Below are 46060 nucleotides of genomic sequence, written 5' to 3' on the forward strand. Positions count from 1 at the left end.
GCACCAGATTCGCCAGTGACGCGGGAGCGCTTAGCCAGCGAATTTCAAGGAAGCGTCTCGCTTGCACCAGGACAGCGTCGTTCCCGCCGACAATATGTAAAGCCAGCTCGATAAGCGGCGTGCGAAATAGCACAATCATCACGCCAGCGCCCAGCGCCAGCAATAACGGTTGAATGAGCGCCCGGGCTAACGCCTGCGGATTTTTGGCGCCAAATGCCTGCGCCGTTAGGCCGGTGGTGCTCATACGTAGAAATAGCAGCAGCATGAAAAGAAAGCTGGTGGCAGTCGCGCCCACCGCCACGCCGCCCAGGAAAACCGGGCTGTCCAGATGACCAATCACCGCCGTATCGACCAGCCCCAGTAAGGGGACGGTGATGTTAGAAAAAATCATCGGCAGCGCGAGACGCCAGAGAGCTTTATCAGAGGAGGTAAAAAGCGGCATGGAGAAAAGCCTGACAAGGAGTTAAACGAAACGAGCGCATTGCCGGATGGCGACGTAACGCCTTATCCGGCCTACAAATTAATCATCTCAGGAACTGCATTCCCGTAGGCCTGATAAGCGCAGCGCCATCAGGCTGCACGATTGCCGGATGACGGCTTACAAGGAGATTAAAAAGAGATTACAACCATTCCCCGTTGCGAATGACGCCTACCGCCAGCCCTTCAATCGTAAAGCTTTGTTCGCGCAGATCCACCACTATCGGTGTAAACTCGCTGTTTTCCGGCAGCAGCTCCACTTTATTGCCCTGCTTTTTCAGGCGTTTTACTGTCACTTCATCGTCAATGCGAGCGACAACCACCTGGCCATTACGGACGTCCTGCGTTTTATGTACCGCCAGCAAATCCCCATCCATAATACCGATGTCTTTCATCGACATACCGCTCACGCGCAGCAGGAAATCGGCGCTGGGTTTGAACAGTGAAGGATCGACCTGGTAATGGCCTTCAATATGCTGCTGCGCCAGAAGCGGTTCACCCGCCGCGACACGCCCGACAAGCGGTAATCCGTCCTCTTCTTCCTGTAACAGACGGATACCTCGCGATGCACCGGAAACGATTTCAAGCACCCCTTTGCGCGCCAGCGCTTTAAGATGTTCTTCCGCCGCGTTTGGGGAACGGAACCCCAAACGCTGCGCGATTTCCGCACGCGTCGGTGGCATACCTGTCTGGCTGATGTGATCCCGGATGAGATCAAACACCTCTTGTTGCCTGGCCGTTAACGCTTTCATTCCGCCCCCTGGGTGTATATACAGTCATGCTGTGAGTATATACAGTTAAAGGTGATTTTGGAACCACAAACGGCGCAAAAAACAAGAGATTTATAAAATTTGGAACCTTTATCGAAAATGTGACCATAACAGGATGCCCCAGGTCATCAGGGCAACGAAAATAGACAGTAGCACCGCAGCCGATCCCATATCTTTCGCACGGCCGGAAAGCTCATGGTATTCAGAACCGATGCGGTCCACGACCGCTTCAATAGCGCTGTTGAGGATTTCAACAATCATGATAAGTAAAACGGAACCTATCAATAACACACGGGTAATCGCATCCACATCCAGCCAGCAGGCGATGATGACGCCCAGCAATACCGCGATACTTTCCTGGCGAAACGCCGCTTCGTGAGTCCATGCGGCGCGAAATCCTTTCCAGGAATATCCTGCCGCTTTGATAATTCTGGTGAATCCAGTGGTATTATTGGCCATCAAAAGAACCTTTTTACATTATTAACGTCAATGACATTATACGGTTGCCCTGCACGATTCGGACTGCCGTAACGCAGCGCGAAGTATGACGGGATACAACAGAAATTCGCTAAACTTTCTGATATCCTTGCACCGCATTTGCATTATTAACCAGAGGCTTTACATCGTTTATGTCCGGCTGGCCACGAATTTACTACAAATTACTGAATTTACCATTAAGCATACTGGTAAAAAGCAAGTCTATTCCGGCGGAACCCGCCCAGGAATTGGGGCTCGATACTTCTCGCCCCATTATGTATGTCTTGCCATACAACTCAAAAGCGGACTTACTGACGCTGCGGGCGCAATGTCTGGCGCACGATCTCCCGGATCCGCTGGAGCCGCTGGAGATCGACGGCGCGCTGCTGCCACGCTATGTATTTATTCACGGCGGACCGCGTGTCTTTACCTATTACACGCCAAAAGAAGAGTCGGTGAAACTTTTTCACGATTATCTCGATCTGCATCGGAGTAATCCGGCTTTGGACGTGCAGATGGTGCCCGTTTCCGTGATGTTTGGCCGCGCGCCGGGTCGTGAAAAGGGAGAAGATAACCCGCCTTTACGTATGCTGAACGGCGTACAGAAATTCTTTGCCATCTCCTGGCTGGGTCGCGATAGCTTTGTCCGATTCTCGCCGTCCGTCTCATTGCGTCGCATGGCTGATGAACACGGCACCGATAAAATCATCGCGCAGAAGCTGGCTCGCGTGGCGCGTATGCACTTTGCTCGCCAGCGCCTGGCGGCGGTTGGCCCACGCCTGCCCGCCCGTCAGGATCTGTTTAACAAACTGCTGGCCTCGAAAGCGATCGCCCGCGCGGTAGAAGACGAAGCGCGCAGTAAGAAAATCTCTCATGAAAAAGCGCAGCAAAACGCCATTGCGCTGATGGAAGAGATCGCGGCGAACTTCTCTTACGAGATGATTCGTTTGACCGACAGGATTTTGGGGTTTACCTGGAACCGACTGTACCAGGGGATTAACGTGCATAACGCCGAGCGCGTACGCCAACTGGCGCACGACGGGCATGAAATCGTCTATGTGCCCTGTCACCGCAGCCATATGGACTATTTGCTCCTTTCTTATGTGCTGTACCATCAGGGACTGGTTCCGCCGCACATTGCCGCAGGCATTAACCTTAATTTCTGGCCCGCTGGCCCGATTTTCCGTCGTCTGGGCGCGTTCTTTATTCGTCGCACCTTTAAGGGGAATAAACTCTATTCCACCGTCTTTCGCGAATACCTGGGCGAGCTGTTCAGCCGCGGTTACTCGGTTGAGTATTTTGTCGAAGGAGGACGTTCGCGTACCGGACGTTTGTTAGATCCGAAAACCGGCACCCTGTCGATGACTATCCAGGCGATGCTGCGCGGCGGTACCCGTCCAATTACGTTAGTGCCTATTTACATCGGCTATGAGCACGTCATGGAAGTGGGCACCTATGCGAAAGAGCTGCGCGGCGCGACAAAAGAGAAAGAGAGTCTGCCGCAGATGCTGAAAGGCTTGAGCAAGCTGCGCAATCTGGGTCAGGGCTACGTTAACTTTGGCGAACCGATGCCGCTCATGACGTACCTGAACCAGCATGTGCCGGAGTGGCGCGAATCTATCGACCCTATAGAGGCCATACGCCCAGCCTGGCTGACGCCGACGGTAAATAGTATCGCCGCCGATCTGATGGTGCGTATTAACAACGCTGGCGCGGCAAACGCGATGAACCTGTGTTGTACCGCGCTGTTAGCGTCGCGTCAGCGCTCGCTCACCCGCGAGCAGCTCACCGAGCAGCTTGATTGCTATCTCGATCTGATGCGCAATGTCCCTTATTCCACAGACTCAACCGTTCCTGCCGCCAGCGCTGGCGAGCTTATCGCTCACGCGCTGCAGATGAATAAGTTTGAGGTCGAGAAAGACACCATTGGCGATATCATCATTCTGCCGCGCGAGCAGGCGGTGTTGATGACCTACTATCGTAACAATATCGCGCATATGTTGATTATGCCTTCGCTGATGGCGGCGATTATCACCCAGCATCGTCGCATTTCGCGTGATGCGTTGCAGCAGCATGTTGAAGCGCTCTATCCGATGTTAAAAGCGGAGCTGTTCCTGCGCTGGGAGCGCGAGGAGTTAGCCTCGGTCATTGACGCGCTGGCCAGTGAAATGCAGCGTCAGGGGCTAATTACCCTGCAGGATGATGAACTGCATATCAACCCGACGCATTCCCGTACGCTGCAACTGCTGGCGGCAGGCGCGCGCGAAACGCTACAGCGTTATGCCATTACGTTCTGGCTGTTGAGCGCCAATCCGTCCATCAACCGCAGTACGCTGGAGAAAGAAAGCCGTACCGTGGCGCAACGTCTGTCTGTCCTGCACGGTATTAACGCGCCGGAGTTTTTCGACAAAGCGGTGTTCAGTTCACTCGTGTTGACGCTACGGGATGAGGGTTATATCAGTGATACGGGCGATGCCGAACCGGCAGAAACGATGAAGATATATCAGATGCTTGCCGATCTAATTACCTCTGATGTCCGTCTGACGATTGAAAGCGCGACGCAGGGCGAGTAAGCCAGTGCCTGAAATGCCCGATAGTGCAAGCTCATCGGGCAACTGATATGACGTATTGAAAATTTTGGTTTTGTAGGCCGGGTTCGCCCGGCATGACATCAGAAGTGCCAGTAACTCATCGCCAGCCCTAAAAATAGCACCAGGCCAACGTAGTTATTGTTCATAAAGGCTTTAAAGCAGGCTTCACGTTCACGGTTCGCAATCAGTTTTTGCTGGTAGACAAACAGCGCGCCCGCCACCAGCACAGCCCAGTAATATCCCCATCCCAGACCATTCAACCAGCCGATCAGCGCCATTAACGCCATGACGCCAAGCTGCAGAATCCCGATAATCAATGTGTCATAACGACCAAACAAGATCGCAGTCGATTTAATGCCTATCTTGATATCATCATCTCTGTCGACCATCGCATATTGCGTATCGTAAGCCACCGCCCAGAGAATATTGGCGAGGAACATCAGCCAGCAGCTCAACGGCAGGGATTCGCTCACCGCGGCGAACGCCATGGGGATTGACCAGCCGAAAGCGGCCCCCAGCACGACCTGCGGCAGGTGGGTGTAGCGTTTCATAAAGGGATAAACCCAGGCCAACGCCAGCGCCGCCACGGAAAGCAGAATCGTCATGGCGTTCAGCGTCAGCACCAACAGAAACGCCAGCAGCACCAGCACCACAAACAGGTTGCGCGCTTCTTTCTCTGTCACGGCGCCGCTGGGTAAAGGTCGGTTGACCGTACGTTTTACATGTCCGTCAAATTTACGATCGGCATAATCATTCACCACGCAGCCCGCCGCGCGCATTAACCACACGCCAGCGACAAAAACTGCCAAAATCCACAGCTGAGGCATACCCGGCGTCGCCACCCATAGCGCCCAAAGCGTCGGCCAGAGCAGCAGCAACGCGCCAATAGGCTTATCTGTACGCATCAAACGGTGAAACGCCAGCAGCTTACTCTGCGTCAGACTCCACTCCATCTTTATCTTCCTCTCAGTACAGCGGCGATGCAGGTAAAAAAAGCTCGGTAAGCAACAGCGGTTTTCCGCTCAACCGCAGTCGAGAGCGGCGCCCCCACAGCGTTGCATCGCGTCCAATTTCAATAAAATCGCGGGTCAGTGTCGATGATGTAAATAGATAACGTCCAAGCGGGGTTTTACCCAGATGTTGTAAGACCTGTTCAGGTCCGCACAGCGTGGATTCCGGTACCACGGTACGTCCGGCAAGCCAGGGCTCGCCGTCAGCGCAAAGCAGTATCTCACGTAACCAGTAGCGGGATTCTGATGGCAGTAAACCTGATGCTTCCTCGACCTCACTTTGGCCGACAAACGCTTCCCGAATCAGCGTCACGCTTACCCGCTTTCCCTGCTGCTCAAAACGTTTAGTCATAGAATCTTCCAGCAACAGCCAGTCCAGCAAATGGGGTTCAAGCGCAGGAATCGCATCAAAATAGCGCAGCGCACGCAGTCGCGTTAACGCAGGGTGTGACATGCCTTACTCTCCGATTCATAACCTAAAGTCATTGTATCTCAGAAAAGACATTACGGGGGGCGCAATCACAATTAAGTGATCTGTTGCGCAACAAAAAAATAACAATTCGCATGAAATGACAAAAAAAGGTGCGCCAGGAGACGCACCAGTTGCTGCAAAATCAGCACTGTGGGGAAACAATTACCCCTTGCCTTTTACACTGCTGATAAAGGTGGAACGGGCAGATGTCGATCCCAGACGTTCGGCCTCATCAAGCAGTTTCAGCGCTTTATCGACGTCGCCTTTCGCTACGGCATCCTTAATCGCTTTATTAAAGTAGCTTTCCGTATCGTTCAACATCGGTTCGCTTTTCTTCGGCGCGACTGGCGCTGGCGCAGCGACCGGCGCGGCGGTATTGCCTACCGTTACCGGCCCGGTACCGGACGAGCCAAACAACGGCCCGACCAATACGCTGGAGCTGCTGTTGGTTTTTACCTTCAGTTTCACCACGCCGTCAGTGGTATGGCGAGCAACTGGATCGGGAATATCCGGGATAGAGTTACCGACGCCTTTGGCATAGGCTTTTGCCGGATCGAGCAGCGTAGTGGTTTGCTGAAGATCTTTTTCGGTCGTAAACACCAGAACATAGAGTTTCTGCTGCCCCAACGCAGGCGTCAGGCGCATCACGCCTTCCAGCCGGTCTGCGCTCATGACGCCCGGCTGCTGATAAGTAAAGTAACTGCTGGGGAAGAACGCCGAAGGCGTCATATTTTGGTCAAGAATCAACACGTTTGGCGCAAAAACGCTGGCTTGCTTATTGACCTCGCTGGTCAGAGTTAATGTCAGCTCGCCGATATTCGCCGGAACGCTATAAGCGGCGACCGGGCCGGTAATGCCGGCGACGTCAAGGCGCTGGCCGCCAGTCGCCAGTTGGGTAGACTGCGTTTTTGACTGATCTACAGGCGTCCAGGTTAATTGCTGTAGCGCAGCAGCAGGAATAGCGGGCGCGGCGCTGGTATTTTGCGGTACATAGTTCACTTCCGCCAGGCTGATACCCGGCACGCTGGCGAACAGCCCTGCGGTTAAACAGAGGGCGACGAGACTTTTCTTCATTTTCATTATTCTCACCTCAATAAGGCGGGTTCAGCGGTAGCCAGGCAATAGCGCGCCAACCCAAACATATCGCCGAATGGCGGCTGGCGCCTTATTCGGCTTACAAGCATCATCAGACCTGATGTTTCAGAGGGGCTTGCGCCCCTCGTTACGTCAGATGACCATCGTATTACCACCAGATTTCCATCTGGGCGCCGAAGGTCCACTCATCGCTATCGCCACGGCTGGTGGTATTGAAACCGCTGTTGCTTGCGGCGGCATAACGTAAGGTTTTATCACCATCTTTGATATAACCCCATTTCTCATCCCACTTCGCATAAGTCGCAAACACACGGATAGCCGGGCGCGACCAGATGCTGTCGCCTGCCTGCCACTGTTGCGCCAGGGTGATTTTGTATTGGTTGTTATGATCGCCAGTCTGCTGAGATTTCACGTTGTCATAACCCACTTCCAGCAGGGTACTCATGATTGGCGTCCATTTGAACATCGGACGTACGCCTACAGTCCACCAATCGGTACCGAGTTTATTGTCCAGGTCTTGTTTCTGGAACATACCGACATACATCAGATCCCAACGATCGCCCAGCGAAATCGCGCCGTGATCCAGCACGCGCCATAGTTTGCCGTTGTTATTGACGTAGTCGTCAACGTGGTGGATGACATTACCGTCATCGTCTTTTGTATCATAGGCATACCCATAGGTACCCTGCGCCCCGCCTTTACCCTGCGTGGTCATCGCGTCAGTCGCATACTGAAGGACAAACTTGTTGTAGCCTTTCAACATGCTTTGGGTATGTTCCGCGGTGAACATCCAGCCGTCTTTAGTTGCGCCATCAACATAGCTGTAGCCGTCGCTCTTATTCGCCCGACCATAGTCAACGCCCAGTTCCAGCACGCCATCCGGATTGGTCTGCAAGCCTGCTAAACGGACATCGAAAACATCGTTCGCGGTATCTTTAGAAGTATCGTAAATATTTTGGCTGCTGAAGGTGTAAGAACCGCCCGCTTCCTGAGAGCGGGTCGCCGCCAGTGAAAGCTTACCGAAGCCCAGATCGATATTTTCGATACCCGCGCCAGGACCTGAAATATCCCAGTAGTAGAAGTCGATCATGTGTACGTCATGACGCTGATAGAAGCGCTTACCGGCCCAGATGGTAGAGCCCGGCAGCCATTCAATCAGGTTTTTACCCTGCACGTTCGCTTCGCGGAAGGCGGGATCGGTCGATTCCCAGTCGTTCTGCTGGTTAACCGAATAGGCGACGTTGGTGTCGAAATAGAAGCTCTTATCGCCCTCTTTCCACACTTCCTGGCCCAGTTTCAGTTCCGCATAGGTTTCACATTCGTTACCGAGACGGTATTTACTTTGTGCACCGGTCACCTGGAAACACTGTTGTTCGCCGCCGCTTCCCGTCCAGCCAATACCGGAACGGGCGTAACCGTGGAAATCGACAGCCATTGCCTGAGCGGACATTACGCCCGCTGCGACAGCAACCGCCAGTGGGAGTTTGCGCAGAGTAATCATCATTCTATCTCCTGAGATCATTGCTTTTCTTTAAACGCTGCCACCTTCTAAAACTGCGAATGGTTTTGCGTTTCGTTTTTTTATGGAGGCCTTAAACACCCGGCTCTTGATGCAGACGACGACATGCGCTGCCATCCTCGCGGAACAGATGACAGCGCTCTGGCGGCAGGCCGATAGCGAATGTGGCGCCCTCTTCTACCAACACCACGTCATTCTGGCGATAAACCAGGTTTTGACGGATGGCGGGGATCTGGATATGAATTTGTGTTTCGTGCCCTAACTGCTCGACCACCTGGACTTCGCCTTCCAGGGTGACATCGGCGATATCGCTCGGCAGCAGGTGTTCCGGCCGAATGCCTAAAGACATATTGGCGCCGACCTGCACGCCGCGACTTTCGACCGGCAGCCAGATTTGCTGGCGATTCGGCAGTTCGACCTGGACTTGTTCAATCGCGGTGGCGGTCACTTTCACCGGCAGGAAGTTCATCTTCGGCGAGCCGATGAAGCCCGCGACAAAGCGGTCCGCCGGATAGTGGTACAGCTCCAGCGGCTTACCGACTTGAGCGACGCGACCGGCGTCCAGCACCACGATTTTGTCGGCCAGCGTCATCGCCTCGACCTGATCGTGGGTGACGTAAATCATCGTGCGGCCCAGACGTTTATGCAGGCGAGAAATTTCAATACGCATCTGCACGCGCAGCGCGGCGTCCAGGTTAGAGAGCGGTTCATCCAGCAAAAACACACGCGGCTCCGCCACCAGCGTGCGGCCAATCGCTACGCGCTGACGCTGCCCGCCGGAAAGCGCTTTTGGCTTACGTTCCAGCAGATGCGCCAGTTGCAGCACTTCCGCCACCTGGTTGACGCGTTGATTCATTACCTCTTTTTTGGCGCCCGCCAGCTTGAGGCCGAAAGACATGTTTTCTGCAACGGAGAGATGGGGATAGAGCGCATAAGACTGGAATACCATGCCCACGCCGCGCTCGGCAGGCGGAATATCATTCATACGGGTTTCCCCGATAAACAGGTCGCCACTGGTGATGGTTTCAAGCCCGGCGATCATACGCAGCAAGGTCGATTTACCACAGCCTGACGGTCCGACAAACACCACGAACTCCCCGTCATGGATATCGAGGTTAATATCTTTCGATACCACCACGTCACCCCAGGCTTTCGTTACATTTCGTAGCTGTACGCTCGCCATGCCTTTCTCCCTTCGTTACAACCTGTCATTGACAGCAACATTCATGATGGCCTGACTATGCGCGATCCCTGACTGGGGTAAATCCTCCACCCCCCGGCTTTTTTATGGGGGAGGAGGCGGGAGGATGAGGACACAACGCCTGAGACCACGGGCGCGGACAGAAAAGGAATTTCGTGATGCCGCCCGCAAAAATCGGCGTGTTTTTGTGTGCGCCAGCACGCATTACTCACATTTATGCAACACAGATCACATAAAGTCGGGGTGGGGCGTAGGGGTAGGGAGGATGGAAAGAGGTTGTCGTATAAAGAAACTAGAGACCGTTAAACCACCTCTGTGTACATCACCAAAAAGGATGGGAGATATGAAGATTAAAACTGGCGTAGGCATCCTCGCATTATCCGCACTTACGACGATGATGATTTCCGCCCCGGCTCTCGCCAAAATTGAAGAAGGTAAACTGGTTATCTGGATCAACGGCGACAAGGGTTATAACGGTCTGGCCGAGGTCGGTAAAAAATTTGAGCAAGACACCGGCATTAAAGTGACCGTTGAGCACCCGGATAAGCTGGAAGAGAAATTCCCGCAGGTGGCAGCCACCGGCGACGGTCCTGACATTATCTTCTGGGCGCACGACCGTTTTGGCGGCTACGCGCAGTCTGGTCTGCTGGCGGAGGTCACTCCGGATAAAGCGTTTCAGGACAAACTCTATCCGTTTACCTGGGATGCGGTACGTTATAACGGCAAGCTGATCGCCTACCCCATCGCCGTTGAAGCCCTCTCCCTGATTTATAACAAAGACCTCGTCCCGAACCCGCCGAAAACCTGGGAAGAGATCCCGGCGCTGGATAAAGAACTAAAAGCGAAAGGGAAGTCGGCGATAATGTTCAACCTGCAAGAGCCGTATTTCACCTGGCCTTTGATCGCTGCTGACGGCGGTTACGCGTTCAAATTTGAAAACGGCAAGTATGACGTGAAAGACGTTGGCGTCGACAACGCCGGCGCGAAAGCGGGCCTGACTTTCCTGATCGATATGATCAAGAACAAAAATATGAGCGCCGATACCGATTACTCCATCGCCGAAGCAGCTTTCAATAAAGGCGAAACGGCAATGACCATCAACGGTCCGTGGGCATGGTCGAACATCGACAAGAGCAAAGTCAACTACGGTGTCACCCTGCTGCCGACCTTCAAAGGTAAACCCTCGAAACCGTTCGTCGGCGTGCTGAGCGCGGGAATTAACGCTGCCAGCCCGAATAAAGAGCTGGCGAAAGAGTTCCTCGAAAACTACCTGCTGACCGATCAGGGTCTGGAAGCGGTGAACAAAGATAAACCGCTGGGCGCCGTGGCGCTGAAATCTTTCCAGGAGCAGTTAGCGAAAGACCCCCGTATCGCCGCCACCATGGATAACGCCCAGAAAGGCGAGATCATGCCGAATATTCCGCAGATGTCCGCCTTCTGGTATGCGGTACGTACGGCTGTGATTAACGCCGCCAGCGGCCGTCAAACCGTGGATGCCGCGCTGAAAGATGCACAAAGCCGTATCACTAAGTAATGCCGCGAGCCTGTGCCGGATGGCGGCATAAATGCCTTATCCGGCCTACAACACACCGTAGGCCTGATAAGCGCAACGCCATCAGGCACATCTCCGGCCAGGAAGTTTCAACGCTGTAGAGGAAAATCCCCATGGATGTCATTAAAAAGAAACACTGGTGGCAAAGTGACCAGCTTAAATGGTCAGTAATTGGTCTGCTGGGCCTGCTGGTGGGTTACCTTGTAGTTTTAATGTACGTACAAGGGGAGTATCTGTTCGCCATCATGACGCTGATTTTAAGCTCTGCTGGCCTGTATATTTTCGCAAATCGTAAAACCTATGCCTGGCGCTACGTTTACCCTGGCCTCGCCGGCATGGGGCTATTTGTGCTATTCCCGCTGGTGTGCACCATCGCTATCGCCTTTACTAACTACAGCAGCACCAACCAGCTCACCTTTGAACGCGCCCAGCAAGTGCTGATGGACCGTTCTTATCAGGCAGGAAAAACCTATAACTTCGGTCTTTACCCGAGCGGCGACGAGTGGCAACTGGCCCTCACCGACGGAGAAACGGGTAAACATTACCTGTCTGACGCATTTTCCTTCGGCGGCGAACAAAAATTACAGCTGAAAGAGACCGATGCCCTGCCGGGCGGCGAACGCGCCAATCTGCGGATAATCACCCAGAACCGTCTGGCGCTGAACCAGATAACCGCCGTCCTGCCGGATGAAAGTAAAGTAATTATGAGCTCGCTACGTCAGTTTTCCGGTACTCGTCCGCTGTACACACTGGCTGATGACGGCCTGCTGACCAATAACCAGAGCGGCGTAAAATACCGGCCAAACAACGATAGCGGTTATTATCAGTCGATCAACGCCGACGGAAGCTGGGGTGATGAAAAACTCAGTCCTGGTTATACCGTTACTATCGGCGCGAAAAACTTTACGCGCGTCTTTACCGACGAAGGGATCCAGAAGCCCTTTTTCGCTATCTTCGTCTGGACCGTGGTCTTTTCGGTCCTCACTGTGGTGTTAACCGTGGCGGTTGGGATGGTATTGGCCTGCCTCGTACAGTGGGAAGCGCTGAAAGGTAAAGCTATCTACCGCGTCCTGCTGATTCTGCCCTACGCCGTACCGTCGTTTATTTCAATTTTGATTTTCAAAGGGTTATTCAACCAAAGCTTTGGTGAAATCAATATGATGCTGAGCGCGCTGTTCGGCATTAAACCTGCCTGGTTCAGCGACCCCAACACCGCGCGGGCAATGGTGATTATCGTGAATACCTGGCTGGGCTATCCCTACATGATGATCCTGTGCATGGGACTGCTGAAAGCGATTCCGGATGACCTGTACGAAGCCTCCGCAATGGACGGCGCCGGTCCATTTCAGAATTTCTTTAAGATCACCTTACCGCTGCTGATTAAGCCGCTAACGCCGCTGATGATCGCCAGCTTCGCCTTTAACTTTAATAACTTTGTCCTGATTCAGTTATTGACCAACGGCGGGCCAGACCGTCTCGGCACCACCACGCCTGCCGGTTATACCGATCTACTCGTCAGCTACACCTACCGTATCGCCTTTGAAGGCGGCGGCGGTCAGGACTTCGGTCTGGCGGCGGCCATTGCCACGCTGATCTTCCTGCTGGTAGGCGCGCTGGCAATAGTGAACCTGAAAGCCACGCGTATGAAGTTTGATTAAGGGAGATAATAACAATGGCTATGGTCCAACCCAAATCTCAGAAACTGCGTCTCCTCATCACGCACCTGGGGCTGCTGATTTTCATCGCAGCGATTATGTTCCCGCTGCTGATGGTCATCGCTATCTCGCTACGTGAAGGGAACTTCGCCACCGGAAGCCTGATCCCGGATAAAATCTCCTGGGAACACTGGCGGCTGGCGCTGGGTTTCAGCGTGGAACATGCGGATGGTCGGGTAACGCCGCCTCCCTTCCCGGTCCTGCTGTGGCTGTGGAACTCGGTGAAAATCGCCGGTATTACCGCCATCGGCATCGTGGCGCTCTCCACCACCTGCGCCTACGCTTTCGCACGAATGCGTTTTCCAGGTAAAGCAACACTGCTCAAAGGGATGCTGATTTTCCAGATGTTTCCGGCGGTTTTGTCTCTGGTGGCGCTGTATGCGTTATTTGATCGCCTGGGACAATACATTCCATTTATCGGTCTGAATACGCATGGCGGCGTGATCTTCGCCTATCTTGGCGGCATTGCGCTGCATGTTTGGACGATTAAAGGCTACTTCGAAACTATCGACAGTTCGCTGGAAGAGGCCGCCGCGCTGGATGGCGCAACCCCGTGGCAGGCGTTTCGCCTGGTGCTGCTGCCGCTTTCCGTACCGATTCTGGCGGTGGTGTTTATTCTGTCGTTCATCGCGGCGATTACCGAAGTTCCGGTCGCCTCGTTGTTACTGCGCGATGTGGACAGCTATACGCTGGCCGTGGGTATGCAGCAATATCTCAACCCGCAAAACTATTTGTGGGGCGACTTTGCCGCCGCCGCCGTCCTTTCCGCTATTCCTATCACCCTGGTGTTCCTGTTGGCGCAACGTTGGCTGGTCAACGGCCTGACGGCAGGGGGTGTGAAAGGTTAAGTTTTATCGAAGTACCTGCCCGGCAACGGGCAATGCCACTGCCCTCAACTTATGTTATCCCCACTTATGGTCGTATTTTGGCGCTCTTCGGAGCGCTTTTTTTATGCGTTATAGACAGCGGCTAATTTATTGCCACGCCATACGTCCGTTACGGTGTGGCGACGCCTATTCTCGCCGTAGTCGGTTCGAATTACATAACCACAACGTGATAACCAGCAGGAGGATCGCCGCCGAATAGAGTAATACATCCATTGGCGTTTTATGATCGACAATGATCAGGCGCACAATCGCCGTGATCCCAATGTACACGAAATAGCGCAGCGGAAAGTGAAGGCCAGACTTAAAGTACTTCACAATCAGCGCAATAAATTCGAAATAAAGAAAGTAGATCACCAGCCCTTCCACCAGTTCATATTTGCTGGCTTGCTCAGGCACGAATAAGGCATCCGCCAGGTGCACCGTCTCTTTACCGAGAAAAACGACCAGGATCAGACCGAGGGTAAGCAGCCCCAAATTTAGTACGTTTTGTAAAATCGTGGCGATAAACTCAAGACGTGAGCGCGATAATGGCATCATAACAGCCCCCTCTTTCTCTGCGGCGAGGTTTCTGTATAACGCACAAATGTGACGGGCATCTATATTTTTTATTTATGTTTATATTTTGTTCAATAAGATAATTTGCCGGATAGCGCCGTGAACGCCTTATCCGGCCTGAGTATTAACGGAAATTTACGCTCCTGTCACTGGTCATATCATACAGGCCAAACTTACGGCCAAGCTGTTGACCACCGTCACGCGTCAGCGGCGTCCAGCCAATTGCCGCACGACTTCGGGTTGGGCCGGACGAGAAGAGATCCAGCGGTACGGAAACATATACGCCTTTGGTAAAATCCCCTTCCCCATATTCATCCGGCGACGCATCGGTAATCGTCGCGTAACCGCCGACAACGACGCCGCTATCGAAGCGTTTGGCGATCTCCAGCGTACCGCCTTTATCGCCCGCCAGATACTGACCAACGCTGGCTTTCACCAGCACATCCTGGGCGAACGACGGCGTCCAGTATGCGGTCAAATGTCCGGTCTTCACGCTGTAATCGGTAAACTTCATCATATCCTGCGCGCTACGCCAGTCACGCTGTTTCACGTAGTTGGCATCCAGACCAAACGCCCAATTGCTGTCTACCGGGCGATACAGGACTTCTGCCCCGGCACCGCCAAACATGGTCTCCAGATAACCACCGTAGACCTGCCCATAGAAACCATTGCCAAAATACTGGAAGTAGTTGGCCTGTAGGTTATTCAAATAAACATCATTCTGCACATACTCACGGACATGCGTACGCACCCGCGGCAGATGCGAGTCCTTCGGCGGATTGGTGTAGTTAAATTTGTCGTAGTTGTTGGCGATATTGGCAAACACGCTGCCCGTGGTGAGCAGATGATCTGTGACCCACAGATCCGCAGTTCCCATTACGCCCAACTGATACATATAGAAGTTTTCCGGGCCGCCTACCGACTGATTCAGCACGGGATCAAGATGAAAATCAACGCGCGACTTGTCGATATACCAACCCTGTTCAGTACTCTCTGGCACGATCGGCTCCACGCGTTTTTGCGCCAGCGGAGTTTCATGTCCCAGCGGTTCGCCTTCCAGATGGCGTTTCAGGCTGGCGACATCGGTTTCAGTGGTGACCTGCGGCAGATTAAGGCGGTTTTCCGTCACGCGGATCGTGCGGATCCCCTCCGGCAGATCGTTCATGACGATCCGGTTAGCGCGCACGATCCCTTCACGGGAGTCGCGGTACTTCACCTGTTCGCCGGTAACGTACAGCGTATCGCCTTTGACCTGGATTTTCGGGTCCGCCAGACCGGCATTATATTTCAATAACGTTAATTGATTAGCCACTACCGAATGTTGCAGGATGGCATCCTGCGGCTGTGGTCGGTATTGCGGGCGTGAATTGTCATGATACGCGGGACGTAAATCGTTGAAATTGGTGCGCAGCGTGACGCCAAACATAAAGGTGTTGCCGCGCTCGTAGCTGAGGTTAACGTCGGCCCAATCGGTGACGCGGTAAATGGCGCCGACGTTAAACTTGCTCTTCTGTTCCAGTTTCCCCGCAAAATCCTGCTGATAGTTATTGCCTTCATACTCCAGCTTCAGGCGTAGCGGTTGCCACGGGGTCTGGTATTCCACGCCGCCAAACAGCGAGGCCGGGCCGTGAAACATATCGCTACCGTCGACGGAACCTGCCTCTTTATAGCTGTTATCACGCGAACAGAATTTACCACTATACGAACAGAAAGGATTAGACACATTGCCGCTGGTGCCAAGATAGCCCCAGCCGAGACCTAATGAAAAATCAAACGGCCCCCAGGCCTTACTCGCTACAATATATTCCGCATCAAACAGCCCCGTCCCGCCGATATCGCGCGCGCCAACCGCCACCTGCGGCATCCAGTAACTCTCTTCCCACAACCGCAGTTTCACATCAAACGCTTTATCTTTGTAAGTCTGGTCGCCGGAGAATGATTCCACGCTGCTGTACTTTTTCGTACGGACATCGGTATAGCGCAACGTGGTTTCCAGCCACGGGAAAAGCTGAACCGAAGCCGAGTAGTAGCGGTACTGATCGTTATCGCGATAGTTCAGGCTCATCTCCCCTTCACGCGCCATACGCGCTGTCGGCGTTTGCAGCAGGCCCACGCCGCCAAAGTCAGATTGTGAAGGCCCAACAGGGGCTGGATATGTTTCGGCATGGCAGGCCGCGCTAATACCCAGCGCCAGCACGCTGAGCAGATGTGTTTTTTTCATTATTCCGGTATCCGCTGCGTCAGGGTATGAAGAATGTCGGCATTTATCGCCTCCGGCGTGCCGCGCCAAAGGGAATCGGCAAAACCGACAAAAATAATGCTGCCGGGCATCGGCTCGATATGACGTTTATTCCAGTAAGCCACCGGCGCTTTTTGGCTGCGTCCATCAGGGTAAACCACCCAGGCATAGCTACGATCCGCGCCGCTGAGTAAGCGCTGATCCTCAAGATAACTGGCGACGTCCCGCCCAGGGACGAACGGCTGGCTGCCCGGCTGGCTAATCAAGCCAAAGAGCGTCACCTGCGTGGGTTGCGGCCCGACCCAGAGCGTGTAGTGACCTTGCAGCGGCGGGTTACCTCGTTCGCTCACCCGCACCACGTCAGGATCAAGATTCACGAATTGTCTGCCCGTCACCTTCACCGCCTGAATCTGTCGGCGCAGTGTGTTTATCGCCGCCGCCGCATCGCCGTCTTCCTCAGCGCCGAGCGCCGCCAGTCGCCCGAGAAGTTCCTGCTGCTGCTGACGCGCCGTCACGGTCGCCTGTTCTTCGCCTATAACCGCCGCAGGCCACCAGCTCGTTGCCAGGCGCGGCTGTCCGACTAAATCGAGCAGATGCTCAGCGTCTGTCAGCGTTTTAGGCTCGCTATTACCCTGGGTAAAAACGGTAACAGTGCCGCTGGCAAAGGCGGATGACGCGACAAAGGCCAGCGCCAGCGCGCTTATCGTCCTTTTCATCATGATTTTGCCGCCTTAATCAGCGTGGTTTTCACCGGAAAGTAATTCGCGCCCAGATACTGTTCCGTCTGGCGAATTTGGCCTTCGCTATCAATCCAGTAGCGATTACGCCAGCGCGTTTGATCGGTCGTCACTTCTTCATCCAGCACCCGCACGGCGGTCTCTTCACTGCCGACGCTAACGCTATCGGTCCCTCGCCATGTAAAAACGGAACGGGCGGTGGCGTAACGCACCTGGCGATGTTCGGTCCAGCCCAGGGTGCGAGTCCAGGTCGCGCCATCGATAATCTGTCCTGGTTTCGCCAGCGGGTCGGCCGCCAGATTATTCACATCGATCAGGTTGTCGCCGCTAAGCAGCGTTTTGACCAGACGGCCATGCTGCGTCACGATCGTCGCGCCATCCTGCGTCACCCATTTCTGCTGCCCGTTTTCCGAGAAAGCGAGCACCACAAACAGCTGAGGACCGCCGTTAAGCTGCATGTACTGGCTGGCATAAGGCATGTTTTGAATATCGTCATCCGTTAGCTGTACGCCTGGCGTACCGAACAAACTGTCCCACAGTGAATCGCCCAGGCCTTTGGTGGTGGCCGAACACGCCTGTAATAGCAGGCAAATCAGGATAAGTGCGAGTCGCTTCACGACGCTTCTCCAGAGGGGCAAAATAACCACACCGGAGTGTGGTTATGGTTAAACGTACCGATACTACTGGGTACTGGTGGTCGTGGTGGTCGTGGTTCCGGTATTGGAACCATCGCCGCCGCCGGTTGCCGCTAACGCGACGCCCACCGCCGAACTTACGGTGCTAACGCTGGTGGCGGAGGAACTTCCCGCCGATACCGACGTCGCTGCCGACCCTGCCGCTTCACCCACCTGAACGGGGGCTGCCGAGACAGATGTCGCCGCAAGCGCGGTTATGGCAAAAATGCCATACAGTACTTTTTTCATCATAATTTCCCTTCATTGAATGAATGGAGATTTACCCAAAAGAATTTCGGGCGCTACCGAGTATACACAACCAAAGCAGGCGGATTATGCCCGGGAGAAATAACATCGAAGTTTTAGGATAATTAAACTTTAAAGAAGTAACGCCTACATTATTTAATTAACAAACAAATAAAATCAATAAGTTAAAATTAAACTAAAAGACATCAGCATCCGTATAATCTGAAAATAACGCAGAGTGATTTTCTGGTTATTGCTTATTTTAGGATTAAGCTCAATATAAAATTGTGGGGATAAAGACGGACAAGCGGAATTATCTTATAAAAAAAGCCGATGTGAATATCGGCCTTTTTATTATCTTATTCTCTTTTTGCCGGATGGCGGCGAAACGCCTTATCCGGCCTACAGACTCAATGCATTGCGTAGACCGGATAAGCGCAGCACCATCAGGCGCGCCAGGCTTTATAACGGTTAATCAGACCGTTAGTAGAGCTATCATGGGACGAAATAGCTTTATCATCGCCCAGCTCCGGCAGAATACGGTTAGCCAACTGTTTACCCAACTCAACGCCCCACTGGTCGAAAGTAAAGATGTTCAGGATGACGCCCTGCGTAAAGATTTTATGCTCATACAGCGCAATCAGCGCGCCCAGGCTGAACGGCGTAATTTCACGCAGCAGGATAGAGTTGGTCGGGCGGTTGCCTTCAAACACTTTGAATGGCACAACGTGTTCAAGCTGCGCCGGATCTTTACCCTGATCGCGATATTCCTGCTCAACCACCTCGCGGGATTTACCAAACGCCAGCGCTTCGGTCTGCGCGAAGAAGTTAGACAGCAGCTTCTGATGATGATCGGATAGCGGGTTATGGGTGATAGCCGGGGCGATAAAGTCACACGGCACCATTTTAGTACCCTGGTGAATCAATTGATAAAACGCGTGCTGACCGTTGGTGCCTGGTTCGCCCCAGATAATTGGGCCTGTCTGGTAATCCACGGCGTTGCCGTTACGGTCAACGTATTTACCGTTGGATTCCATGTTACCCTGCTGGAAGTAGGCGGCGAAACGGTGCATATACTGGTCATACGGCAGAATGGCTTCGGTTTCCGCGCCGAAGAAATTGTTGTACCAGATGCCAATCAACGCCAGCAGAATGGGTAGGTTTTTCTCCGCCGGAGTGGTGGAGAAATGCTTGTCCATCGCGTGCGCGCCGGAAAGCAGCTCGACAAAGTTGTCGAAACCGACGGACAGAATAATGGACAGCCCGATGGCAGACCACAGCGAGTAACGACCACCGACCCAGTCCCAGAACTCGAACATATTGGCCGTGTCGATACCAAATTCGCCGACCGCTTTGGCGTTGGTGGAGAGCGCAGCAAAGTGTTTCGCCACGTGTTTTTCATCGCCTGCAGTTTTCAGGAACCAGTCGCGCGCGCTGTGGGCGTTGGTCATGGTTTCCTGGGTGGTGAAAGTTTTAGAAGCGACCAGGAACAGCGTGGTTTCAGGGTTCACTTTCTTCAGCACTTCAGCGATGTGGGTGCCATCGACGTTAGAGACGAAGTGCATGTTCAGATGGTTTTTATACGGACGCAGCGCTTCGGTCACCATGAACGGGCCGAGGTCGGAACCGCCGATACCGATGTTCACCACGTCGGTGATGGCCTTACCGGTGTAGCCTTTCCACTGACCGGAGATAATCGCTTGCGAGAAAGTTTTCATCTTCTCAAGCACGGCGTTCACTTCCGGCATCACATCTTTGCCGTCCACGATGATCGGCGTATTGCTACGGTTACGCAGCGCCACGTGCAGCACGGCGCGGTCTTCGGTGCGGTTGATCTTCTCGCCGGAGAACATGGATTTAATCGCGCCGGCCAGATCGGTCTCTTTCGCCAGATCCTGTAATTTTGCCAGCGTCTCTTCGGTGATGCGGTTTTTGGAGAAATCCACCAGCATCAGATCGTCAAACGTCGCGGAAAATTTAGCGAAACGGTCGCTATCGTTCGCGAAAAGCTCAGCGATCGTAACGTCTTTCATTTCATCGTAGTGTTTCTGGAGCGCCTGCCAGGCAGAAGTCTGCGTTGGATTGATGTTTTTCATTAGCAATACTCTTCTGATTTGAGAATTGTGACTGGGATCGATTGTAACGCCAGTCACAGAAAAGTGTGATTGTTTTAGTGCCGTTGCCCCAGGCACTGTCGAATGAGGATAAAAAGTATATACCCTAAATAATTCGAGGTGCAGAAAGGCGGCAAATGGGTATCGGGGTTATAAGCGCTGTTACTGAGCCTAAACTCAGCATAAAAAATCCGCATAATCCCAACGTTGACAGTCCAGGCCACAACTTTTATTTATAAATACGTTACTTGCATTTGCGCCTGCACCGGTTTCTGTTCTGCCCTTGTGCCATGGTCGCGTTTTTCATTTCCTGACACGAGGTTGATATGACAGAGATCGTTGTTTCCAAATTTGGCGGTACCAGCGTCGCTGATTTTGACGCCATGAACCGTAGCGCGGATATCGTACTTTCCGACACCAATGTTCGTTTAGTCGTGCTTTCCGCGTCTGCCGGCATCACTAACCTGCTGGTGGCGCTGGCCGAAGGGATGGAGCCCGGCGAACGTTTCGCTACGCTCGACGCCATCCGTAAAATCCAGTTCGATATCCTTGATCGTCTGCGTCATCCGAATGTCATTCGCGAAGAGATTGAACGCCTGCTGGAAAACATCACTATTCTGGCGGAGGCGGCATCGCTGGCGACATCGGCAGCCCTGACCGATGAACTGGTCAGCCACGGCGAGCTGATGTCTACCCTGCTATTTGTTGAGATCCTGCGTGAACGCGACGTACAGGCCCACTGGTTCGACGTGCGCAAAGTGATGCGTACCAGCGATCGCTTTGGTCGTGCGGAACCGGACGTCGCAGCGCTTGCGGAACTGGCCGCGCAGCAGTTGCTCCCGCGCCTGAGCGAAACGTTGGTCATTACTCAGGGCTTTATCGGCAGTGAAAGCAAAGGCCGCACCACGACGTTAGGCCGCGGCGGCAGCGACTATACGGCAGCGTTGCTGGCTGAAGCGCTCCATGCCGCGCGGGTTGATATCTGGACAGATGTGCCCGGTATTTACACCACCGACCCGCGCGTAGTGCCCGTCGCGCAGCGAATTGATGAAATCGACTTTGAAGAAGCGGCGGAGATGGCAACCTTCGGCGCAAAAGTACTGCATCCAGCCACCTTACTCCCGGCCGTGCGTAGCGATATCCCGGTCTTCGTTGGCTCCAGTAAAGATCCGCAAGCGGGCGGTACGCTGGTGTGCAATAAAACCCAAAACCCGCCGCTGTTCCGCGCGCTGGCGCTGCGCCGCAATCAAACGCTATTGACGCTGCACAGCCTGAATATGCTGCACTCACGAGGTTTCCTGGCAGAGGTGTTCGGCATTCTGGCGCGGCATAATATTTCGGTAGATCTGATTACCACTTCGGAGGTGAGCGTCGCGCTGACGCTGGATACTACCGGCTCCACCTCCACGGGCGATACGTTACTGACCCAATCCTTATTGATGGAGCTTTCCGCGTTGTGTCGGGTCGAAGTCGAAGAAGGACTGGCGCTGGTCGCGCTGATTGGCAACAACCTGTCAAAAGCCTGCGGTGTTGGTAAAGAAGTGTTTGGCGTCCTGGAACCGTTCAACATTCGCATGATTTGTTACGGCGCCTCCAGCCACAATCTGTGCTTCCTCGTGCCGGGAGACGATGCCGAGAAAGTGGTGCAAAAGCTACATCAGAACTTATTTGAATAATCGCCCTGACACGACAGCGGGTGAGCGCTATCAGGCAATACGCTGCCGGATGGCGACGCAAGCGCCTTATCCGGCCTGTCGCAGCTCCCGGCGTATAGCGCTTGTCGCTATACGCCATACCCGATATCGCTTACAGCATACGCCGCTGGTGCTGTTTTTCCGTGTGGACCCGCTTAACGATTTTATAGATCCACTGCAGTGTTAAATTGTACTTTTTGGCCAGCTCCGCATAATTACGCCCATCGCACTCGCTGTAAATCTGATAATCCCGTTCCGAGGCCCGGCCAGAGATACCTTTGGGGAAATAAATGCTTTGCCCGCCCCAGTTGCGCATCATTCTGTCAGCAATTGCCTGACCGGCATTTTCGGCTGACGCGCTATCAATATTCATGCTTTCAATAAGCACCTGCGACGCATGAAACGCCAGATCGTTAATAATCTCCGGAAGCCGAACCATTTCTTTTGATTTCTGAATCATATTTTATCTCCATATCCAGCACCATGCTCCCCGTGACGGCACCAAAAAGGGAAGCGTAAAAAACGGTGCAATAACTACCTATCAATACATTCAAAATATATATAAATATTTACTATCAACGGCATTTAATTATAAATTAAAAGAATGTTCAGTTTGCATAGCAAATGAAGTATTATAAAAAACCATCTTATAGTATTTTTACCAATTGATACGTGAACCTCCTACGATAATAACATTTATTTAACAAGTTAGCTTTCTTCATTGGAGGAAGAAAAAATCAAACTCTTACATTGCTTATTATTTTCCATATCTAAAAAAGGAAGTGGATTACGGGAATACTGGCGGCATGAGATTATTCGCAGGAATGAATTTTCATTATGTCGATTACTTATGCAGGCCAATAACAATCGCCGACGTAATTTTTTATTTTGGTGGCGTCTGGCAAATGAGATGTATATCTATGGTTCAAAAAAACAGAAAAAAACTGGATTATGGATTAATCGCAAACTAAATTCCAAATTTGGAATTGATATAGAGCTGGGAGCAGTAATCGGCTATGGTTTGGATATTCCGCATCACATGGGGATCGTCATCACGAAAAAGGCTCGTATCGGTTGTAATTTATCGCTTAAGCAAAATACAACAGTAGGGAACAAGCAAGGTTTAAAAGAAGATGATTTCATTATTATTGGCAATAATGTAGATATAGGAGCCAACACCTGCATTATAGGCTCTATTACTATCGGTGATAATGTTACTATTGGAGCAATGTCATTTGTAAATAAGAGCATTCCAGCAAATAGCATATATATTACAAAAAAAACATCAGAAGTAATCCCAGTAATAAATCACAAAAAATGGGATTAATCTAAATCTTAAGATTGCAATATTTTATAGACTTTTCTCGTCAGGTTAATAGACTAAAAATAAAACATTTCTTTTGTGAATGATTGTTAAGTTCATTCTCTGACCTGATGTCTACATCACTATTCTGATAGAGCGTTTAGTAAGGCCCGGTAGCGTAAACGCTATCGGGCATCGTTCTCGTAACATCACTGCAGTCTGTCCAACTCCGGGATACCTGCCTCCCGGTTGCCTGAGAAGATGGATAAAAATACTGCGGACCTCGCGCTTTAAACACTGAAGTGTTTAATCCAATTCAGCAACATAAAAACCACCAGAAACAAAAAGGGGAAATAAGATCACTCCCATTCCAACTCTTATTTTATATCTCCCCATGGAAATATAAAAGACAAAACAATCATTAAAACATTTATCAACTTACATTACATATATTAATAACATTATAAACAAATTAATTACATTCACATCTTGAATGTAATTAAACTTCAATAACCATATGAACACTAATTTTGTTGCAATATAAAGCACATTAAATATAGTGGAACATGGCTAAAAACACCTAATATTCACCGGGGAATATAATGATTATAGTTTCTGTGCTCAGACAAAGCAAAGACTTCACCACAAAACATGCTCAATGGTTACATAAGCAGCTCAAAGGTTATGATTCTGTTTGTTTAACAGATGCGCTAAAGATAAAAGGGGTAAATACAGCGCCTCTTTTGTATGATTGGCCAGGATGGTGGGCAAAACTAGAACTTTTCAATCCACTGCATCCTGTTCTTGGTAATGAGGATATTCTCTATATTGATATAGATAGCGTTGTTGTGGGAGATATTACTCCTCTGACAACTATGAAAAAAATAACATTACTTAATGACTTTTCTCAGCATGGTGCTTCAGTTGCGCCAGCAACAGGTATTATGTTTATTCCTGCACCCGCAAAAAAAAATGTGTGGGATGAATTTATGAAAAATCCTGAAAAGGAAATCAATGCCATAAGAACCCCGCCCTATCATGGCGATCAAGGATTTATCGGCAGAATATGTCAAGATGCTGAAAGATGGCAAAACATCTTACCCGGAAGAATTATTAGTTACAAAGCTAATATAGCAACACCAAAAATGATTGGTTTTAACCCTGAACTATACGATGGGACAGGTAATGGAAAATTACCTGACGGAGTAAGCATAGTCTGTTTTCATGGTTCCCCTCGCCCCTGGAACACAGCATTGCCTTGGGTGCCTTATTTTAGTTTAAAAAACACAATCCAAAGCAAAGTGAAACAATATAAGTTATCACTGCGTTAAAGCTTCCTTCTCTTCAATGCCGGCGCTTTTCTTTGCGCCACCAGAACCTCTATATGTTTCTAATACGGTAGCGTAAGCGCCATCGGGCGATGCGTTGCCGGATGGCGACGCAGGCGCGTCATCCGGCGGTTCCCGCGCCAGGCGCTGCCGGCGGAATACTGCTCAGGAATCCGCAGCACCCTACTCGTCCCATCAACATGGGCAGCTTTCCCCTATTTATGCACTCCTCATTTTGAACCTCGTCACAAAACCACACGAAACAACATAAAGCAAAAACACAAATTAATCATTATATTTTAGTGAGTTACATTTGAAAATTGAGATCATTTGGTATAAAACCACCTTTTCATTGTTGCTTTATTTTGTTTTAGTTGGAATTATGATTGCACTACAACACAGATAACCCCCTTACCCTATTTGAGGCCGCTATGAAAAAAATTGCGATTATTGGAAGCAGTGGAGGCAACCTCTACAACCTGGGTGGCGCCGAGCCAGAGAAGTTACTCCAGGAAATTTATCAGCAGTGTGAGGCTGCGGGCGTGAATGTGGCCGCCGTACAGTTTATCGCGGCAGAAGCCTCGATGGACGTCGCCAAACCGGATACCCCGGCATCGGTTTATGCATTAACCACAGAAAACCAACAAAAACCACAGCGCATATTTCAGGGCAAACTTTCGGAGGTAAACACCTCGGTAGTAGAAAGCGATCGCCAAATCGCTGAGATGATCCGCCGCGGTGAGATCGATGGGATCGTGGTAATGAGCGCTGATCCGGTAAAGGCGAACCAGGCCGTTTTTGCCGCCGCCGTTGAGATGAAAACACCGATTGTCGGCACCGGGGGAACCTCCATGGCGCTGGTGGCGGCAAAGGGGGCGAATGTGGTCGCGACCTCCGGAACAACTGGCACCACCAGCCGTACCCGCGCCGTCTCCTTCGTGGCGTCGCTGTGTAAACATTGGGGTATCAAGTACAAACCACAGTTGGGTAGCGCTTCGCCCTCGCAGAGCGGTTCCGGAAAAAGCCTGCTCAAACGTTTTAACATTCGTAGCATCATGATCCCTGCTCTACCAGGCTTTATCGCCATGGCGATTGTACTCGCCCTGAGCCACATACCAGGACTGGAAAAACTTAACGATATCTTTGAAATCTTATTAAAAGGTCTGCCAGTGTTAGTCGCGGTACTGGCGGCAAAACAGATTTCCGAACTGGATGAAGTTTCAATTGTGGCCGGGGTCGTCGCTGGCGTGCTTTCCGTAGAGGGCGGACTGATCGGCGGCATTATCGGCGGTGTAATGGCGGGGATTTTCGTCCGTTGGCTGTTCGAGCTGTGCCTGAACTGGCGCTTCCCAATGACTACCGTCAACATCGTCGCCGGTGGGATATCGGGCCTTGCCGCTGGGTTAGTCATGCACTATCTGCTGAGTCCGCTGGCGCTATCTGCGGGTAATTACATCAAACTGGCTATCGAAAGCACGCTGGCATTCAGCCCAATTCTTGCCGGGCTGCTGGCTGGTCTGGTTATCTGGCCTGCCATTCTCGGCGGCGTCTATCACGCGGTGATCCTGCCGTTGGTGCTGCTGGAGATGGAAAAATCCGGCGTCAGCTTCCTCGGCGCGGTCGATATGGTCGGTCTGGTGATGGTGGCCGCAGGTATTAACCTTGCCAATGTGATCGCCCCGCGTGAAAAAAGCGAAGCTGCCGTTGCTACGCCGGGCCTGCTCATTAACCTGGGTTTTGGCACCTTTGTTGAATCCGCCTATCCCTTCATGTTCGCCAACAAAATTGTTTTTGGCTCCGCCATTTTTTGGGCCGGGATGGGCGGCATGATGCTGGGCTTTTTTAACGTCAAAGGCGTGGCCTATGTTCCGGCTTTCGCCTCACCGTTCTTATCCAGCAATGCGCTACAGATGGCCATCGTAATGATTGCCACAATGGCGATGACCTGCCTTACCACCATTATTGCTAACCGTTTCAAACCTGTCGTACAGAGCGAATCAACAACGACAGCCGTTAATTAATGCACCAACACCAGAGGTACACCATGTTTAAAGGCGATATGAATAAAAAACGCGCCAAAGCGTTACAGAAAGTGAAAGAAGCCATCACGCTTCACGGTGGGCAAACCATCCTCAGCACAGGAATAACCGGCGACGATGCGCGCCTGGCGAAAGCCGTGTGTGAGGCTGGCGTTAAGCTTCTGGAGCCGAACCACCCCGCGTTGGCGCTGGCGCGTGGACACAAAGGCGTGAGCAACATGCACGCGGCGGAGCAGATTCGTCACGAAATCACCAATAGCCAGATGGCTGAGGCCGTACACGGTGTTCGTAATGTGGTCCCGGACGATATTTTTATCACCGTTGGTATCGCCGGCGGTTTTACCGAAACCTTACCGGTGCCGCTCAGCGAAACGGAAATTCTGGAGATTGCCCGCGCTGGAGCCGATGGTTTACATACGCATAAATCCGACTGGGACGATCTGCAGGACATCGTTAATCTCGCCCATCAATATGGTCTGACCGTCGATGCCTACATTGGCCATCCTGACGATCTGCATACTTTCGGTATTCCTGCACGCACGCCGGAAGAGGTCGCCAGCGTGGCGAAGCGGATGCAGGATATCGGTGTGGATATGATTGGTCTGATGACCGGCATGAGCTATGAAGGCGTAGCGGCAGGCGATATCCCGCAGATGATTAAAGATCGCCTGCGGGCGTTGGTCGGCGCGGTGGATGTTCCGACGCTGGCGGAAGGCGGGATTAACCTCGCCAACGCGAAAGCGTTTAAAGATACCGGAGTCAATATTCTGGTGGTCGGTACGGCTATCGACAACATGGTGTGCAACGCCGCCAAAGAAGCCGTTACGCCGTTTATTGTTCATTGATATCAGGGAACGAGAGATGTTGTTAATCACCGATCTGGATGGAACATTACTCACCTCGCAGAAAACAATCAGCCCGCGCACGCGTCAGGCGCTGATTGCGTTCCGCCAGGACGGTGGTCTACTGGCGGCATGTTCCGCCAGACCGGTCTCCTCAATGGTACGCCTGCTACGCCAACAACAGGTTGATAGGTTGTTTAGCTGGTGCGCCGGTTTTAACTGCGGACACCTTCTGGAGATGGCGGGACAGCGCATTATTCATGCTGCCCCTCTGACCGCCACAGACCTGTGGAATATTGACCAGCATATTTCTCTTTCCCGCTATCACCACCATTTTTTTAGTGCCGAAGCAATTCACCATCGTGACGATAGACTGATTGCGCACTGGACAACATATGAGGCTCGCTTATTTGGATTACCGCTTATAACTGAAACTGCAGAAAATATCTTTAATCGTCGCAACATATATAAAATTACACTTGTTGCCGCATCTCCGGAGATAGATAATCTGTGTACAGAAGTGAATAATCACCTGCCTTGTGGATATTATGCGGTTGTCACGGGAGAGAATTATATTGATATTCAAAGATCCGATATAAATAAAGGGTGCATAATAGAACAATTAATTCATTATTTAAATATATCTTCTGACAAGGTGGTCGCGATTGGCGATCAGCAGAATGATGTCAGCATGTTTGCCGCCGCCGGAATCAGCATCGCAATGGGCAACGCGCCGGATGCAGTAAAGCGGCAGGCCGGCTATGTGACTGCCACGAATGATGAGGAGGGTATCGTCCATGCGTTGGAGTGGTTGCGTTGCCTTACGCATCCAGTTACCATGCGCCAAAGGTTGACGGCGGCGAAAGATAATGAATCCAATTAAAAGACGAAAACATATTCTTGATGAATTAAACAAATTCGGTGAAGTCACCGTTATTAAATTATCGGAAATGCTCAACGTCACCTCGGAAACCATTCGTCGCGATCTCTCCTTACTGGAATCAGAAGGCAAAATCACTAAGATTCATGGGGGCGCAGTCAAAAAGCAAGTTGTCCAGGAGGATGCGTTTAGCGCAAGAATAGAGGCGCATCGCGAAGAGAAAATAGCGATTGGCAAACTTGCCGCCGAAATGGTCAGTGAACGGGATACATTGTTTATTGACTCCTGTACAACTAACCTTATTCTGGCCGAGCAATTACCGCCTCTCGCTTTTTCCGTGATTACCAATTCAGCCCTGATTGCCGATAAAATTAAAGAGCATAACCTGCAGGCCCGCGTGTATGTATTAGGCGGCGAATATGATTACCATTTTCGCGCCAACCTCGGCGTCTCGGTGTGTCAGCAGATTAACGCAATTCACGCGGATATCTGTTTTATTGGCGCTGGCGGCATTTCTCCCCAGCATGGCGTGTTGGTGAAGAGCTTTGAAGAAGCCTACGTTGCCAAAGCCATGATTGCGATGAGCAAAAAATCAGTGATTCTCGCCGACCATACCAAATTTGGTCAGGACGGTGTGATGTGCATCGCAAGCGTAAAAGAAATCGATAACATCATCACGGATAAAGGATTTACGTCAACGGGTTATACGCCACAGGATTTCGCCGGAAAGCTGCGGATTGCTGACTGAGCGCTATCCGCCCGTAGCGTATTGCCGTAGACTAAATGCATCGGCTAACTGAGGGCACCCGTATGGCACTCCCCCGCATTACCCAAAAAGAGATGACCGAGCGCGAACAGCGCGAACTGAAAACGTTGCTGGACCGCGCCCGTATTGCGCACGGTCGTCCGCTGACCAATTCTGAGACCAACAGCGTAAAAAAGGAGTACATCGATAAGCTGATGGCGCTGCGTGAGGCTGAAGCGAAAAAAGCCCGCCAGTTGAAGAAAAAGCAGGCGTATAAACCCGATACGGAAGCGTCATTCTCCTGGTCGGCGAATACGCCGACGCGCGGCAGACGTTAACGTCCTTTTTTCTTTCGTCCCGGCGAGGTAAAGCGCTTACCGCTTGATGTCGGGCGTGCTTTCTCATTGTTTTTTTCGATCGCCACGACCGGTCGCTTAATACCCGTGGTCTTCGGCTTCGCTTTGGCCTTTGGTTTGGCTTCGGAAGAGGAACGCTCAATCAATTTAAACAGATCGATCAGCTCATCGTCCGTCAGGTCGCGCCACTCGCCCAGCGGAATCCCGCTCAGGCTGACGTTCATAATGCGCGTACGCTCCAGTTTCGTCACTTCATAACCAAAGTATTCACACATACGACGGATCTGACGGTTTAATCCCTGCACCAGGGTGATGCGAAAGACAAACGGCGCCTCTTTTTTCACCTTACATTTTTTGGTGACGGTACCCAGAATCGGCACGCCAGCGCCCATACCGCGTATAAACTCGTCGGTAATCGGTTTATCCACCGTCACCAGATACTCTTTTTCGTGATCGTTACCGGCACGCAGAATCTTATTGACCAGATCGCCGTGGTTAGTCAGAAATATCAGCCCCTGCGAGTCTTTATCCAGACGACCAATCGGGAAGATACGTTTGCTGTGGTTCACAAAATCGACAATATTGTCGCGTTCGCCGTCTTCAGTGGTACTGACAATGCCAACCGGTTTATTCAGCGCAATCAGCACTAAATCATCCGCTTCTCGCGGCTCAATCAACCGACCATTTACTTTAACAACATCCCCGGCGACCACCTGATCGCCAATGGCGGCGCGTTTGCCGTTGATAAAGACATTGCCCTGTTCGATAAAACGGTCCGCCTCGCGACGCGAACAGATGCCGCTTTCACTGATATATTTATTAAGCCGGGTAGATGTGTCGGTCAGCATATTTACTCTCTGAGAAATTTTTCTACATAAACGTTGGGAATGTGACTTACCACATCAAATCGTCAGGAACTTTAAAATCGGCATACGGATCATCTTCGTCCTGCTCTTCCTGACTCAGCGCACTGTTTACGACAATACTGTCCGCATCTCGTTGTGCGATTTTATCGGCGACGCTCGCGGGAATAATCGCATATTCACATTCACCGCTGTTATTGATAACCAGACGCGCAATCGCGAGACGCCCATTAATCAGTTGCGTCTGAGTGAGCTTATCCACGTCTATTTTTTTGATGACGTTATTATCGGTGAAGTTAAAACCAATATCGCCTTTAGATACATTGATTCTATTCATTTCAATAAGTTGCTTAACCTGAGCTTTAAACTCTTTCGCTAAAACCGCTTGTTTTTGCTGTTCACTGAGTTGTTTATCACGCTCAAGTTGCGCCTTTTTATTTTCTTCCACCGCTTCTCTGGCCTCACGAGCCTGAACGCGTGATTTTTTAGCCGTGCGTTGGACTTTGGCCATTTTTTTGCTGGTCACCAATCCCGCTTGTAGCAGTTGCTCTTGTAAGGTCAGTTTTGCCATTTTCGTCTCTAAACGTGTTAAATAATTTTGCGGATTATACCTGTAATTTTTCAGGCGATACCAGATGGCAGATCTGGCCTAGTGTCACTTTTAGCGACCTCGCTTTGCCTGTAACACGCGCAACATCATGAGCCATATCAGTAAGACATTAAATGGATAATGGTAGCATTATTACGTTTTGACATTTCCTGATGAGGTGGAGAAGTAATGGAACTGCTTTTATTAAGTAACTCGACGCTGCCGGGTAAAGCCTGGCTGGAACACGCTCTGCCGCTGATAGCGAATCAATTGAACGGTCGACGCTCAGCCGTGTTTATTCCGTTTGCCGGCGTCACGCAAACATGGGACGAGTACACGGATAAAACCGCAGAGGTACTTGCGCCATTAGGGATAAACGTCACAGGGATTCATCGTGTCGCCGATCCGCTTGCAGCGATTGAGAAAGCGGAAATCATTATTGTCGGCGGCGGAAATACCTTTCAGCTACTGAAAGAATCGCGTGAACGCGGGCTGCTGGCGCCGATGGCGGACAGGGTAAAACGCGGCGCGCTGTATATCGGCTGGAGCGCGGGCGCCAACCTTGCCTGCCCGACTATCCGCACGACCAACGATATGCCGATCGTCGATCCAAACGGTTTCGACGCGCTGGATCTGTTCCCGCTGCAAATTAATCCTCACTTCACTAACGCCTTGCCGGAAGGTCATAAGGGCGAGACCCGCGAGCAGCGTATTCGCGAACTGCTGGTGGTCGCGCCGGAACTGACAGTGATTGGTTTGCCGGAAGGTAACTGGATTCAGGTGAGCAACGGCCAGGCGGTTCTCGGCGGCCCGAATACCACCTGGGTGTTTAAAGCGGGCGAAGAGGCCGTGGCGCTGGAAGCGGGTCATCGCTTTTAATCCCTGGCCACATTGAATGCCGAATGACGGGCCTACACGCATGTTCTCCGTAGGCCCCGCCATCCGGCATTTCACTTAATACTCGCCCCGTTCCTCGTCCTGATCCGGCTGTTCCAGTACGCTATAGGCGACCGAACAGAACAGTGAGTTAAGACGCTTCATATCGCCCAGCAGCCCTAAATGGAGCGAGCTGGTTTCAATGCTTTGCACGTTCTGCTGGTGCAGGCGGTCGACATGCGCATGAGAGTATCGGCGATTAAGTATACGGAAGCGATGTTTACTGCGGCGCAACCGACGGGCGCTGGTGACATCGCCGGAGAAAAAGACCGACATCGCCAGTTGCAGATTACTGAGCAGTTGATCGTAAAGCGCATCCAGCTCTTTCAATCCTTCTTCTGAAAATGCCCGACGCGCCGCCAGCGACTTGTCGGCAATCTCGCTGCCCATTCGCTCGATAATATCCGACGCCTGTTCGAGGTTCAGGGCCATCTCAATAATCTCCGCCCACCGACGGGACTCCTCCGCCGCCAGCTCGTCTTTCGGCATTCGCGCCAGATAAAGCTTAATCGCGGTGTAGAGCACGTTAACGTCATCCGCCAGCTTGCGCAGCGCTTTCTCTTCACGCGGCTCGCCGTGCATGACCTTTTTTAGCCCTTCCATCATCTGTTCCATCGCATCGCCAATGCGCAACACCTCACGGGCAGCATTAGCCAGCGCCAGCGTTGGCGTATCCAGCGCGCTGACATCCAGATGTTTCGGCTTCAGATGGGTATCCAGTTCAGGCTCATCACGAATAATTCGTTTACAAAAACGCGCCATCAGCTCGGCAAATGGCACCATCGCCAGGCAGCGCACCAGGTTATAGAAAACGTGGAAATAGATCACCAGCTCTGATTTCGGTAGCGATAGCTCATCCATCAGATTCGCCAGCGGATGGACAAACGGCAGGATGACCAGGCTGCCGATCAATTTGAACAATAGGCTGCCGAGCGCTACGCGACGCGCGGCAGCATTGGCGGCGCTGTTATTGAGCATCGCCAGCAGCCCCGATCCCAGATTGGCGCCGATGACCAGGCACAACGCCACCGGGAACGATATAATCCCCGCCGCCGTCAGGGTTGCCGTCAGCAACACCGCCGCCAGGCTGGAATAACTGATGATAGCGAACATCGCGCCAATCAGCGCATCCAGCATAATGTCGCCCGTCAGCGACGCGAAAATGACCTGCACGCCATTAGCCTGAGTGATCGGCGTCACTGCCTGCACAATCAGCTCCAGCGCCAGTAGAATCAGGCCAAGCCCGATACCGACGCGACCCAGCTGTCCGGCGCGGGACTGCTTACGTCCCAAAAAGAAAATCACGCCGATAAAAATCAGCAGCGGCGACAGCCACGAGAGATCGAAGGTCAGGATACGCGCCATTAGCGCGGTCCCCACGTCGGCGCCAAGCACGATCACCAGCGCGGGCGTCAGGGCGACAAGATCCTGGGCGACAAACGACGTTACCAATAAAGTGGTGGCGTTACTGCTTTGTACCAGCGCGGTAACACCGATACCCGCACAAAAGGCGAGCGGTTTCTTTTCCACGCTGCGGCTGAGGACAGTACGTAGACGCGCGCCAAACACGCGCATTACGCCAGTACGAACGATATGTGTTCCCCATACCAACAGCGCAACGGCAGAAAGTAGATGGAGCAAAGTTAACACGGCGTCAGGTTCTCCTTATCGTTATACGTTTTCCTGAAGCTCACTTGCGATAAATTGCCTGATGGCGCACAGCGTTAAGGCCTGCTGGCGTTGCACGCCACCGGGCTTACCATACGTAATACGGTATGCTGGATAAGGCGTTTACGCCGCCATCCGGCAAATTCAGCGTAGAGCCTTCCTTCAGTATAAGGGTTTAATTGTAAGAAAGAGACAAGGCACCCAATGAGTGCCTTGTATGTTGTAAGGAAAAGTGACGATTTTATGAATCAGTCCGCATCGTAACCCAGGTTCGGCGCGAGCCACCGCTCAACATCCTCAACGCTCATTCCTTTACGGAAAGCATAATCTGTCACCTGATCGCGTTGGATCTGCGCTACCGCAAAGTATTTGCTCTCAGGATGGCTGAAGTACCAGCCGGAGACCGACGCGCCTGGCCACATGGCGAAAGATTCGGTGAGCTTCATCCCGGTGTGTTTTTCGACATCCAGTAGCTGCCAGATAGTGCCTTTTTCGGTATGTTCCGGGCAGGCAGGATAACCCGGCGCCGGGCGAATCCCCTGGTAGTTTTCGCGGATTAATTCGTCGTTACTCAGGCTCTCGTTCGGCGCATATCCCCAGTAAACCTTACGTACACGCTCATGCAGATACTCGGCAAACGCTTCCGCCAGACGGTCGGCAATCGCTTTCACCATGATCTTGTTATAGTCGTCGTGTTGCGCTTCGAAGGCGTCCGCCAGCGCATCCTCCTCCAGACCGCCGGTCACCGCGAAAGCACCGATGTAATCCGCTTTGCCGCTCAGTTTCGGCGCGACAAAATCCGCCAGACAGTAGTTGGCAAAACCGACTTTCTCGGTCTGCTGGCGCAGGTGGTGGCTGACCGTCAGAACATGAGTACGGGTTTCGTCGCGATAAATTTCGATGTCGTCACCCACACGGTTCGCCGGGAACAGGCCCACCACGCCACGCGGATTCAACAGTTTCTCGGCGCTCAGTTTATCCAGCATATCATTGGCGTCTTTAAACAGACGCTGCGCCTCAACGCCCACCACCTCATCTTCCAGAATGCGCGGGTATTTGCCGGCCAGCGACCAGGTCATAAAGAACGGCGTCCAGTCGATGTAGTTGCGCAAAGTTTCGATGCTGGCTTCCACCTCCTGCACGCCCAGACGGTGGGCTACCGGCGGGGTGTAACGTTCCCAATCGAACGCCAGATCGTTATCGCGCGCCGCTTCCAGCGTGACCGGCGGCGTGCGCGGTTTTTTGCGGGCGTGCTGAATACGCACGGTTTCGTACTCTTTGCGGGTACGGGCGACAAAGTCATCGCGCTGGTTGTCGGAGAGTAGCGCCGCCACCACGCCCACGGTACGCGAAGCATTCTGCACGTAGACCGTCGGACCGCTGTAGTTCTGCTCGATTTTCACCGCCGTATGCGCTTTCGAAGTGGTTGCGCCGCCGATCAGTAGCGGGATAGTAAAGCCCTGACGCTCCATCTCTTTCGCCACGTTGACCATTTCGTCCAGCGACGGGGTGATGAGCCCGGAAAGACCAATCAGATCGGCATTCACTTCACGCGCCGTTCTGAGGATTTTCTCCGCTGGCACCATCACGCCGAGATCGACGATTTCGTAGTTGTTGCATTGCAGCACCACGCCAACAATGTTCTTGCCAATGTCGTGCACATCGCCCTTCACGGTGGCAATCACCATCTTGCCGTTGCTGGAGCCTTTTTCTTTGCTGGCTTCAATAAACGGCTCCAGGTAGGCCACCGCTTGTTTCATCACGCGAGCGGATTTCACCACCTGCGGCAGGAACATTTTCCCTTCGCCGAACAGGTCGCCGACCACGTTCATGCCGTCCATCAGCGGCCCTTCAATCACCTCAATCGGGCGGGCGGCCTGCTGACGGGCTTCTTCGGTATCCTGTTCGATAAACTCGGTAATGCCTTTCACCAGCGAGTATTCGAGACGCTTTTTCACGTCCCAGCTACGCCATTCCGCCTGCTGGGCACTGGCAGCCTCGTCGGTTTTACTGCCGCGATATTTCTCCGCCAGTTCCAGCAAACGCTCGGTGCCGTCATCGCGACGGTTAAGAATGACATCTTCAACCGCATCGCGCAGCTCGGCGGGCAGATCGTCATAAATCGCCAGTTGCCCGGCGTTGACGATGCCCATGTCCATGCCGTTGCGGATGGCGTAGTAGAGGAATACCGCGTGGATAGCCTCACGTACCGGGTCGTTGCCGCGGAACGAGAAGGACACGTTAGACACGCCGCCGGAGATCAGCGCGTGCGGCAGCTCGCGTTTGATGTCTTCACAAGCGCCGATAAAGTCCTGCGCGTAGTTGTTGTGCTCTTCAATACCGGTGGCGACGGCGAAGATATTCGGGTCGAAGATGATGTCTTCCGGCGGGAAGCCCACCTCTTCGGTGAGAATTTTGTAGGCTCGGCGGCAAATTTCGATTTTACGCGCGCGGGTGTCGGCCTGCCCCTGTTCATCAAAGGCCATGACCACCACCGCCGCGCCGTAGCGACGTAGCAACTTCGCATGATGAATAAAGGCTTCCACGCCCTCTTTCATCGAAATAGAGTTGACGATGCCTTTACCTTGAATGCACTTCAGCCCTTTTTCGATAACTTCCCATTTCGAGGAGTCGATCATAATCGGCACGCGGGCGATATCCGGCTCGCCGGCAATCAGGTTGAGGAAGCGCACCATCGCCGCTTCAGCGTCGAGCATCCCCTCATCCATGTTGATATCGATAATCTGCGCGCCGCTTTCGACCTGCTGACGGGCGACATCCAGCGCTTCGCTGTATTTTTCTTCTTTGATCAGGCGCTTAAACTTCGCCGAGCCGGTGACGTTGGTACGTTCACCGACGTTCACAAACAGGCTATCGTCGCCGATATTCAGCGGTTCAAGGCCGGACAGACGGCAGGAGACCGGGATTTCTGGCAACTTGCGCGGCGGTAAGCCATCCACCGCTCGACTCATCGCCGCAATATGCTCCGGCGTGGTGCCACAGCAGCCGCCAACCACGTTGAGGAAGCCCGCTTCGGCCCATTCGCGGATTTGCGTTGCCATGGTGTCGGCGTCGAGGTCGTACTCGCCGAAAGCGTTCGGCAGGCCGGCGTTCGGGTGCGCGGTGACGTAGCATTCGGCAATCCGCGACAGTTCCTGGACGTACTGGCGCAGTTCATCTGGCCCCAGCGCGCAGTTAAGGCCAAAAGTGAGCGCCTCGGCGTGGCGCAGCGAGTTATAAAAGGCTTCGGTCGTCTGGCCGGAAAGCGTACGGCCAGAGGCGTCGGTGATGGTGCCGGAAATCATGATCGGCAGATCAACGCCCAGCGCTTCAAACTCTTCTTTCACCGCAAACACCGCCGCTTTCGCATTCAGGGTGTCAAAGACGGTCTCAATCAGAATCAGATCTACGCCACCTTCCACCAGCGCTTTAGTGGATTCACGGTAGGCCGCCACCAGCTGATCGAAGGTGATATTACGAAACGCCGGGTCGTTGACGTCCGGTGAAATGGAGGCCGTGCGGTTAGTTGGACCAAGCACGCCCGCAACAAAGCGTGGTTTTTCTGGTGTTCGCGCCGTCCATTCATCGGCGCAGGCACGCGCCAGTTTGGCCGCCGCATAGTTAATTTCCGCCGACAGGGATTCCATCCGGTAATCCGCCATCGCAATGGTTGTCGAGTTAAAGGTGTTGGTTTCGATGATATCCGCGCCAGCCTCAAAGTAGGCGTTGTGGATAGCGGCGATCACCTCCGGCTTGCTGAGTACCAGCAGGTCATTGTTGCCTTTCAGGTCGCAGGGCCAGTCGGCAAAGCGCTCCCCGCGGAAATCTTCTTCATGTAGACGATAGCTCTGGATCATGGTGCCCATACCGCCGTCCAGCACCAGAATACGTTCATTTAACTGCGCACGCAGTTGTTCAACTTTGCTGCTCACACTCGCTCCCGACAACGCTCCACGTAACGAGCCATACTGGCACAAAGCGTGCTGGCGGAAAAGAGAACAACGGGCAACATGAGACATGTTCAGCTTGCCACCCACTTCTGTCGCTTTGCCGGATGGCGGCGCAAGCGCCTTATCAGTCTACAAATTACTTTGGCGGCTCCCAAAGCGTAGGCCTGATAAGCGTAGGCCTGATAAGCGCAGCGCCATCGGGCATCCTGTGATGTCACTCATCCGATCAGTTCAGGAACTCTTGCATTATAATTGAATAAAACGAAAATGATTTCCACGATACAGAAAAAGGAGTCTGCCATGGTTGCCCCTGTTCCCGCGAAACGCGGGAGAAAACCTGCCGCTACCACTGCACCCGTAACCGGGCAGGTTCAGTCTTTAACTCGCGGTCTGAAGCTGCTGGAGTGGATTGCCGAGTCCAACGGCAGCGTCGCGCTGACCGAACTGGCGCAACAGGCGGGTTTGCCTAATTCCACGACTCACCGTCTACTCACCACCATGCAGCAACAGGGTTTTGTCCGCCAGGTTGGTGAGCTGGGCCACTGGGCCGTAGGCGCACACGCGTTTATCGTCGGTAGCAGCTTCTTACAGAGCCGTAATCTGCTGGCGATTGTCCATCCGATTTTGCGCAAGCTGATGGAGGACTCCGGCGAAACGGTAAACCTTGCCGTACTCGACCAGAGCGACCATCAGGCCATTATTATCGACCAGGTGCAGTGCACACAATTGATGCGCATGTCCGCCCCTATTGGCGGCAAGCTGCCCATGCACGCCTCTGGCGCGGGCAAGGCGTTTTTATCACAGCTCAGTGAGGAACAGGTTACCAGTCTGCTGCACCGCAAGGGGTTGCACGCTTATACCCATGCGACGCTGGTGTCGCCGATCCATCTGAAAGATGACCTCGCCCAAACACGCAAGCGCGGCTATTCCTTTGACGACGAAGAACATGCGCTCGGTCTGCGCTGCGTGGCCTCGTGTATTTATGACGAGCACCGCGAGCCGTTTGCGGCCCTCTCTATTTCCGGCCCCTGCTCACGCATTACCGACGATCGCGTCACCGAACTTGGCGCCATGGTGATTAAAGCGGCGAAAGAGGTGACGCTGGCCTATGGTGGAACTCGCTGAAATGAGCAGCCTGAAATTATACTGGCAGGAGAAGTACCCACAGGCCTTCTGTTGGTCTTTCGGTGATTCGCCGGCGCTGGCCGACGAGCTGGCGGCGCTAGTGGTCGCCGGTAAAAAGCGTGGCACCTGTAGCTCGCTGGTTAGCTATCAGAAAGAGCAACCCCCTGTCACGCCCGGGTCATATCACATTGTGCTCAACGGCACAGGCGACGCCGTGTGCGTCATACGCACGCTGGCGCTCAGGCTGATCCGTTTTAACGAGATGAGCGCCGATCTCGCCGCACTGGAAGGCGAAGGCGATCTTAGCCTGGCGTACTGGCAAGCGGCACACCGGGCCTTTTTTGAGCGCGAGGGTAATTGGTCGCCGGAGATGGAACTGGTTTACGAAGAGTTCGCCGTACTTGAGATCGCGCCGTAACGCACGCTAAAGCGCTGGCGACGACGATAGGCATACACATCTTCTACATGCCCTTCTTTAATACGCGTCTGTAGCGCGCGCCAGTAATCGGCGCGAAACAGGTCGGCATGCATCTCTTCAAACAATGGCCCGATACGCGGATCGGCACACAGCCAGTGGCGAAACTCCTCCGGGAAAACATCACCTGGCGAGACGCTATACCAGGGTTCGCTGGCCAGTTCGTCTTCCGGATAACGCGCTGGCGGAATATCGCGGAAATTCACTTCCGTCATGTAGCAAATTTCATCGTAGTCGTAGAACACCACGCGGCCATGACGGGTAACGCCAAAGTTTTTAAACAACATATCGCCGGGGAAAATATTAGCGGCGGCAAGCTGGCGAATCGCATTACCATATTCTTCTATCGCATCGCGCAACTGCTGGCCTTCTACCTGTTCCAGCCAGATATTGAGTGGCACCATGCGACGTTCAATATAGAGATGGCGAATGACGATATGTTCCCCAAGATCGGTAATCTTCTCTGGCACTTCTTGCCGTAAAAGCGCCATCAGCGCCGGATCAATTTGCCGTTTATCCAGTACGAAATTCTCAAACTCCTGGGTATCCGCCATACGACCGACGCGATCATGCTCTTTTACCAGTTGATAACAGGCACGCACATGAGCGGCAGACATCTCTTTCTGCGGGGCGAATTTGTCTTTAATGATTTTAAATACCCGGTCGAAACCTGGCAGGGTAAACACCAGCATCACCATGCCGCGGATACCAGGCGCCTCAATGAATTTCTCATCACTTTCAGCCAGATAACATAAATATTCGCGGTAGCTTTCGGTTTTCGCATGTTTCTGGCAGCCAATCGCCATATACAGTTCGGCAGTGGTTTTACCCGGCAGGATTTCACGCAACCACTCAACCAGCGCGGCAGGCAGCGGCGCATACACCATAAAATAAGAGCGGGCAAAACCAAACACAATGCTCGCTTCTGCCGTGGTGGTCAGGCAGGTATCGACAAACAGTTCACCCTCATCAGTGCGATGAATCGGCAGTAAAAACGGCAGCGTACCGTCAGGTGTGGTTAATTTACCTACCAGCCAGGCCGCTTTATTACGGTAAAACAACTCATTCGCCACCTGGACATGGCAGCGAGGTAGCGCGTCCTCGCCCAGTGTTTCAGTCAGGTGCGCGATAATATAGCGGATATCCCGGCTTTTATTCTGCCAGGGCAGACGCAGCGGTAAGTCACTGAGTATGCGCATCAACAGCGGCTCCCAACCGTGATCGGGAAAGAAGTCTTTGGCCAGCGGGCGCGGGATAGTACGAAAGCGGCGCTCCGGTTGCGAACTGAAAATAAACAACCGCTCGGGTGTTAACGAGCGGTGGTCAAATAACCGGCAATAAACGGAGTTGAAAAAGCTCTCCGCAATCTCGAAGCGCGGGTAATCCGGCAACAGCCGGGTGTAATGCTCTTTAACGCGTAAAAGGAAATCCGCGTCGGTACTTTTGCCATCGGTAATACAGCGCAGTTGCTCCACCACCAGACCCACATGATGATCATAGAGGTGGATACGGCTTTTCATCGCCTGTTGGACGGCGTGCCAGTCGGCCTGTTCAAAACGCTGCTGCGCGCCGGAAGTCACTTCCAGAAATCGACCATACTGCGCGTCAAAGCCTTGCAGGATGGTTTGAGCAATCAGTAATTCCAGGCCACGCGGCATTTTTTTCCCTCATCCGGCACCACGTCATGCCGGATGGCGCGTTCGCTTATCCGGCCTACGCTATCTGTAGGCCCGGTAAGCGCAGCGCCACCGGGCATCAATCAAAACTGCGATTCTTCCGTCGATCCTGTTAACGCGGTAACGGATGACGCGCCGCCCTGAATAATGGTGGTGACTTTGTCGAAGTAACCTGTACCCACTTCCTGCTGGTGGGAAACAAAGGTGTAGCCGTCTTTCGCCGCGGCGAACTCGGGTTGTTGAACCTTCTCAACATAGTGTTTCATGCCCTCGCCCTGAGCGTATGCATGCGCCAGGTCAAACATGTTGAACCACATGCTGTGAATACCCGCCAGGGTAATAAACTGGTATTTGTAACCCATGTCCGACAACTGCTGCTGGAAGCTGGCAATGGTCTTGTCGTCCAGATTCTTCTGCCAGTTGAAGGATGGTGAACAGTTATAGGCCAGCAGTTTGCCCGGATACTTCGCGTGGATAGCATCGGCAAAACGACGCGCCAGTTCGAGATCCGGCGTAGAGGTTTCGCACCACACCAGATCGGCATACGGGGCATACGCCAGACCGCGGCTGATCGCCTGCTCAATGCCCGCATGGGTGCGGTAAAAACCTTCGCTGGTGCGTTCGCCGGTAATGAAACCGCTGTCATAGGGATCGCAGTCGGAGGTGATCAGATCTGCCGCATCCGCATCGGTGCGCGCAATCACCAGCGTCGGGACGCCCATCACATCAGCGGCCAGACGCGCAGCAACCAGTTTCTGAATCGCCTCCTGCGTGGGGACCAGCACCTTGCCGCCCATATGGCCGCATTTCTTCACCGACGCCAGCTGATCTTCGAAGTGAACGGCCGCTGCACCGGCTTCAATCATCGATTTCATCAGTTCGAAGGCATTCAGAACGCCGCCAAAACCGGCTTCCGCATCAGCAACGATCGGCAGGAAGTAATCCACATAGCGCGGATCGTTGGGTTCAATACCGGATGCCCACTGGATCTGATCTGCACGACGAAAAGTGTTGTTGATCCGATCCACTACCGCCGGAACAGAGTTTGCCGGGTACAACGATTGATCCGGATACATGCTGGATGCCAGGTTGGCATCTGCCGCCACCTGCCAGCCTGAAAGATAAATCGCCTCAATACCGGCTTTCGCCTGCTGCAGCGCCTGACCGCCAGTCAGCGCGCCCAGGCTGTTGATATAGCCTTTTTTCGCTTCACCGTGCAACAGCCGCCACATTTTCGCGGCGCCGAGCTGCGCCAGCGTGCATTCCGGGTTAACCGAGCCGCGTAATTTCACCACCTCCTCCGCGCTGTACGGGCGGGTGATGCCTTCCCAGCGCGGTTGTGTCCACTCTTTCTGTAATTCTTCGATTTGTTGAGTACGGGTTTTCATGTGCAGATGCTCCATATTGTTATGTGGTGAATTAAGCCAGTAAGCGATAGCCCGGCAGGGTGAGGAAGTCGATTAAGTCATCTGAGGTGGTGATTTGCTCCATCAGACGTGCGGCATCGTCGAAGCGCCCGCTGCTGTAGCGGTGCTCGCCCAGTTCGTCCTGGATTACCCGCATCTCTTCCGCCAACATTTCGCGGAAAAGCGCTTTCGTTACGGGTTTTCCATTGCTCAGTGTTTTCTCATGGTGAATCCACTGCCAGATAGAGGTTCGTGAGATTTCCGCCGTCGCGGCATCCTCCATCAGACCGTAAATCGGTACACAGCCATTGCCGGAGATCCACGCTTCAATGTACTGCACTGCCACGCGAATATTGGCGCGCATTCCCGCTTCTGTGCGTTCGCCTTCACATGGCTCCAGTAACTGTTCAGCGGTAATCGGCGCATCTTCATCACGGGTAATGAACAGCTGATTTTTGTGCTCGCCCAGTACCTCGTTAAAGACGGCCATTGCGGTATCCGCCAACCCGGGATGCGCAATCCACGTGCCGTCGTGGCCGTTGTTCGCTTCCAGCGCTTTATCCGCTTTCACTTTGGCAAGGACCTGATTGTTGCGTTCAACGTCTTTGCTCGGGATAAACGCCGCCATACCGCCCATCGCGAACGCGCCGCGCTTGTGACAGGTTTTGATCAGCAGGCGCGAGTAGGCACTCAGAAACGGTTTGTCCATCGTTACCACCTGCCTGTCCGGCAGGACGCGATCCGGGTGATTTTTCAACGTTTTGATATAGCTGAAAATATAATCCCAGCGACCACAGTTGAGACCGACGATATGATCACGCAGCGCATGAAGAATCTCATCCATCTGGAAAACAGCCGGCAGCGTTTCAATCAACAGGGTCGCTTTGATCGTACCGCGCGGCAGGTTAAAGCGGTCTTCGGCGTAGCTGAAAACTTCACTCCACCAGGCTGCCTCCTGCCAGGCTTGCGTTTTCGGCAGGTAAAAATACGGGCCGCTACCTTTAGCGAGCAGCGCTTTATAGTTGTGGAAAAAGTACAGAGCAAAATCAAACAGGCTGCCGGGAATGGCTTCCCCCCGCCAGGTAACATGTTTTTCTGGCAGATGTAGACCACGTACACGACAAATCAATACGGCCGGATCGGGCTTGAGCTGATAGATTTTTCCGGCTTCGTTGGTATAGCTAATGGTGCCGTTCACCGCATCACGCAGGTTGATTTGACCATCAATAACTTTATTCCAGTCCGGCGCCAGCGAGTCTTCAAAATCCGCCATAAACACTTTCACATTTGCGTTCAGGGCATTAATCACCATTTTACGTTCAACCGGCCCGGTAATTTCTACTCGGCGATCCTGTAAATCCGCCGGAATACCACGAATCTGCCAATTACTTTCTCTAATGGAAGTGGTTTCCGAAATAAAATCAGGCAACTTACCGTTATCAATATCCTGCTGTTGCTGGATACGTGCAGCCAGGAGTTTATTGCGTTTTGGCGTAAAACGGGTGACTAACTCCGTCAAAAACTCGACTGCTTCAGCGGTCAGGACTTGCTTTTCCAGCTCGCCTTGCGGCCTGGTAAAGGTTAATTCATCAGTTGTGGTTGCCTGTGGATTCATCATGCAGCTCCTCGTTGTTGATCCAGATACATCCCCAATGCGAACGAAGGATCACTGTGCGCTTTTCGTTCAACACAACTAAGACTACTCAATTAAATTTCAAAATCAAAAACAATTTCCATTTTTAATTTAATTATGCATTAACCTATTGATAACAATATAAATTAAATTTAATTACATGATGAGGTGCGTTTCGGAAATAAAAAAGGCACCCGAAGGTGCCTGATTCAACATGCTGAAACGCTTTAGGATCGTCAGAAGCAGAAGATTAATCCAGGGTTGGATTCATGTGACGCAGATCATATGGCGTAATCTGGTAGACATAATAGTTGAGCCAGTTAGTAAACAGTAAATTACCGTGGCTGCGCCAGGTTGCGCGCGGTATGTTTTGCGGATCGTTTTTTGGGAAATAGTTGTACGGAACCTCCGGATTTAACCCGGCCTCAACGTCACGAAAATATTCACCCGCTAACGTATGAGCGTCATATTCAGGATGACCGGTGACAAACGCAATACGTTTATCTTTGCTGGCAAACAGGTACGCATCCCCTTCTTCTGTTTCGGCCAGAATTTCAAGATCCGTATAATCCCGTATTAGCGCCGCCGGGAAATCGGCATAGCGTGAGTGTGGCGCAAGAAACGAATCATCAAAACCACGCGTTAACAGAGCATGAGGATGAAGGATGTGATGTTCATAGACGCCGGAAAGTTTATCTGTACGGGTCTGCTTAGGGATACCATAAAGAATATTGAGTGCAGCCTGGACGGCCCAACAGACAAATAGCGTCGAAGTAACGTGATCTTTCGCCCATTCCAGCACCTGCCTAATCTGCGGCCAGTAAGCCACGTCATTAAACTCCACCAGACCCAGCGGCGCTCCGGTCACGATAAGCCCATCAAAGTTCTGATCGCAGATATCGTCGAAGTTACAGTAAAAGTTGTTCAGATGCTCGGCTGGCGTGTTCCTCGACTCGCGGGCATCTATCCGCAGCAGTTGAATATCGACCTGCAATGGCGAGTTCGATAGCAAGCGCAGAAACTGATTTTCCGTTTCAATCTTCTTCGGCATCAGGTTAAGGATAAGTACCTTTAGCGGGCGAATTTCCTGACCTGATGCGCGAGAAGTCGTCATGACGAAGACATTCTCCTCACGTAAAAAATTGACGGCGGGTAGCTCGTCCAGCACGCGAATCGGCATAACCTGATAACCTCACGACATACGTTTAAACGTTTAGACATCCAGATAGCTGAAGATACTCAGAAATCAGGCGAATGTCGAGTCTGCAAGTTCAAGGTGAGAAAGTTTCACGACAGCATTTGCATTAGAATAGAAGTAAGCAAAAAAGGAGTGAAGATGATGATTAACATTCGCCGTTCAAGGCATGAGGAAGGGGAAAAACTGATTGCGATCTGGCGTCGCTCAGTCGATGCCACGCACGATTTTCTGTCAAACGCTTATCGGGCCGAACTGGAAGAGCTGGTGAGCGATTTTCTGCCAGAAGCGCCACTATGGGTTGCCGTGACCGATCAGGATGAGCCGGTAGGATTTATGCTGCTTACCGGCGAACATATGGATGCGCTGTTTGTCGATCCGGACGTGCGTGGTCAGGGTATCGGTAAGAGATTAGTTGAACATGCGTTAACACTGGCGCCGGGGTTGACAACCAATGTTAATGAGCAGAATACACAAGCTGTTGGATTTTATAAGAAAATGGGATTTAAGGTGACGGGACGTTCGGAGGTTGACGATCTTGGGAAACCGTATCCATTGTTGAATTTAATTTATCCGTGAGTAGTGGTGCTGCCTGATAAGTGCATACAGGCCGGATAAGGCGAAACTGCCATCCGGCGGTGCCGGTTGCCTGATGGCGCTGCGCTTATCAGGCCTACATTTTTACAGTTACCACACACGCAAAGAAGCCCGTCCAGACGGACGGGCTTCTTCACTTGTCTGATGCCTGGCAGTTTATGGCGGGCGTCCTGCCCGCCACCCTACGGGCCGTTGCTGCGCAACGTTCAAATCCGCTCCCGGCGGATTTGTCCTCCTCAGGAGAGTGCTCACCGGCAGACCACAGATAAAACAAAAGGCCCTGTCTTCCGACAGGGCCCTTCGTTTTATTTGATGCCTGGCAGTTCCCTACTCTCGCATGGGGAGACCCCACACTACCATCGGCGCTACGGCGTTTCACTTCTGAGTTCGGCATGGGGTCAGGTGGGACCACCGCGCTAGTGCCGCCAG

Annotated in this window: 40 protein-coding genes, 1 rRNA gene and 1 pseudogene (1 of these 42 only partly in view); 17 read left to right on the top strand and 25 right to left on the bottom strand. The window is 52.6% G+C overall.

Annotated elements, in window-relative coordinates:
• From dinF to J4728_RS11100, 3 genes are all read right to left on the bottom strand, one after another.
• Window positions 1–442, bottom strand: the start of a protein-coding gene (dinF, locus tag J4728_RS11090) for an MATE family efflux transporter DinF (protein WP_001128116.1). The gene continues 884 nt to the left of window position 1, outside the view; the window shows 442 of its 1326 coding nt (coding positions 1–442); it begins with the start codon at window positions 440–442; its stop codon lies off the left edge, out of view.
• A 178-nt stretch (window positions 443–620) separates the two neighbouring features.
• Window positions 621–1229: a transcriptional repressor LexA gene (gene lexA / locus J4728_RS11095; RefSeq protein WP_000646079.1), complete on the bottom strand. Its 609-nt coding sequence runs from the start codon at window positions 1227–1229 to the stop codon at window positions 621–623.
• A gap of 108 nt (window positions 1230–1337) precedes the next feature.
• Window positions 1338–1706, bottom strand: coding sequence for a diacylglycerol kinase (locus tag J4728_RS11100; protein WP_000002900.1), 369 nt, complete (start codon window positions 1704–1706; stop codon window positions 1338–1340).
• Between the two features lie 170 nt (window positions 1707–1876).
• Here J4728_RS11100 and plsB point away from each other — a divergent pair, with 170 nt between their 5' ends.
• Window positions 1877–4297, top strand: coding sequence for a glycerol-3-phosphate 1-O-acyltransferase PlsB (gene plsB / locus J4728_RS11105; RefSeq protein ID WP_000017360.1), 2421 nt, complete (start codon window positions 1877–1879; stop codon window positions 4295–4297).
• 98 nt (window positions 4298–4395) lie between these two features.
• Here plsB and ubiA read toward each other — a convergent pair whose 3' ends face one another.
• The 5 genes from ubiA to malK form a co-directional block, all read right to left on the bottom strand.
• Window positions 4396–5268 carry a 4-hydroxybenzoate octaprenyltransferase gene (gene ubiA, locus J4728_RS11110; protein ID WP_000455249.1) on the bottom strand — a complete coding sequence of 291 codons (873 nt, stop codon included), beginning with the start codon at window positions 5266–5268 and terminating at the stop codon, window positions 4396–4398.
• 13 nt (window positions 5269–5281) lie between these two features.
• Window positions 5282–5779 carry a chorismate lyase gene (gene ubiC, locus J4728_RS11115; RefSeq protein WP_000019230.1) on the bottom strand — a complete coding sequence of 166 codons (498 nt, stop codon included), beginning with the start codon at window positions 5777–5779 and terminating at the stop codon, window positions 5282–5284.
• A gap of 180 nt (window positions 5780–5959) precedes the next feature.
• Window positions 5960–6877, bottom strand: a complete 918-nt coding sequence (malM, locus tag J4728_RS11120; protein ID WP_000782497.1) for a maltose operon protein MalM — start codon at window positions 6875–6877, stop codon at window positions 5960–5962.
• Between the two features lie 163 nt (window positions 6878–7040).
• The gene (locus J4728_RS11125) at window positions 7041–8396 is read right to left on the bottom strand and encodes a maltoporin (protein ID WP_001594897.1); all 1356 of its coding nucleotides are present in this window, start codon (window positions 8394–8396) and stop codon (window positions 7041–7043) included.
• An 88-nt stretch (window positions 8397–8484) separates the two neighbouring features.
• Window positions 8485–9594 carry a maltose/maltodextrin ABC transporter ATP-binding protein MalK gene (malK, locus tag J4728_RS11130; RefSeq protein WP_000179176.1) on the bottom strand — a complete coding sequence of 370 codons (1110 nt, stop codon included), beginning with the start codon at window positions 9592–9594 and terminating at the stop codon, window positions 8485–8487.
• Between the two features lie 361 nt (window positions 9595–9955).
• Here malK and malE point away from each other — a divergent pair, with 361 nt between their 5' ends.
• From malE to malG, 3 genes are all read left to right on the top strand, one after another.
• Window positions 9956–11146 (top strand): maltose/maltodextrin ABC transporter substrate-binding protein MalE, encoded by a 1191-nt coding sequence (malE, locus tag J4728_RS11135; protein ID WP_000695415.1) that lies wholly within the window; start codon window positions 9956–9958, stop codon window positions 11144–11146.
• A gap of 131 nt (window positions 11147–11277) precedes the next feature.
• A complete protein-coding gene (malF, locus tag J4728_RS11140; RefSeq protein WP_000382570.1) occupies window positions 11278–12822 on the top strand; it encodes a maltose ABC transporter permease MalF in 1545 nt (514 codons plus the stop codon).
• Between the two features lie 14 nt (window positions 12823–12836).
• Entirely contained in the window at window positions 12837–13727 is an 891-nt protein-coding gene (gene malG / locus J4728_RS11145) for a maltose ABC transporter permease MalG (RefSeq protein WP_001252085.1), read from the top strand.
• Between the two features lie 165 nt (window positions 13728–13892).
• Here the strand turns inward: malG and psiE are convergent, their stop codons facing one another.
• The 6 genes from psiE to pgi all read right to left on the bottom strand — a co-directional run bounded on the left by psiE (window position 13893) and on the right by pgi (window position 20313).
• Complete coding sequence (gene psiE / locus J4728_RS11150) at window positions 13893–14303, bottom strand: phosphate-starvation-inducible protein PsiE (RefSeq protein ID WP_000982752.1); 411 nt, start codon at window positions 14301–14303, stop codon at window positions 13893–13895.
• A 142-nt stretch (window positions 14304–14445) separates the two neighbouring features.
• Window positions 14446–16542: a YjbH domain-containing protein gene (locus J4728_RS11155; RefSeq protein WP_208211754.1), complete on the bottom strand. Its 2097-nt coding sequence runs from the start codon at window positions 16540–16542 to the stop codon at window positions 14446–14448.
• On the bottom strand, window positions 16542–17279 hold the full coding sequence (locus J4728_RS11160) for a capsule biosynthesis GfcC family protein (RefSeq protein WP_064043377.1): 738 nt from the start codon (window positions 17277–17279) through the stop codon (window positions 16542–16544). The genes J4728_RS11155 and J4728_RS11160 overlap by 1 nt, the downstream gene beginning before the upstream one ends.
• Window positions 17276–17914, bottom strand: a complete 639-nt coding sequence (locus J4728_RS11165) for a YjbF family lipoprotein (protein ID WP_000824807.1) — start codon at window positions 17912–17914, stop codon at window positions 17276–17278. Before J4728_RS11165 ends, J4728_RS11160 begins: the two co-directional genes overlap by 4 nt.
• Before the next feature lie 63 nt (window positions 17915–17977).
• A complete protein-coding gene (yjbE, locus tag J4728_RS11170) occupies window positions 17978–18220 on the bottom strand; it encodes an exopolysaccharide production protein YjbE (protein WP_001541297.1) in 243 nt (80 codons plus the stop codon).
• Window positions 18221–18663: 443 nt separating this feature from the next.
• Window positions 18664–20313 (bottom strand): glucose-6-phosphate isomerase, encoded by a 1650-nt coding sequence (gene pgi / locus J4728_RS11175; protein ID WP_000790028.1) that lies wholly within the window; start codon window positions 20311–20313, stop codon window positions 18664–18666.
• 344 nt (window positions 20314–20657) lie between these two features.
• Between pgi and lysC the strand changes: the two genes are divergently transcribed.
• A complete protein-coding gene (lysC, locus tag J4728_RS11180) occupies window positions 20658–22007 on the top strand; it encodes a lysine-sensitive aspartokinase 3 (protein WP_000136400.1) in 1350 nt (449 codons plus the stop codon).
• 130 nt (window positions 22008–22137) lie between these two features.
• Here the strand turns inward: lysC and J4728_RS11185 are convergent, their stop codons facing one another.
• Complete coding sequence (locus J4728_RS11185) at window positions 22138–22485, bottom strand: Mor transcription activator family protein (protein ID WP_000615248.1); 348 nt, start codon at window positions 22483–22485, stop codon at window positions 22138–22140.
• A 322-nt stretch (window positions 22486–22807) separates the two neighbouring features.
• Here J4728_RS11185 and J4728_RS23965 point away from each other — a divergent pair.
• The 8 genes and pseudogenes from J4728_RS23965 to J4728_RS11220 form a co-directional block, all read left to right on the top strand.
• Window positions 22808–23034 (top strand): annotated as a pseudogene (locus tag J4728_RS23965) (hypothetical protein); the annotation flags it as partial.
• A gap of 30 nt (window positions 23035–23064) precedes the next feature.
• Complete coding sequence (locus J4728_RS11190; protein ID WP_001675416.1) at window positions 23065–23352, top strand: DapH/DapD/GlmU-related protein; 288 nt, start codon at window positions 23065–23067, stop codon at window positions 23350–23352.
• A gap of 578 nt (window positions 23353–23930) precedes the next feature.
• Window positions 23931–24659 (top strand): hypothetical protein, encoded by a 729-nt coding sequence (locus tag J4728_RS11195; protein ID WP_000587744.1) that lies wholly within the window; start codon window positions 23931–23933, stop codon window positions 24657–24659.
• A gap of 428 nt (window positions 24660–25087) precedes the next feature.
• Entirely contained in the window at window positions 25088–26677 is a 1590-nt protein-coding gene (locus J4728_RS11200; protein ID WP_000716850.1) for a PTS sugar transporter, read from the top strand.
• Window positions 26678–26700: 23 nt separating this feature from the next.
• A complete protein-coding gene (locus J4728_RS11205; RefSeq protein ID WP_000472332.1) occupies window positions 26701–27540 on the top strand; it encodes a hypothetical protein in 840 nt (279 codons plus the stop codon).
• Window positions 27541–27556: 16 nt separating this feature from the next.
• Window positions 27557–28420, top strand: coding sequence for a Cof-type HAD-IIB family hydrolase (locus J4728_RS11210; RefSeq protein ID WP_000924640.1), 864 nt, complete (start codon window positions 27557–27559; stop codon window positions 28418–28420).
• Window positions 28407–29165, top strand: a complete 759-nt coding sequence (locus J4728_RS11215; RefSeq protein WP_001068171.1) for a DeoR/GlpR family DNA-binding transcription regulator — start codon at window positions 28407–28409, stop codon at window positions 29163–29165. The genes J4728_RS11210 and J4728_RS11215 overlap by 14 nt, the downstream gene beginning before the upstream one ends.
• Window positions 29166–29227: 62 nt before the next feature.
• Window positions 29228–29500, top strand: a complete 273-nt coding sequence (locus J4728_RS11220) for a DUF3811 domain-containing protein (RefSeq protein ID WP_001207628.1) — start codon at window positions 29228–29230, stop codon at window positions 29498–29500.
• Here the strand turns inward: J4728_RS11220 and rluF are convergent.
• The 3 genes from rluF to J4728_RS11235 are packed head-to-tail and all read right to left on the bottom strand — an operon-like array spanning window position 29497 to window position 31088.
• On the bottom strand, window positions 29497–30366 hold the full coding sequence (rluF, locus tag J4728_RS11225) for a 23S rRNA pseudouridine(2604) synthase RluF (protein ID WP_079840508.1): 870 nt from the start codon (window positions 30364–30366) through the stop codon (window positions 29497–29499). The two genes, J4728_RS11220 and rluF, sit on opposite strands and share 4 nt — an antisense overlap.
• Before the next feature lie 46 nt (window positions 30367–30412).
• A complete protein-coding gene (locus J4728_RS11230; protein WP_001096724.1) occupies window positions 30413–30952 on the bottom strand; it encodes a DUF2058 domain-containing protein in 540 nt (179 codons plus the stop codon).
• Window positions 30953–30986: 34 nt separating this feature from the next.
• Window positions 30987–31088, bottom strand: coding sequence for a hypothetical protein (locus J4728_RS11235; protein WP_079840507.1), 102 nt, complete (start codon window positions 31086–31088; stop codon window positions 30987–30989).
• A gap of 71 nt (window positions 31089–31159) precedes the next feature.
• Between J4728_RS11235 and pepE the strand changes: the two genes are divergently transcribed.
• Window positions 31160–31849, top strand: a complete 690-nt coding sequence (gene pepE, locus J4728_RS11240; RefSeq protein WP_000421776.1) for a dipeptidase PepE — start codon at window positions 31160–31162, stop codon at window positions 31847–31849.
• Window positions 31850–31924: 75 nt separating this feature from the next.
• Here pepE and J4728_RS11245 read toward each other — a convergent pair whose 3' ends face one another.
• Window positions 31925–33556 (bottom strand): Na/Pi cotransporter family protein, encoded by a 1632-nt coding sequence (locus tag J4728_RS11245; RefSeq protein ID WP_000956811.1) that lies wholly within the window; start codon window positions 33554–33556, stop codon window positions 31925–31927.
• Window positions 33557–33822: 266 nt separating this feature from the next.
• Complete coding sequence (gene metH / locus J4728_RS11250; RefSeq protein ID WP_208211756.1) at window positions 33823–37506, bottom strand: methionine synthase; 3684 nt, start codon at window positions 37504–37506, stop codon at window positions 33823–33825.
• 318 nt (window positions 37507–37824) lie between these two features.
• Between metH and iclR the strand changes: the two genes are divergently transcribed.
• Both iclR and J4728_RS11260 read left to right on the top strand, forming a co-directional pair.
• Window positions 37825–38649 (top strand): glyoxylate bypass operon transcriptional repressor IclR, encoded by an 825-nt coding sequence (gene iclR, locus J4728_RS11255; protein WP_000226430.1) that lies wholly within the window; start codon window positions 37825–37827, stop codon window positions 38647–38649.
• Window positions 38650–38659: 10 nt separating this feature from the next.
• Entirely contained in the window at window positions 38660–39067 is a 408-nt protein-coding gene (locus tag J4728_RS11260) for an ASCH domain-containing protein (RefSeq protein WP_010989091.1), read from the top strand.
• On the opposite strand, the gene aceK is transcribed toward J4728_RS11260, so the two are convergent.
• From aceK to metA, 4 genes are all read right to left on the bottom strand, one after another.
• Window positions 39031–40782: a bifunctional isocitrate dehydrogenase kinase/phosphatase gene (aceK, locus tag J4728_RS11265; protein WP_001137268.1), complete on the bottom strand. Its 1752-nt coding sequence runs from the start codon at window positions 40780–40782 to the stop codon at window positions 39031–39033. The two genes, J4728_RS11260 and aceK, sit on opposite strands and share 37 nt — an antisense overlap.
• A gap of 101 nt (window positions 40783–40883) precedes the next feature.
• Complete coding sequence (aceA, locus tag J4728_RS11270) at window positions 40884–42188, bottom strand: isocitrate lyase (protein WP_000857882.1); 1305 nt, start codon at window positions 42186–42188, stop codon at window positions 40884–40886.
• Window positions 42189–42219: 31 nt separating this feature from the next.
• A complete protein-coding gene (aceB, locus tag J4728_RS11275; protein ID WP_001069371.1) occupies window positions 42220–43821 on the bottom strand; it encodes a malate synthase A in 1602 nt (533 codons plus the stop codon).
• A gap of 268 nt (window positions 43822–44089) precedes the next feature.
• Window positions 44090–45019 carry a homoserine O-succinyltransferase gene (gene metA / locus J4728_RS11280; protein ID WP_001122767.1) on the bottom strand — a complete coding sequence of 310 codons (930 nt, stop codon included), beginning with the start codon at window positions 45017–45019 and terminating at the stop codon, window positions 44090–44092.
• A gap of 156 nt (window positions 45020–45175) precedes the next feature.
• On the opposite strand from metA, the gene J4728_RS11285 reads away from it, so the two are divergent.
• Window positions 45176–45613: an acetyltransferase gene (locus J4728_RS11285; protein WP_000973248.1), complete on the top strand. Its 438-nt coding sequence runs from the start codon at window positions 45176–45178 to the stop codon at window positions 45611–45613.
• Window positions 45614–45945: 332 nt separating this feature from the next.
• Here the strand turns inward: J4728_RS11285 and rrf are convergent.
• Window positions 45946–46060: ribosomal RNA gene (gene rrf / locus J4728_RS11290) — 5S ribosomal RNA — on the bottom strand.

Origin of the sequence: Salmonella sp. 32070601201500089SM (genome assembly GCF_017573605.1) — a bacterium.
Taxonomy (GTDB): domain Bacteria; phylum Pseudomonadota; class Gammaproteobacteria; order Enterobacterales; family Enterobacteriaceae; genus Salmonella; species Salmonella enterica.

Coding starts and splice junctions, on each gene's coding strand:
- lexA (WP_000646079.1), bottom strand. CDS start 1,229: ATGAAAGCGTTAACGGCCAGGCAACAAGAGGTGTTTGATCTCATCCGG.
- J4728_RS11100 (WP_000002900.1), bottom strand. CDS start 1,706: ATGGCCAATAATACCACTGGATTCACCAGAATTATCAAAGCGGCAGGA.
- plsB (WP_000017360.1), top strand. CDS start 1,877: ATGTCCGGCTGGCCACGAATTTACTACAAATTACTGAATTTACCATTA.
- ubiA (WP_000455249.1), bottom strand. CDS start 5,268: ATGGAGTGGAGTCTGACGCAGAGTAAGCTGCTGGCGTTTCACCGTTTG.
- ubiC (WP_000019230.1), bottom strand. CDS start 5,779: ATGTCACACCCTGCGTTAACGCGACTGCGTGCGCTGCGCTATTTTGAT.
- malM (WP_000782497.1), bottom strand. CDS start 6,877: ATGAAAATGAAGAAAAGTCTCGTCGCCCTCTGTTTAACCGCAGGGCTG.
- J4728_RS11125 (WP_001594897.1), bottom strand. CDS start 8,396: ATGATGATTACTCTGCGCAAACTCCCACTGGCGGTTGCTGTCGCAGCG.
- malK (WP_000179176.1), bottom strand. CDS start 9,594: ATGGCGAGCGTACAGCTACGAAATGTAACGAAAGCCTGGGGTGACGTG.
- malE (WP_000695415.1), top strand. CDS start 9,956: ATGAAGATTAAAACTGGCGTAGGCATCCTCGCATTATCCGCACTTACG.
- malF (WP_000382570.1), top strand. CDS start 11,278: ATGGATGTCATTAAAAAGAAACACTGGTGGCAAAGTGACCAGCTTAAA.
- malG (WP_001252085.1), top strand. CDS start 12,837: ATGGCTATGGTCCAACCCAAATCTCAGAAACTGCGTCTCCTCATCACG.
- psiE (WP_000982752.1), bottom strand. CDS start 14,303: ATGATGCCATTATCGCGCTCACGTCTTGAGTTTATCGCCACGATTTTA.
- J4728_RS11155 (WP_208211754.1), bottom strand. CDS start 16,542: ATGAAAAAAACACATCTGCTCAGCGTGCTGGCGCTGGGTATTAGCGCG.
- J4728_RS11160 (WP_064043377.1), bottom strand. CDS start 17,279: ATGATGAAAAGGACGATAAGCGCGCTGGCGCTGGCCTTTGTCGCGTCA.
- yjbE (WP_001541297.1), bottom strand. CDS start 18,220: ATGAAAAAAGTACTGTATGGCATTTTTGCCATAACCGCGCTTGCGGCG.
- pgi (WP_000790028.1), bottom strand. CDS start 20,313: ATGAAAAACATCAATCCAACGCAGACTTCTGCCTGGCAGGCGCTCCAG.
- lysC (WP_000136400.1), top strand. CDS start 20,658: ATGACAGAGATCGTTGTTTCCAAATTTGGCGGTACCAGCGTCGCTGAT.
- J4728_RS11185 (WP_000615248.1), bottom strand. CDS start 22,485: ATGATTCAGAAATCAAAAGAAATGGTTCGGCTTCCGGAGATTATTAAC.
- J4728_RS11190 (WP_001675416.1), top strand. CDS start 23,065: ATGGGGATCGTCATCACGAAAAAGGCTCGTATCGGTTGTAATTTATCG.
- J4728_RS11195 (WP_000587744.1), top strand. CDS start 23,931: ATGATTATAGTTTCTGTGCTCAGACAAAGCAAAGACTTCACCACAAAA.
- J4728_RS11200 (WP_000716850.1), top strand. CDS start 25,088: ATGAAAAAAATTGCGATTATTGGAAGCAGTGGAGGCAACCTCTACAAC.
- J4728_RS11205 (WP_000472332.1), top strand. CDS start 26,701: ATGTTTAAAGGCGATATGAATAAAAAACGCGCCAAAGCGTTACAGAAA.
- J4728_RS11210 (WP_000924640.1), top strand. CDS start 27,557: ATGTTGTTAATCACCGATCTGGATGGAACATTACTCACCTCGCAGAAA.
- J4728_RS11215 (WP_001068171.1), top strand. CDS start 28,407: ATGAATCCAATTAAAAGACGAAAACATATTCTTGATGAATTAAACAAA.
- J4728_RS11220 (WP_001207628.1), top strand. CDS start 29,228: ATGGCACTCCCCCGCATTACCCAAAAAGAGATGACCGAGCGCGAACAG.
- rluF (WP_079840508.1), bottom strand. CDS start 30,366: ATGCTGACCGACACATCTACCCGGCTTAATAAATATATCAGTGAAAGC.
- J4728_RS11230 (WP_001096724.1), bottom strand. CDS start 30,952: ATGGCAAAACTGACCTTACAAGAGCAACTGCTACAAGCGGGATTGGTG.
- J4728_RS11235 (WP_079840507.1), bottom strand. CDS start 31,088: ATGGCTCATGATGTTGCGCGTGTTACAGGCAAAGCGAGGTCGCTAAAA.
- pepE (WP_000421776.1), top strand. CDS start 31,160: ATGGAACTGCTTTTATTAAGTAACTCGACGCTGCCGGGTAAAGCCTGG.
- iclR (WP_000226430.1), top strand. CDS start 37,825: ATGGTTGCCCCTGTTCCCGCGAAACGCGGGAGAAAACCTGCCGCTACC.
- aceK (WP_001137268.1), bottom strand. CDS start 40,782: ATGCCGCGTGGCCTGGAATTACTGATTGCTCAAACCATCCTGCAAGGC.
- aceA (WP_000857882.1), bottom strand. CDS start 42,188: ATGAAAACCCGTACTCAACAAATCGAAGAATTACAGAAAGAGTGGACA.
- aceB (WP_001069371.1), bottom strand. CDS start 43,821: ATGAATCCACAGGCAACCACAACTGATGAATTAACCTTTACCAGGCCG.
- metA (WP_001122767.1), bottom strand. CDS start 45,019: ATGCCGATTCGCGTGCTGGACGAGCTACCCGCCGTCAATTTTTTACGT.
- J4728_RS11285 (WP_000973248.1), top strand. CDS start 45,176: ATGATGATTAACATTCGCCGTTCAAGGCATGAGGAAGGGGAAAAACTG.